Source organism: Sphaerospermopsis reniformis (assembly GCF_005402885.1).
GTDB classification, from domain to species: Bacteria; Cyanobacteriota; Cyanobacteriia; order Cyanobacteriales; family Nostocaceae; genus Sphaerospermopsis; species Sphaerospermopsis kisseleviana.
On the sequence record NZ_BJCE01000005.1, the window covers coordinates 1 to 57671 of the forward strand.

47 protein-coding genes and 3 pseudogenes (1 of these 50 running past the window's edge) are annotated in these 57671 nt (G+C 36.3%); 22 read left to right on the top strand and 28 right to left on the bottom strand.

Annotated elements, in window-relative coordinates; genetic code table 11:
- The first annotated feature begins 341 nt into the window (after window positions 1-341).
- Window positions 342-1121, top strand: a complete 780-nt coding sequence (locus FFR48_RS01435) for a lipase family protein (RefSeq protein ID WP_137666115.1) — start codon at window positions 342-344, stop codon at window positions 1119-1121.
- An 89-nt stretch (window positions 1122-1210) separates the two neighbouring features.
- On the top strand, window positions 1211-2173 hold the full coding sequence (locus FFR48_RS01440; RefSeq protein ID WP_137666116.1) for an acetamidase/formamidase family protein: 963 nt from the start codon (window positions 1211-1213) through the stop codon (window positions 2171-2173).
- 205 nt (window positions 2174-2378) lie between these two features.
- Here FFR48_RS01440 and FFR48_RS01445 read toward each other — a convergent pair whose 3' ends face one another.
- Window positions 2379-2987, bottom strand: a complete 609-nt coding sequence (locus FFR48_RS01445) for a Uma2 family endonuclease (RefSeq protein ID WP_137666117.1) — start codon at window positions 2985-2987, stop codon at window positions 2379-2381.
- Window positions 2988-3014: 27 nt separating this feature from the next.
- On the bottom strand, window positions 3015-4925 hold the full coding sequence (gene dnaG, locus FFR48_RS01450) for a DNA primase (protein WP_137666118.1): 1911 nt from the start codon (window positions 4923-4925) through the stop codon (window positions 3015-3017).
- Between the two features lie 165 nt (window positions 4926-5090).
- Between dnaG and tftA the strand changes: the two genes are divergently transcribed.
- The 3 genes from tftA (at window position 5091) to FFR48_RS01465 (ending at window position 9852) form a co-directional block, all read left to right on the top strand.
- A complete protein-coding gene (gene tftA, locus FFR48_RS01455; RefSeq protein ID WP_137666119.1) occupies window positions 5091-6443 on the top strand; it encodes a hormogonium tapered terminus morphoprotein TftA in 1353 nt (450 codons plus the stop codon).
- A gap of 944 nt (window positions 6444-7387) precedes the next feature.
- Window positions 7388-9049 carry a tyrosinase family protein gene (locus FFR48_RS01460; RefSeq protein ID WP_137666120.1) on the top strand — a complete coding sequence of 554 codons (1662 nt, stop codon included), beginning with the start codon at window positions 7388-7390 and terminating at the stop codon, window positions 9047-9049.
- 56 nt (window positions 9050-9105) lie between these two features.
- A complete protein-coding gene (locus FFR48_RS01465) occupies window positions 9106-9852 on the top strand; it encodes a DUF2182 domain-containing protein (RefSeq protein WP_162501826.1) in 747 nt (248 codons plus the stop codon).
- Between the two features lie 659 nt (window positions 9853-10511).
- Here the strand turns inward: FFR48_RS01465 and minE are convergent.
- The 5 genes and pseudogenes from minE to FFR48_RS01495 form a co-directional block, all read right to left on the bottom strand.
- Window positions 10512-10817 carry a cell division topological specificity factor MinE gene (gene minE, locus FFR48_RS01470; RefSeq protein ID WP_137666121.1) on the bottom strand — a complete coding sequence of 102 codons (306 nt, stop codon included), beginning with the start codon at window positions 10815-10817 and terminating at the stop codon, window positions 10512-10514.
- 35 nt (window positions 10818-10852) lie between these two features.
- Window positions 10853-11659 (bottom strand): septum site-determining protein MinD, encoded by an 807-nt coding sequence (gene minD, locus FFR48_RS01475; RefSeq protein WP_137666122.1) that lies wholly within the window; start codon window positions 11657-11659, stop codon window positions 10853-10855.
- Window positions 11660-11903: 244 nt separating this feature from the next.
- Window positions 11904-13007 (bottom strand): septum site-determining protein MinC, encoded by a 1104-nt coding sequence (gene minC, locus FFR48_RS01480; RefSeq protein ID WP_137666123.1) that lies wholly within the window; start codon window positions 13005-13007, stop codon window positions 11904-11906.
- Between the two features lie 178 nt (window positions 13008-13185).
- Window positions 13186-14508: a four-carbon acid sugar kinase family protein gene (locus FFR48_RS01490; RefSeq protein WP_137666124.1), complete on the bottom strand. Its 1323-nt coding sequence runs from the start codon at window positions 14506-14508 to the stop codon at window positions 13186-13188.
- A gap of 23 nt (window positions 14509-14531) precedes the next feature.
- Window positions 14532-14938 (bottom strand): annotated as a pseudogene (locus tag FFR48_RS01495) (hypothetical protein).
- Window positions 14939-15066: 128 nt separating this feature from the next.
- Here FFR48_RS01495 and FFR48_RS01500 point away from each other — a divergent pair.
- Genes FFR48_RS01500 through FFR48_RS01510 form a run of 3 tightly spaced genes read left to right on the top strand, consistent with a single transcriptional unit; the run spans window position 15067 to window position 16704 of the window.
- Entirely contained in the window at window positions 15067-15729 is a 663-nt protein-coding gene (locus FFR48_RS01500) for an AAA family ATPase (RefSeq protein WP_137666125.1), read from the top strand.
- A 4-nt stretch (window positions 15730-15733) separates the two neighbouring features.
- Window positions 15734-16228 carry a hypothetical protein gene (locus FFR48_RS01505; RefSeq protein WP_137666126.1) on the top strand — a complete coding sequence of 165 codons (495 nt, stop codon included), beginning with the start codon at window positions 15734-15736 and terminating at the stop codon, window positions 16226-16228.
- A 20-nt stretch (window positions 16229-16248) separates the two neighbouring features.
- Entirely contained in the window at window positions 16249-16704 is a 456-nt protein-coding gene (locus FFR48_RS01510) for a restriction endonuclease (RefSeq protein ID WP_137666127.1), read from the top strand.
- Between the two features lie 469 nt (window positions 16705-17173).
- Here FFR48_RS01510 and FFR48_RS01515 read toward each other — a convergent pair whose 3' ends face one another.
- The gene (locus FFR48_RS01515; protein ID WP_137666128.1) at window positions 17174-18463 is read right to left on the bottom strand and encodes a Glu/Leu/Phe/Val family dehydrogenase; all 1290 of its coding nucleotides are present in this window, start codon (window positions 18461-18463) and stop codon (window positions 17174-17176) included.
- A 259-nt stretch (window positions 18464-18722) separates the two neighbouring features.
- Here FFR48_RS01515 and FFR48_RS01520 point away from each other — a divergent pair, with 259 nt between their 5' ends.
- The 3 genes and pseudogenes from FFR48_RS01520 (at window position 18723) to FFR48_RS01530 (ending at window position 21838) form a co-directional block, all read left to right on the top strand.
- A complete protein-coding gene (locus FFR48_RS01520; RefSeq protein WP_137666129.1) occupies window positions 18723-20093 on the top strand; it encodes a cytochrome P450 in 1371 nt (456 codons plus the stop codon).
- A gap of 147 nt (window positions 20094-20240) precedes the next feature.
- Window positions 20241-20399, top strand: a pseudogene (locus tag FFR48_RS29230) (type II toxin-antitoxin system RelE family toxin); the annotation flags it as partial.
- Between the two features lie 74 nt (window positions 20400-20473).
- Window positions 20474-21838 carry a cytochrome P450 gene (locus FFR48_RS01530; RefSeq protein WP_137666130.1) on the top strand — a complete coding sequence of 455 codons (1365 nt, stop codon included), beginning with the start codon at window positions 20474-20476 and terminating at the stop codon, window positions 21836-21838.
- 46 nt (window positions 21839-21884) lie between these two features.
- Here the strand turns inward: FFR48_RS01530 and FFR48_RS01535 are convergent, their stop codons facing one another.
- The 3 genes from FFR48_RS01535 to FFR48_RS01545 form a co-directional block, all read right to left on the bottom strand.
- Window positions 21885-23360, bottom strand: a complete 1476-nt coding sequence (locus FFR48_RS01535) for a carotenoid oxygenase family protein (protein WP_137666131.1) — start codon at window positions 23358-23360, stop codon at window positions 21885-21887.
- Window positions 23361-23467: 107 nt separating this feature from the next.
- A complete protein-coding gene (locus FFR48_RS01540) occupies window positions 23468-24826 on the bottom strand; it encodes a folate/biopterin family MFS transporter (protein WP_137666132.1) in 1359 nt (452 codons plus the stop codon).
- A 190-nt stretch (window positions 24827-25016) separates the two neighbouring features.
- Window positions 25017-25211, bottom strand: coding sequence for a hypothetical protein (locus tag FFR48_RS01545; protein WP_096572371.1), 195 nt, complete (start codon window positions 25209-25211; stop codon window positions 25017-25019).
- A 684-nt stretch (window positions 25212-25895) separates the two neighbouring features.
- Between FFR48_RS01545 and xth the strand changes: the two genes are divergently transcribed.
- The 3 genes from xth to FFR48_RS01560 all read left to right on the top strand — a co-directional run bounded on the left by xth (window position 25896) and on the right by FFR48_RS01560 (window position 27575).
- Window positions 25896-26678 carry an exodeoxyribonuclease III gene (gene xth / locus FFR48_RS01550; protein ID WP_096572370.1) on the top strand — a complete coding sequence of 261 codons (783 nt, stop codon included), beginning with the start codon at window positions 25896-25898 and terminating at the stop codon, window positions 26676-26678.
- Window positions 26679-26814: 136 nt separating this feature from the next.
- Entirely contained in the window at window positions 26815-27177 is a 363-nt protein-coding gene (locus FFR48_RS01555; protein WP_137666133.1) for a hypothetical protein, read from the top strand.
- A complete protein-coding gene (locus FFR48_RS01560) occupies window positions 27174-27575 on the top strand; it encodes an HNH endonuclease (protein ID WP_137666134.1) in 402 nt (133 codons plus the stop codon). Before FFR48_RS01555 ends, FFR48_RS01560 begins: the two co-directional genes overlap by 4 nt.
- Window positions 27576-27630: 55 nt before the next feature.
- Here FFR48_RS01560 and FFR48_RS01565 read toward each other — a convergent pair whose 3' ends face one another.
- Window positions 27631-28125 carry a DUF29 domain-containing protein gene (locus FFR48_RS01565; protein ID WP_137666135.1) on the bottom strand — a complete coding sequence of 165 codons (495 nt, stop codon included), beginning with the start codon at window positions 28123-28125 and terminating at the stop codon, window positions 27631-27633.
- 139 nt (window positions 28126-28264) lie between these two features.
- On the opposite strand from FFR48_RS01565, the pseudogene FFR48_RS01570 reads away from it, so the two are divergent.
- Window positions 28265-29116 (top strand): annotated as a pseudogene (locus FFR48_RS01570) (SDR family oxidoreductase).
- A gap of 169 nt (window positions 29117-29285) precedes the next feature.
- Window positions 29286-30782: a beta-barrel domain-containing protein gene (locus FFR48_RS01575; protein WP_096572894.1), complete on the top strand. Its 1497-nt coding sequence runs from the start codon at window positions 29286-29288 to the stop codon at window positions 30780-30782.
- A 181-nt stretch (window positions 30783-30963) separates the two neighbouring features.
- Here FFR48_RS01575 and FFR48_RS01580 read toward each other — a convergent pair whose 3' ends face one another.
- The 7 genes from FFR48_RS01580 to FFR48_RS01610 form a co-directional block, all read right to left on the bottom strand.
- On the bottom strand, window positions 30964-32028 hold the full coding sequence (locus FFR48_RS01580) for a hypothetical protein (RefSeq protein WP_236103971.1): 1065 nt from the start codon (window positions 32026-32028) through the stop codon (window positions 30964-30966).
- On the bottom strand, window positions 32025-34211 hold the full coding sequence (locus FFR48_RS01585) for a hypothetical protein (protein WP_137666136.1): 2187 nt from the start codon (window positions 34209-34211) through the stop codon (window positions 32025-32027). Before FFR48_RS01585 ends, FFR48_RS01580 begins: the two co-directional genes overlap by 4 nt.
- Before the next feature lie 219 nt (window positions 34212-34430).
- Complete coding sequence (locus FFR48_RS01590) at window positions 34431-35858, bottom strand: DUF1241 domain-containing protein (protein WP_137666137.1); 1428 nt, start codon at window positions 35856-35858, stop codon at window positions 34431-34433.
- 19 nt (window positions 35859-35877) lie between these two features.
- Entirely contained in the window at window positions 35878-36717 is an 840-nt protein-coding gene (locus FFR48_RS01595) for a hypothetical protein (RefSeq protein ID WP_096572365.1), read from the bottom strand.
- A gap of 72 nt (window positions 36718-36789) precedes the next feature.
- Entirely contained in the window at window positions 36790-40062 is a 3273-nt protein-coding gene (locus tag FFR48_RS01600) for a cell division protein FtsA (protein WP_137666138.1), read from the bottom strand.
- Window positions 40063-40125: 63 nt separating this feature from the next.
- Window positions 40126-41628, bottom strand: coding sequence for an FtsZ/tubulin family protein (locus FFR48_RS01605; protein ID WP_096572363.1), 1503 nt, complete (start codon window positions 41626-41628; stop codon window positions 40126-40128).
- A gap of 3 nt (window positions 41629-41631) precedes the next feature.
- Window positions 41632-42102 carry a hypothetical protein gene (locus FFR48_RS01610; protein WP_096572362.1) on the bottom strand — a complete coding sequence of 157 codons (471 nt, stop codon included), beginning with the start codon at window positions 42100-42102 and terminating at the stop codon, window positions 41632-41634.
- A gap of 190 nt (window positions 42103-42292) precedes the next feature.
- Between FFR48_RS01610 and FFR48_RS01615 the strand changes: the two genes are divergently transcribed.
- Window positions 42293-43711: a hypothetical protein gene (locus FFR48_RS01615; RefSeq protein ID WP_137666139.1), complete on the top strand. Its 1419-nt coding sequence runs from the start codon at window positions 42293-42295 to the stop codon at window positions 43709-43711.
- 296 nt (window positions 43712-44007) lie between these two features.
- Here the strand turns inward: FFR48_RS01615 and FFR48_RS01620 are convergent, their stop codons facing one another.
- The 3 genes from FFR48_RS01620 to FFR48_RS01630 all read right to left on the bottom strand — a co-directional run bounded on the left by FFR48_RS01620 (window position 44008) and on the right by FFR48_RS01630 (window position 47992).
- Window positions 44008-45465, bottom strand: a complete 1458-nt coding sequence (locus tag FFR48_RS01620) for a S8 family peptidase (RefSeq protein ID WP_137666140.1) — start codon at window positions 45463-45465, stop codon at window positions 44008-44010.
- A gap of 337 nt (window positions 45466-45802) precedes the next feature.
- The gene (locus FFR48_RS01625) at window positions 45803-47275 is read right to left on the bottom strand and encodes a pentapeptide repeat-containing protein (RefSeq protein WP_137666141.1); all 1473 of its coding nucleotides are present in this window, start codon (window positions 47273-47275) and stop codon (window positions 45803-45805) included.
- A 180-nt stretch (window positions 47276-47455) separates the two neighbouring features.
- Complete coding sequence (locus tag FFR48_RS01630) at window positions 47456-47992, bottom strand: pentapeptide repeat-containing protein (protein WP_187038762.1); 537 nt, start codon at window positions 47990-47992, stop codon at window positions 47456-47458.
- Window positions 47993-48222: 230 nt separating this feature from the next.
- On the opposite strand from FFR48_RS01630, the gene FFR48_RS01635 reads away from it, so the two are divergent.
- Window positions 48223-49392 (top strand): FAD-dependent oxidoreductase, encoded by a 1170-nt coding sequence (locus FFR48_RS01635; protein WP_137666142.1) that lies wholly within the window; start codon window positions 48223-48225, stop codon window positions 49390-49392.
- A 21-nt stretch (window positions 49393-49413) separates the two neighbouring features.
- Here the strand turns inward: FFR48_RS01635 and FFR48_RS01640 are convergent, their stop codons facing one another.
- Complete coding sequence (locus tag FFR48_RS01640) at window positions 49414-49602, bottom strand: hypothetical protein (protein ID WP_162501827.1); 189 nt, start codon at window positions 49600-49602, stop codon at window positions 49414-49416.
- Window positions 49603-49677: 75 nt separating this feature from the next.
- Here FFR48_RS01640 and FFR48_RS01645 point away from each other — a divergent pair, with 75 nt between their 5' ends.
- The 4 genes from FFR48_RS01645 (at window position 49678) to FFR48_RS01660 (ending at window position 53045) form a co-directional block, all read left to right on the top strand.
- Complete coding sequence (locus FFR48_RS01645) at window positions 49678-50055, top strand: ribonuclease T2 family protein (protein ID WP_236103972.1); 378 nt, start codon at window positions 49678-49680, stop codon at window positions 50053-50055.
- 440 nt (window positions 50056-50495) lie between these two features.
- Window positions 50496-51143, top strand: a complete 648-nt coding sequence (locus tag FFR48_RS01650) for a histidine phosphatase family protein (protein ID WP_096572356.1) — start codon at window positions 50496-50498, stop codon at window positions 51141-51143.
- A 203-nt stretch (window positions 51144-51346) separates the two neighbouring features.
- On the top strand, window positions 51347-52387 hold the full coding sequence (locus FFR48_RS01655; RefSeq protein WP_137666143.1) for a glucokinase: 1041 nt from the start codon (window positions 51347-51349) through the stop codon (window positions 52385-52387).
- A gap of 55 nt (window positions 52388-52442) precedes the next feature.
- On the top strand, window positions 52443-53045 hold the full coding sequence (locus tag FFR48_RS01660; protein WP_137666147.1) for a hypothetical protein: 603 nt from the start codon (window positions 52443-52445) through the stop codon (window positions 53043-53045).
- 343 nt (window positions 53046-53388) lie between these two features.
- Here the strand turns inward: FFR48_RS01660 and FFR48_RS01665 are convergent, their stop codons facing one another.
- The 5 genes from FFR48_RS01665 to FFR48_RS01685 all read right to left on the bottom strand — a co-directional run.
- Window positions 53389-54336, bottom strand: coding sequence for a F0F1 ATP synthase subunit gamma (locus FFR48_RS01665; protein WP_137666144.1), 948 nt, complete (start codon window positions 54334-54336; stop codon window positions 53389-53391).
- A 96-nt stretch (window positions 54337-54432) separates the two neighbouring features.
- Window positions 54433-55953: a F0F1 ATP synthase subunit alpha gene (atpA, locus tag FFR48_RS01670; RefSeq protein ID WP_096572353.1), complete on the bottom strand. Its 1521-nt coding sequence runs from the start codon at window positions 55951-55953 to the stop codon at window positions 54433-54435.
- Window positions 55954-56080: 127 nt separating this feature from the next.
- Window positions 56081-56635 (bottom strand): ATP synthase F1 subunit delta, encoded by a 555-nt coding sequence (gene atpH / locus FFR48_RS01675; RefSeq protein ID WP_096572352.1) that lies wholly within the window; start codon window positions 56633-56635, stop codon window positions 56081-56083.
- Window positions 56636-56640: 5 nt separating this feature from the next.
- Window positions 56641-57198, bottom strand: coding sequence for a F0F1 ATP synthase subunit B (locus FFR48_RS01680; protein ID WP_096572351.1), 558 nt, complete (start codon window positions 57196-57198; stop codon window positions 56641-56643).
- Between the two features lie 163 nt (window positions 57199-57361).
- Window positions 57362-57671, bottom strand: partial view of a F0F1 ATP synthase subunit B' gene (locus FFR48_RS01685; RefSeq protein WP_096572350.1) — the 3' portion only. Its footprint extends 182 nt past the window's final position; only the last 310 of its 492 coding nucleotides appear in the window; its start codon lies off the right edge, out of view; its stop codon occupies window positions 57362-57364.

The following is a 57671-nucleotide window of genomic DNA, read 5'->3' on the forward strand; positions in this document are numbered from 1 at the left end:
TCTGAGTATGATAGGTATTTTTGTAATATAAATTTATATTTTTTTATATTTTGCTGCACTCTAGTCGTTTGTAAATAAACAATGCTATGATATCCGTCGAATCACCAATAATACATAGATGTTTCCTAGAACGTCGATTCAGTAATGCTAGGTAATCTGTTTTTACCTTGTAGGGGCGAAGCATTCGGGTGATAACCTATCGCTGAAACCAGTTCATATTCTGTCCGAATGCTATGCCTCCAGCACGCTACGCGAACGCCGTTACGATTAATGAATTGGTGTTCTAGAACATCTGAATATTGGTCAAAATATTACTCAAAATTTTTGATGAGGACTTAGTGATGACAGTGAATTATTCCAAAGCAGTGAAAATGGCAGTGTGCTGTCAAGAAATTTATCAAGACTTCTCTAAAATAGCCTTTAGCGGCTGGACTGAAAAACCAATTCTGATTAGCGACAAAACCACCGATACTCAATTGGCAATTTTAGCAGATTCCTCAGCAGTAACTATAGTTTTTCGTGGTACTGAATCAAGAATGGACTGGCGATATAACTTCGATACTGGCAAGATAGGTATTGATGAAGAAAAGGAAAATAGAGAATTTGATGAGAAAATAATTCAACAAGAAATTGTTGCTAAAACCGAGCAAACTTACCCATATAAAAAAGGTAAGAACTCTGGATCACTCATGCATTCTGGTTTTAGCAATGCTTACCTTTCCGTTAGAGATCAGATTCATCAATATATCAAAGATAATCAGACTGCTAATATCATTGTCACAGGCCATAGTTTAGGAGGAGCATTAGCAACCTTATGTGGTGTAGATATTGAATATAATTTTCACCCTCAATTATCTTCCTTAGAAGTCTATACATTTGGCTCGCCCAAAGTAGGCAATAAGGAATTTTCTCAATCTTATAATCAGAGAGTTCCTAACACTTATCGCTTTATTTATGGCATGGATATAGTACCAGCATTACCCAGGTGGTGGCAAGGAAGATATAGTCATGTAGGTCAACAATTACGACTAGGACCTTGGTTTAGTTTCAACTTCATTTCTGCACGAGTGAAAGATCATGATATCCGCAATTATATTAGGTTGCTGGAAAAAACACTCTGAAAACTCAAAATAACCTGTTATCAATTGACAATTGACAATTGACAATTGACAATTGATAATTGTTTATTCAGCCATCAGCATCTGCAAAAATGACTCACCACATTTTAAAAGCTACGAAAGAAACTGTACATTTAGGTGGCTTTTCTCACCTCTTAAAACCAGCATTATTTGTTGATTCCCATGACACAATAGACATAGAAACATATACAGGTTATTACGTTTACGACAAAGCTCCTTCAGAATTTCTTACACCAGAATTTATTGATATCTGTGAAAATTTACCACCAGAACAAAAAATAGCACCAGGACCCCATTTACTCACCGGACCAATTTACATCAATAATGCACAACCAGGGGATATTTTAGAAGTACAATTAAAGTCAATTTCACCGCGTTTACCTGTTGGTTTTAACGCTATTCGTGCAGGTTGGGGAGTATTACCACAGCAGTTTACAGAAGCTGCATTAAGATTTATTCCCCTCGATTTAAAAAATAATTTTGCCGAATTTCCACCCGGTTCAAATATTAAAATTCCTCTCACACCTTTTTTTGGCATTTTAGGAGTTGCTACCCCAGAAAATAACCGTAATTCTATACCTCCAGGTGCTTATGGAGGAAATATTGATAACCGTCAATTACAAGCAGGTGCAAAATTATTTTTACCTATATATGTTCCTGGTGCATTATTTTCCATTGGTGATGGACATTCTGCACAAGGAGATGGTGAGGTAAATGTAACTGCTATTGAAACATCTATGAATGGCAGAATTAAACTCATATTACGTAAAGATTTACAACTGACAACACCCATAGCAGAAACTCCTACAGATTTCATCACAATGGGTTTTGCAGAAACATTAGATGATGCTTTGGAATTGGCGTTAAAAAATATGATTGATTTTCTAGAACGTTTTGCCAATTTATCACCAGAAGATGCTTATGTTTTATGCAGTTTAGTAGTAAATTTTCATATTACTCAAGTGGTGAATAGTCCACAAAAAGGGGTTCATGGAATGTTATCTAAATCTATTTTACCAAAGCTCAGGTTATAGGTGAATATTCAATAATTGATAATTGACAATGAACAATTGACAATTACCCCTCCATTGAAGGGAGAGGATTGAAAAAGCTTATTTTTTATTTTTCCCGTTGAAAGGAGAGGTTTTAAACCGTATGGCTAACGCCACGCTACGCTATCGGCTGACGCTCACGGCGGAAGCCTTTAATGAAACAATTGTCAATTTTCAATTGAAAATTTTACTCTATTTGTTCCAAAAAGTTAATTTTTTTATACAGTTGTTTTAAAGATAATTGAAGGTTAATTGATGCAAGTTTTAAAATAGCATCTTCTGTTTCATACTCTGTCAAAATCCATTGATTTTCATTATTTTTGACATATTGCATTACATAATGTTTATGTTGATCAATCAAAATATATTCTTTAAATTCGGGAATTGAACGATAATAAAGAAATTTATCACCCCGATCATAGTCTTTTGTAGATTGAGATAGGACTTCGGCAATTAATAAAGGATTGGTAACAATTGTGGTGTTTGTACTATAATAAATAGGTTCACCTTCTATGACCATGACATCAGGATAAGTAAATTCTCGATAACGTTGTATCCACAGTTTTACATCTCCAATATAAATTTCATAGTCTAAATCATTTAATGCTAAATTCAGGCTAGTAGCTAAATTTAATGCTAGTTTATTATGATTTGTTGTTCTGCCTGTCATGGGTATAATTTCTCCATCTCTATATTCATTTTTGTACTCTGATTTTTCTTCCAGTTCTAAATATTCTTCTGGGGTATAGTAGGCTTTAACTGTTTTGATTTCTTGGATAGTTGTTTGTAGTTTCATAGAATTAGTATACTCCCTATTCTTTGATTAAAATAATTCGGCTATGGAAAATTGTCTTTGTTTATCTAATTCTTGTATTCGTCTTTTTTCAGCAATAGCATTATCATAATATGATTTATTTTTTTCTGGTTCTATTTGTGGATCAACTTTTTCCCACAGTTCCATAAAATGACGATAGCGTTTTTCCCTCAAAACTATTTCTATACAAGCTAAGGTTGCTTGTACAACTTGGGGAGTACGCAGTATTTCTTGCTTGTTTTTTTCATTCAAATGAAATACATGAGATACTATTTTTAAATCTTCTTCTAATTCTAAATACCGATTTTGTAAGTTAGAAATTAAGTCTACTTCTTCTAATGGAAATTCTAAACTTTTTTGCCACAAAAACCGATGATGAGAAAGGCTAAATTCTAAATTTCTTTCTTCTAATTCCTCAAATATAATTTGACGTTGTTCAGGACAATGGAGAAAAATTCGTAATAATAACGCCTCTGCTTGTTCTAATAAACTGCGTTCAGTGGTTACTAGAGATAGCTTTGGCGTTTTTGACTCTGGTTTGCGTAAACGCAAAGGTGGAGTTTGTACACTAGCAGGTGCAATTTGAGTTAGTAGGTTCTCAACTCGTAGGGGTATAAGTCTAGCGTCCCCTAAGCTGAGTATTTCTGCACAGTAGGAAATATAGTAATTAAGTGTATCACTATTAACGATTTTCTGCAAGATTTTAACCATTTCTTTTGTAACGATTTGAAAATTGGCGGCTTGTTTTAAATCTCTATCTTTAATAATTTCCTCAATTTGCCAATTTAACCACAGTGGGGCATTTGCTAATAGTTGCTGATATTCTGTTGCTGTATGAGTATGCAAATATTCATCCGCATCTTTACCGTCGGGAATGTTGAGAATTTTTAACTGTACTTCGCCTTTATATGCTAAGGTGGCAATTTCACCAATTGCTCTTTCTGCGGCATTAATTCCAGCGTTATCTGCATCAAAATTAAGTATTAATTGTTTGGAATCTGAGTAACGCAATAATAGCCGCACTTGTTCTATACTTAATGCTGTACCCAGGGATGCAACGACGTTATTAATTCCTGCTGCATGAAGGGCGATCGCATCAAAATATCCCTCTACTACTACCCCTTGATCTGATTTAGAAATACCATCTTTAGCTTGATCTAAAGCAAATAAAGTTTTACCTTTACTAAATAATTCTGTTTCTGGGGAATTTAAATATTTTGGTTGTTCATCTGTTAAAGTTCTGCCACCAAAAGCAATTACTCTTCCTTGAACATCGTGGATAGGAATCATTAATCTATCCCGAAATACATCATAATAACCTCCCCCTTCTTTTCTAGGTTTAATTAAACCAGCTTTTTCTACCAACTGCACAGGATAATTTTTATTTTCCACCAAATAACGATGTAAAGTTTCCCAACCAGGGGGAGCATAACCTAAACCAAATTGTTGAATTGTTTCTATTTTTAATTGCCGATTTTCCTGTAAATATTGCATCGCTTTTTGACCCAAATTTTGTCTTAAAGCGTGTTGATAAAATTGGGCTGTAGATGCTAAAATCTCATATAATTGCTCACGTAAAGATATTTGACGTTGTAATTCTTTTCTTTGTTCAGGTGCTAAGGTTTTGACAGGAACTTGATAACGTTTTGCTAAATCTAGAACTACTTCTGCAAAATGTCGTTTATTCAAATCCATGACAAACTTAATGGCATTACCCGCAGCTTGACAACCAAAACAATAATACATTTGCTTGCTTGGACTCACTGTAAAACTAGGGGTTTTCTCGTCATGGAAAGGACATAACCCGACAAAATCTTTGCCTCGTCTACGTAAAACTACATAATCTGAGACAACATCAACAATATCAGCCCGGTGTTTAACTTCTTCTATTGTATCTGGATGTAAACGGGGGATTTGCATTTTTGGGTGATTGGTGATTGATGATTAGGGAAAAATCAAAACTCCTGACTCCTGACTCCTGACTCCTGACTCCTGACTCCTGCCTTATTATAATTCTTGATCCCAAACCCAAAATAATCGTTAAAATTGCTTCATGCTGGAGCTTAACAATGGGAATCATTAAAGATGGGACGTATTTTTATTTCGGCCGCGCATGGAGGTAGGGAAGCTGGCGGTATTGATCCTGGTGCGATCGCAGGTGGTACAACTGAAGCTAAGGAAATGATTCTGTTACGGGATCTAATTGTAACAGAACTGCGGGCGCGTACTGTGGAAGTTTTAGCTGTGCCTGATGATTTAAGTGCTGCCCAAACTATCACCTGGATTAACTCTCGCGCTCGTTCCACTGATGTGGCTGTAGAAATTCAAGCTGATGCTGCTAGTAGTCCTACTGTTAGGGGTGCTAGTGTTTACCACATTGCCAGCAACAATCAACGCAAGCAAAATGCAGAAACGTTACTCATGGGATTGTTGCGCCGTGTACCTCAATTACCTAATCGCGGAGTCAGACCAGATACAGACAGTGGCTTAGGTAGTTTGCAGTTTTGTCGCCGCACTACTTTACCGGCTTTAGTCATGCAAGTAGGGTTTCTCAGCAGTCCAGACGATCGCAATTTATTACAAACTCGTCGTCGTGATTTTGCATTAGGAATTGTAGATGGATTAACAGCTTGGAGTCGAGGAGTTGATCCAAATCAGGGAACTCCTGTAGAACCAAATTATCCACCAATTAATATTAACATCAATGGGCAAAATTATCCAGAACAAGGAGTATTAATTAATGGTAATTCCTATATTCCCATTGACTTAGTAGATCGGTTGCGAATTGATTTATCAAAATCACCTAATGTTAACCGTGTAACCTATCGCCGTTTAGTTTATATCAAAGCTATCGAACTGCGAGATTTTAATATTTCTATTAGTTGGGATAGTGCAACTAAAACTCTTAAACTCCGTTCCATTTTAACAATTTGTCCGGCACACATTGAGCAAATTATTTCTAATGGAAATACCACAGAAGTACAGCTACAAATATTTTTGCGGAATAACAATGAAAACGCTCTAGTGCAGTTTCCTGACATTCCTAAACTTTATCGAGAAGAAGCGATCATTGAAGGCGTAAATCATGATCTTGCCTTTTGTCAAATGTGTTTAGAAACTGGCTTTTTACGTTTTGGTGGAGATATTAGACCTCAACAAAATAACTTTGCTGGTTTAGGAGCAATAGGTGGTGGTTCAGAAGCAGCATCTTTTCCTAGTGCCAGAATAGGAGTAAGAGCGCATATTCAACATTTAAAAGCCTACGCTAGTTTAGAACCTTTGGTACAACAAGAAGTAGATCCTCGCTTTAGATTTGTGACTAGGGGTGTTGCTCCTTCTGTAGATCAACTATCAGGAAGATGGTCAGCAGATTTAGATTATGGAACTAAGATTAAAGCTTTGTTTAAAAGACTTTATGAATCAGCAGGATTGATTTAATTAGCAGGAGGCAGGAGGCAGGAGGTTTTTCGGTTTCTTTCTACTAATACCCAGATCCCTAGCTTCTTCAAGAAGTTGGGGATCTATCGAAAAAAAGATTTTTATCAATAAAGGGGGGTATATTATCAACATTATTGAGAATGAAGTCAATAATTTAAGGATTTTTGGGGATTTCAGGGATGGGGATAAAAGTAAGTCGGCACGAAAAAACCAAGCAAGTACAAAAATGTAAAATTGCTAAAAACCTCTTCCCTCCTGCCTCCTGTCTTGCCATAACGACAATTTTTAACGCCTACCTATCTAAGTAGCAATATTTACTATTATGATGCTATGGAAATTAAACCAAAGGCAGCCACCAAATGTAAGCATAGCCAGTATAATTTATATCGCAAATATCTAGTTGTTATTTAAGTGATTTTGTCACTGAATATACAATTTAAAATACAATGAGTGAAAAATTAGCTAAAGTTACTAAAATTAACGATATTCAATATTGACATTACGTCAAATGTGCTTATTATTATATTCATGACCTATGCAACTGGCATATTCGTAGGGTGCATCAGATATCAAAAATCTGTTTATTTACATGATTTATGCCGTCTAGCACATCTTGCAAAAGTTTCTATGGTGTAATACTTGCATAAGTCATAATAGATAAAAATAGCGTGCTTGTTACATCGAGCTAAGGTTCTAATAGTACGGGATAACACGGGCTATTTTTAGCTAATTCTTGCGTATTAATGAATGCACGAACTTGTCTTAATATTCACCAATCATTGAATAAGAACAATGATTTTATCGCGTCTGAACTAAGGTGCGAAATTCTACTGAGGGATAGCCGCTCCCATGCTCTCATTTCTCATTGAAGTAGAAACTCAAGTCTAGTTTTGTCTAGGTTTTATACAACGGTTCACCATCCAACAAACACCAAAAGGAATTTTATGGCTTTCACTCGTAGAAATGTATGGGCAAAGAATGGAGATTTCGATGATCCCGTGTTGTACTGGTACGCTAGGGGTGTTAGAGTCCTCAGAGCCAAGCCAATTTCAGATCCCACAAGCTGGGATTTTTTAGCTGCTATTCATGGTTTTGATCCCGTATTATGGCACATTGAAGGCTTCCTGACCTTGGGTGAAAAGTTACCACCTTATTGGGTACAAAGCCTTTACTGGAAACAATGCCAGCACGGAAGCTGGTACTTCTTACCTTGGCATCGTGGCTATTTGCTGTCATTTGAAGCAATAGTGCGTGAAGCTATTAAACAGGAAATGATAGCAGACGAAAAGAAAGGTATCAAAGTTAATTATCATTGGACAGATTGGGCTTTACCTTACTGGAACCCCGCAGATCCAAAAGATGATTATCGTGCAACACAAATACCACCAGCATTTACCAATGAGTATATGCCGGATGAGTCTGAAAATCCTCTATATATCAAACAACGGTACGGACCTCTGGCAACACTGCCACAAAAAATTGCTCAAGGATCACAAGACGCAAAGAACCAGTATGCGTCGACCAAACTATCGCTAAGTCTAAAACAGACATTGACTCAACCCAGTTTTATGGGAACATCTGCATCTTCAACTGGTTTTGGGGGAGTAAAAACCACTTTTAGCCACGAGGCTACAACCTTTGGTCAAGCAGAAAGCAGTCCACATAACAACGTTCATGGTCTTGTTGGTGGGCGGGAAAAAGTTAAAATGGGCAAAGATAACAAACCGCTGAAAGATGAAAATGGGGAAGATATAGTTGAACGACGTGGTGGACTGATGGGTAACCCAGTCACTGCCGGTCTTGACCCTCTATTTTGGTTGCACCATGCCAATATTGACCGCCTGTGGGAAGTTTGGACCAACCGTAATCCGAAGCATAAGAACCCATATTTGCAGGAGCCACTACCAAATACACCAGAAAACGAAGCGGACAACCAAATAATAGAACTTTTCAACAGAACACAAAAAGAGTGGCTCGACGGTCCGAATGAACGTGGCTTTATGGTACCTTTGACATCTGGACAGGTCTGGGAGTTCAGACCAAAGGATGTTGTCAATACCTTGGCACTGAAAATAGATTACCAGTATGATCTCAGTTATCAATATGATGACATTTCAGATCCCCTAAAAGGTATGGCTACTAACCCTGTCGGAAAGCTTCCAGAAAACCTTGGTAGTACTAAGACCGCCACAAGCTTACAAGGAGCAAATAGAACTTCGATAGAGATTCAAATGGATAAACCAGTAAAATACTCCCCAGAGTATAGGTTTTTCCTGTCTCTAAATAATATCACCAGCAACAAGGATGGTAGGATCATTAACGTGTTTGTTAGTCTTCCTAAAGGTGCTCCAGGTTATGATTATCCTGATCTGCATGCGGGTAGTATCGCCTTTTTTGGTGTGAGCCAAGCATCCGCAGGTGGGGGACTAGGAGTTACCGAAGTTTTTGAAATTACCGATATCTTTGCTAAAACTGGATTTGGCGGATGGGATGGAACTAAGAACCTTAAAGTTACTTTCATCCCACTAACTGAGGACTATCCAGCCGATGATATAAGAGTGGAGCAAGTATGTCTGTCTCGTGAGTCGTTTAAACTCGAGCAATGAGAATCACATTAAGTAGATACATATCATTTATTAGTGAGCCTCCTCTACCGACGCTGGTGAAAGTTTCCCTGATTGCTTGGGGGGTGATGTTGCTACCAGGAGAACTTCATCAGGTAATGTCAGGACGGATGATTGCTGTCTCAGTTCATGGGCATGGACAGATGATTCACTCACTAGATGATATGCTCTCTTTCCACTCCCTGGCAGTGATCGTATTGTATTGGTTGGTGATGTTGGTTGCTATGATGTCTCCTGCGTTAGCCCAACCAATCCGTCACCTTTGGTTACGTAGCTTAACCCGACGGCGTTGGATTGCCATTGTTTTGTTTCTTTTTGGCTATATCAGTATCTGGACTCTGGCAGGTCTGATATTAATGCCTGTTGCAGCTTTGCTGAGGTTTTTTGTGGGCGAGGGATGGTTTGGCGCTTCTGGTGTTGCCTTGCTATTAGCCATTTTTTGGCAGTCTAGCCCGTGGAAGCAGTCCTGCTTGAACCACTGCCACTGGACTCCTGGCCTTTCACCTTTTGGACTGGCTGCTAATTTAGATTGTTGGCGCTATGGGATGGTTAACGGCCTTTGGTGTGTAGGAAATTGTTGGGCTTTAATGCTCTTACCTCTAACTGTCCTACAAACACACCTGATTATTATGGCTGTGGTAACTTTAATACTAATGTTTGACCGATACCGTCCCGTTCGTCCTATAAAATGGCGGATTCCCTTTGAGGAAGAAATCCTGTACAAGCTGTCACAACTTATTTGTGACTATCAACTATGGCGTAGAAAGAAATTGACGATTGATTAACTCATTGTGTAGTTAATGCAAAAATGTAGAGATGTTATATAGAACGTCTCTAGAATAGACCACTGGTAACATAAGATGTAGGGACAATTCATGAATTGTCCCTACATCTTTTTCGGAGATGTCTATGAGACATCTCCAGAAATTACATAAGTGGTTTCCAGAATTTATCAAGGTTTTATCTTTATTCAGCAAGCCCTAATTACGAATTATATACTTCTTCCATTTTCTTAGCTGTTCTGTAGTCTGGTATCGGGTGTCCAAGCTTGCATATTGTCAGAATCAGGATATCCAGGATTAAAGGATTTTCAGGATGTGATTGATAAATTGGTAGTGGGGATTTTTTGAATGTGAGTGGAAATAACGATGTTGAATATTTAAAAGTTTACTATATCTGGCTCTACAGATTTCTACTCATAACATAAATGTACAAAAAGTTTTGCGACTTGTCAAGTCTTAAAACTAAAAAAACGAAAAATCCTGATTTTGACAAGAGGTAGCTTACAGTGCAAATTTAATACACTCCTAACCCACCCTCCTCTAAGATACAAGGTTGGGTTGAGGAACGAAACCCAACATTTACAAGGGTTTGTTGGGTTTCACTTCGTTCAACCCAACCTACGTTATTTCGTTGTTTTGGGCTTAACCGAAAAGTATTGAGATCAAACCTCAATAGATGTCTCTGTTTCTTCTGCTTCAGGAGTGTTTTCCTTAACACGACGAATAGGTAAATTTGCGATTAAAGCAGTTGTGCGTTGGTTGCTTTCTAAAGAAAACTCCAAACCATCTGTTTCAATTTCTACATAGCGACAGACAATTGCTAGGATTTCCTGACGCATTTTTTCCAAGGTTTGGGCATCTAAGTCTGCTCGGTCGTGGGCTATAACTACTTGCAGACGACGTTTAACTTCAGTGCGACTGGTGTTTGGTGTGCGAACAAAAAGTTTTTCTAAAAGTTCAAGAATCATTGCTGGCTAGGTTATAAGGCGGTAACTGAAAAAAATTAAACAATCTTTGTCCGTAACAACTTGCGTAACCGGGAAAATAAGTTGTCGTTGGGGGAGTCAAGATCAAGAAATTCGACAGTTTCCCCTTCTAATCTACGAGCAATATTTTCAAAGGCTGAGGCTGCCAAAGAAGGAGCTTCTGATAATACTAAAGGTTCGCCTCGGTTAGTAGAGACTATCACACGCTCGTCATCAGGGACAACCCCGATTAAGGGGATGGCGAGAAGTTCCTGAACATCCTGTACAGACATCATATCATTTGCCCGTACCATTGCAGGTCTAATCCGGTTGATGATTAAATGAATCTTTTTGACACCTTGGGCTTCTAATAATCCTACTACCCGGTCAGCATCGCGGACTGCGGAGATTTCCGGGGTGGTGACAATGAGGGCTTCTTTAGCTGGGGCGATCGCATTTTTAAACCCCATTTCAATGCCTGCGGGACTATCTATGACTACATATTGGTATTTTTGTGCTAGTGCATTTACTAGCAGTCTCATTTGGTCTGGTGTTACCGCGTCTTTGGTGCGATTTTGGGCTGCTGGTAGTAGTACCAGATTCGGTTGTCGTTTATCTTTGACTAAAGCTTGATCTAAACGACACTCTCTAGCTAACACTTCTACCGCTGTGTAGACAATGCGGTTTTCTAGTCCTAGCAACAAATCTAAATTTCTCAGACCAAAATCCGCATCAACTAAGGCCACTTGTCGCCCGATTTTGGCTAAAGCCATACCCAGATTTGCGGAAACCGTGGTTTTACCCACTCCTCCTTTACCGGAGGTAATTACAATAATACGACTCATAACGGCAATGCGCTCGATTAGGGTTGGTGGAAATAATACTAAATATTGAGAGAATATTTAGAACTAGTTATAGCAGTAGACGGGGCGCTGATAACATCAATATATGATGAAACTTCCAGCATTATCAGGTTTTACTCCTGACTCCTGTACGGGCGTTCGCGAAGCGTGCTGGAAGCATCAGCATTCGGGCGATAAATTATCAATTTTTGTCCAAGGTTGTTTTCCGAATGCTTCGCCCCTACGACTACTGACTCCTGCCATAGAGACTCTGATTAATTTTGCTTAACTGACTGCGAGAAAAATCAGTAGCTTTGGCAATACGGATGCCTTCGGGTGTGATATGTGCCACTTCTGGGAAAAAATGTGTTAGTGATTTTTCAGGCGCTCTAGCTACTGCATCGGCGATTCGCAGTTGGGTTGGTTCCATTTGCAAAGCCATAATTAGACAATCACGATTTCCCCCAGCGCCGGCATGAGCTACCCCCCGCAAACGCCCCCAAATGAGAATATCACCATCTGCAACCACAATACCACCAGGGTTGATATCTCCCAAAATAATCACAGTGCCAGGATGGCGAATTTCTCCACCTGATCTTACTGTCATTTCTAGATAGAGCGCATCTGCTAGAGGTTTAGGAGCTAGTTGAGCGTCAGCGGTGAAGGATGGTTGTAGTTGGATTTGTTCGACAGAATAACCTAATGTACAAGCGGCGATCGCGGTTTGTCTGCGACTTGTGGCGACTGATTTTAACTCTAGTTGCAGTTCATTTAAAGTTTGTGCCAGTTCTTGCAGTTGTCTTGAGTCCAATAAGCGGTCTTTCGCTACCAAATGTACTATAGTGTTAGGTATACGTAGGCGATCGCTACCATTTAGTCTCTGTCTCATTTGTTGCCAAATCTCGGAGCAACTGAACTCAGAAGCAGGTACTTGAGATTCTGTTGGCAAAATTAATAATAGTCTTCCCTCCTTGGTTTTTAACTGAACTTGAATATTATTGTTGTTATTTTTTCCTGTTGACACTAACTCATCGCTGTTCAGATCAATCAATTCAAAATTGCTTGTTTCTGTTTTCTTATCTTCAGATTTCTCTTCAGATTTCTCTTCAGAATTAGAATCTATCTTCCTATCTGCATGAGCTTGTAAATAGACAAGAACAGAATTTAGCTCTCCATTGGGAATGATAGAATCACTATCTTTAACATCTACATTAGTATCTCCCTCTTTATGAACAGGGTTGACACTTTTTTCCTCTCTATCATCATTAATAGAGATTGATTCTGCATCGTTAAGTGCAGAATTTGACTCCATTTTCAAATCTTTTGGTGATTTCTTAGAATCAGAATTCATTCTTAATGGGTAATGGGTAATGGGTAATGGGTAATTGGTGATTGGTGATTGGTGATTGGTGATTGGGGAGAAATATTTACCTTCTGCCTCCTGCCTTCTGCCTCTTGCCTCCTGCCTTCTGCCTCCTGACTCCTGACTCCTGACTCCTGACTCCTGCCTCCTGACTCCTGATAAATGTTTACTGATTAGTCAATCTTTGATAAATTGTAGCCAAGGCATCAGCATTACCGACATTACCGGGAAATAAAACCACAGGTAAATTAGAAAACTGAGGATGATCAGATGGTGTAATTACCATTGAACAACCGGCTAAAATTTGACCTAATAACCGAGCAGAAGTTAAATTTAAACCTGTACTCAAGACATCATTAGAAGTTATACCCCCCTTGCTGATTAAAAATCCTATATCAGCTGGTAAACCCTTTACAATATCCATTAGTAAAGCCGAAACTCTTGCCCCAAAGTCTAATCTAGTTTTGACATCTTTAAAAGTCAATTCCTGACGGCTAGTATAAACTACTGGTGTTTTTCCAGCATTATGTACTTCCCGGATTTGTTCTAGAATCTCGGTTAGCAGTTTAGCAGATTCATTGACTCCATCATCAAGTAATCTTCCGACATTAACTTCTATCCCTACCGTTCCCGCAACTGTTAACAGTGATTCTAACTGTTGAGTTGTCTTTTTCACATGAGAACCAACAATAACTGCTCCCGGCTTACCACCACGCACATATTCTGCCATATTTTCCGCAGCTATGGGTTGGGGGGGTAAAGCAGCTAAAGCTGTTAATATACTAGCAGCGGAGCGGAATAAAAAGCGTTTACCTTGACTGGCGGCTGTTAATATGTCTACAGCAAAGGTGTTAAGATCGGCTTGGGTTTCCCCATCAACTACCCCACACTGATTATCATGCAGTTGTAATAATCTTTCTAAGCTACCTTTACGGATATCATCAAGTAAAAATCTGGTGACGGTATCTTCTTTGATGCGTCCTCTGGTTTTTTCTTCTACATACTTGGGTAAGTAGCTGTAATTGTAACTAAATACAGAATCACGAGCAAATTCTGTTTCGTGTACGGGGGTGGGTACACCATCAATAATGAGATAATGGATGCTGTCACAGGTAATTCTCCCACCTTCAAAAAATGCGGGTACGAGAAAATGAGCGTCAAAAGGTCCGAGTTCTTCGGCAATGACATCGGTTTCTATGGGATAATGACCGCGTAAGGTGGAGTCAGAACGACTAACTACGAGAAAATCCTCGATGTTTTCTGCTGCTAGTGCGATTTTGAGGTTATGACAAACTTCTTTGGTGACATTTGCTGCATCTTCTGGGGTGAGTGATCGCGTATTGGTTAAGATAAAGAAAATGGGAGCATCATCTTTTAAACCTAAACGCAAGGTTTCCACATCCCAACGCATCAGGAGTAAACAACTGTGAACAGTTTGAGAACCGGTGGGATCATCATCTAAAACGATAATTTTGGGTTGGTTATTCATCAGATTTTGTGTAGACAACTTAATTAGACTTTTTGTAATTTTCTCAGTTCTGCTTGTACATCTAAAGCAATCTGCAATGATTGATTTAAAAGTTGTGCATATTCCCCAGCTTGATTACTAACTTCTAAGGTTTGCAAATTGGCTAAGTTATTTGCAAGTAACTCTTGGTTATTAGCAAGCAGTTTTTTATTATGGCGCAAAATCCGTTCACTTTTCAAAGCGCGAACTAAATCTTCTCGAATCAGTTACAGTGCAGATATCACTTATGTTCTTGATAAATAAAACTAACAATAACTGGTGTCAGTGCTAAAGCAACCAAAGCTTCGTTAATAAAAAAGCCAATGCGCTTTTGCTTATCCGCCATAATTGAAGGACGAAATACGTCCTCTGTGTCAAACCCTGTTAAGCGTTTTAGTTCACCTTTGCTGATTTCTAAGCCTACTAAATCTGGCTACACTGCTATATACTCCTTAGCGGATTTTCATAAGAAACCGATGTGAGAACGTTTTGATGTTATTTTAGAAAAACTAATAAAATATTAGATGAGTATAGCTTATTATGAAAGTTCTATGTGTTCACCATAAGGGTGGAGTAGGCAAAACAACAACTGCAATTCATATTACTGGAGTTTTCCTGAATATGGGCAATAAGGTACTCTTAATAGATGGTGACTCTCAAGCTCACAGTTTCAAATTCTTTAGCGAAGGATCAGCACCAAAACCAGGTGGTGAAACACTTGTAACCCAAGAAGATAAACTTACAGTCGTCAGTGAAAGTGATAAGAGTAACCCTGACCGGTTAGCTAAAACTTTAGGAAAATTAGCAAAAAATAAAAAATTTACTCATACTGTTATTGATGTTTCACCTGATCTAACATCTATTTCTAAATTCTTGTTTGAGGTTACACCTGATTTGGTATTACTAGGAGTTAAGCAAGATGATATAGGTTCATTTGTAAGTTTAAATGATATGCTAATAGCACTTGAACAAGCACGTCCTATTATTGGTTCTATCCAGGTGAAAATTGTACCAATAGGAGTATCAAAATATGATTTTCAGCAGTTTATTGATAATCGGTTTACTAATTATGAAATTCTTGATCCTGTTGATTGGTTGCCTATGAAAGCTGGTAATGCAGTTTTCATTAATTATGACTATTTATGGAATGAACCAGATTGTGAGCACCTATGGGATTACTACAAAAGAGTAGTTATGGAGTAAAAAAATGGCAGAAGCTAATCATACATCTTCTACTCGTCCACCAAAAAAGCATCGAGATCCTAACTTGATCGCACGTAGTAAAGATGAATTGAAACGTCAACAAGAAGACTATATAAGAGAGACAATGAAAACATCTGCTCTCAAATCTTTGCGTCAAGGTAAAATGCAACCTTCTCCAGTTCGTGTTGGTAAAAAATGTAAAATACAGCTGGATGATCTACAAATGCGGTTGCAAGTAGATGAGAAAACTATTTTAAATATGGCATTTGCTTATGGTTATCATGAGTCAATGCAAAATCAGATCAAAATTCAACATCTGAGAAAAAAAGTTGAAGATATGATCATAGATGAAGAAACTTTGATGTTTGAAGTTAATGAATGCACTCTTGATACCTTATTAAAATCTGGAATTGAGGATGCAATATTTATCTATTTGAATTTGGGAATTATTCTCTTGCATTCCCGATTAATTGAATTAGAAACATCGGCTATTTTTTAATTATTAATTTTAGTATTTACATGGAACAGTACATAGCATATAATCTGGCATTAGGAATAGTGAGAACAAGTTCAAAAAGAAAACAAGAACTTGGTCGTACTTTTGCCAGAATTTTAGGTTTTCATCCTGGACCACTAGGTAAAGATGGTGGAATTGATGGGGTTATCCGCGAAGATGGTAGGTTATTCTATTTTCAAAGTAAGCTTAGTCAATCAGAATTGACGGTAGATCATGCAAAAATTTTATATGCTGATATGATGTATCACCGAGCAGAAATTAGTGTTATGTTATCAGGTGTAGGATATAAGAAAACATTTAAAGATCGTCTATTTGGTCATCCATACCTAAAACCAGAAAGTATTCATTTGTTATCATTAGTTGATATATTGTCTAAAACTGATAGTTATCAACTTGCCATACAATATATTCCTAAACTTAAATTAGTTGAAGAAATAAATTGGAAACAATTTAAATAGTAAAAGCGTGATTATCAAGCAAAAATTTACTATATCACCTGACGGTTGAGAGCGATCGCCTAATTTCAAGTTTCGCCATAACCGAGCCATATCCAAACTAATACCCACATTCCGCAGATAAAATCCAATTCTGAATAATTATCACGAAAGATTCAGGGTTGTACAAACTTTACTCCAAAAATATTCTCAATAAATGAGATAAATTCCTAATAAACATTTTATAGTTCCTTTGAACTAAAATCCTGAAAACCCTTACCAAACAATGTTTTTGGAGATAATTATTTTTTTATTCTCCGCTTATGCGGAATGTGAGCTAATATCTAATATTCGCGCAATTTCGCCGTTATTTTTACCTGATGAGGGAATGAACATCAGAAGACTCTGGCTTCTATGATGATAGAGTCAGAGACTCTGTAATAGCATTCCCAGTCAGAGACTGGGAACGAGTTAACGAGTTACAGCCCTGTAACTAAGGATACAAACCCCTATCAGTCAAAGCTTGCGCCACTCTACCCACACCAAGAGTATAAGCGGCTAACCGTAAATTTACTCTGCGAGTCTGTGCTTGTTGAATTACGTGACGGTAAGCATTTACCATTAAATGTTCCATTTCCCGGTTTACTCTTTCCTCATCCCAGAACAGATAAGAAAGACCTTGCACCCATTCCAAATAACTAACTACTACCCCCCCAGCATTAGCTAAAATATCAGGTAAAACCGTAACTCCACTGGCTTCTAAAACTCGGTTAGCTTCCAAAGTCACAGGTCCATTAGCTGCTTCAGCAATCATTTGCGCTTGAATCTGATGCACATTTTCTTCCGTAATTTGATTTTCCAAAGCAGCAGGAATTAATACATCACAAGGTAAAATGAGTAAATCTGCATTACTAATGGGAATAGCTTGGGGAAAACCCACCACACTGCGACGATTTTGAGCAGCGTAAGCTTTTAAAGCCGGAATATCAAGCCCAGTTTCCGCATATACACCCCCAGCACCACTGGAAACCGCAATAATTTTTGCCCCTGCTTGGTATAACAATTCAGCCGCAGCACCCCCCACATTACCGAAACCTTGAATAGCAATTTTTACATCTGCCAGGGATTTACCTTGATCTGCCAAGGCTTCCCGGACAATAATCATTACACCGCGCCCCGTAGCCATTTCTCGACCCAGAGAACCACCTACAGAAAGGGGTTTACCAGTAACAACACCGGGTACAGCATGACCAACATTCACAGAATAGGTATCCATCATCCAGGCCATTTCCCGCGCAGATGTACCCATGTCTGGGGCTGGTATATCTACTGATGGTCCAATATCTTTAATTAACTCACTGATATAACGGCGACTTATTCTTTCTAATTCTGATACACTGTATTGTTTCGGATCTATGGGAATACCACCTTTAGCACCACCATAGGGAATACCTAACAATGCACATTTCCAAGTCATTAACATAGCTAAAGCGGAAACTTCCCGTAAAGTCACTGCCGGATGGTAACGAATACCACCTTTATATGGTCCTAAAATATCAGAATGTTGTACCCGATGTCCGGCTAAAACTCGCACTTCCCCGTTATCCATTTTTACGGGTATGGAAACGGTGACGACTTTCCGGGGATGACTAAGTATTTCTAATAAACCAGGATCTAATTTTAACTCTTTACCTGCCCATTCTAAATAACTACAAGCTTGGTCAAACGGGCAAATATGGGCTGGAGAATGATTTTCCCACAATGGGCGCGAGGTTGTCACCATAACATTTACTCCTCATCACGGTACTTTGGTGAACCGGATATGTATGGTTAGCTTACCCTGTTTTTTTGAAAAAATAAGAATTTTGTAGTTTTTGTTACATTTGTTTGGTTATATTTATGTGTAGCAACAATTATTTTACTGAAGAACGCAAATATATTACAATTTTTTAAATTTTATACACTTGCCTAAAAATCGCTGTAAATTAATTTTGCTTGGGTACTTAAAACTGAAAAACCTAAACTTTTACTTGATAATCCTTATGAAAATCCCAGAAAACAAATCTAACAACCCAGATATTTCTACTGATAATCAATTACCTTTACCACCTGGAAACTTAGGTTTACCTATCATTGGTGAAACAATTAGTTTTTTAACAGATAAAAACTTTATTAATAAACGACAAGAAAAATACGGTAACGTTTTTAAAACTAATATGTTTGGTATTCCTACAATTGTAATGATAGGAGCAGATGCAAACCGCTTTATATTTAGTGGTGAAAATCGGAATTTCACAGTTAGACAGGATAAGAATACTTCAGACTTGTTGGGTCCTGTATCTTTAGCAATGCAAACAGGAAGCATACATCAAACCCGACGTAAATTATTAGCCCAAGCATTTCAAACGCGAGCTTTAGCGAGTTATACACCTGCAATGGTAGAAATTACTAATAGCTATTTACAGAAATGGAAAGATTTAGGTCAATTAGCTTTGTATCCTCAACTGAGAGAATATGCTTTTGATATAGCTTGTAAATTATTAGTAGGAACAGACATTACTAATGACCATGATTTTCACAAATTATTTGAAGCATGGTGTCAAGGGTTACACGCTATTCCCATTCGCTTACCTTGGACTATGTTTAGTAAAGCTGTGAAAAGCAGAAAACTGTTATTAGCAAAAATTGACAAGATTATTGTAGAACGTCAAAAACAACCAAGTTTGGAAAATTCAGAAAAAGATGCTTTGGATTTATTGTTAAATGCCAAAGATGAAAATGGCAATAGTTTGAGTGTAGATGAAATCAAAGATCAAATTTTAGGATTATTATTTGTTGGACATGAAGCTTTAAGTTCTGTACTCTTTTCTTTCTGTTTGCTGTTAGCAGAAAACCCAGAAATTTTAGTAGCAGCAAGACAAGAACAACAACAAATAAATTGTACAGGTGACCTCACAGCTGAACATCTTAAACAAATGACTTACCTAGACCAAATACTTAAGGAAATTTTACGACTTATTCCCCCCATACTTGGTGGTTTTCGTTCAGTAATCAAAACCTGTGAATTTAATGGTTATTCTATTCCTGAAGGTTGGGTGGTAGTGTATGACATATACAAAACCCATGAAGATGAAAATATTTATCAAAATCCTCAGAGTTTCGATCCAGATAGGTTTAGTGTAGAGAGAAATGAGGACAAATCTAAACCTTTTAGTTACATTCCCTTTGGTGGGGGAATTAAAGAATGTTTAGGTAAAGAATTTGCTAAGTTAGAAATGAAAATATTTACTGCTTTGCTCTTACGTGGTTATGAATGGGAACTTGTACCAGGACAAAATTCAGATTCAAAAATGACACCCATGCCTCAATCGAGTGATGGGTTAAAAGTATTTTTCAAGAAACTAGATCCCTAACTTCTTTTTGAGAATATTAACACACCATAACTGAACGTTAGAAGTCGGGTATCTGAAAACTTCTGAGACACTAGACCCCGACTTCTTTGATGATGATGTTAAAAAACATAATTCAATGTTAGAAGTCAGATATCTGACAAGTTCTGAAAACAACTATCTGGTTATCAGGGTTTTTATCGAGTAGATAGTGGTGAATATCGCATTATTTATAGATACTATCAAGAGCAAGATTTAGTAGAAGTTATTTTAGTTGGTAAACGTAATGATGATGATGTCTACAAAAGATTAAATCGTTTAATAGGATAAACTTCAAAAACTATTAATTAGCAATTACCAATACCAACTGATAACATTAGTATCCCATCAAACTATATACAATTATGAAAATCCAAGAAAACAAATCAAAAAACCAAGATATTTCTACTGATAATCAATTACCTTTACCACCGGGAAACTTTGGTTTACCTATCATTGGTGAAACAATTAGTTTTTTAACAGATAAAAATTTTGCCAGAAAAAGACAACAGAAATACGGCAACATTTTTAAAACTAATATCTTTGGTTCTCCTACAATTATGATGATAGGAGCAGATGCAAACCGCTTTGTATTTAGTGGTGAAAATCAGAATTTTATAATTCAATGGCCTAAGACTGTTTCAGAATTGCTTGGTCCTGCATCTTTAGCAACGCAAACTGGAAGCATTCATCAAACCCGACGTAAATTATTAGCTCAAGCATTTCTACCCAGAGCTTTAGCAAGTTATACACCTACAATGGTGGAAATTACTAATAGCTATTTACAAAAATGGTTAAATTTAGGTCAATTAACCTGGTATCCTGAAATCAGACAATATACTTTTGATGTGGCTTGTAAATTATTAGTAGGAACAGATACTACTAATGATCCTCATTTTGCTGAATTATTTGAAGAATGGTGTCAAGGTTTATTTACTCTTCCCATTCGTTTACCTTGGACTAAATTTGGTAAAGCTCTAAAAAGTCGAGAACTGTTATTAGCGAAAATTGAAAATATAATTTTACAACGTCAAAAGCAGCCAATCTCAGAAAATTCAGAAAAAGATGCTTTGGGTTTGTTGTTAAATGCTAAAGATGAAGATGGTAATAGTTTGAGTGTAAATGAACTCAAAGATCAAATTTTAACATTATTATTTGCTGGACATGAAACCTTAACTTCGGCAATGTCTTCTTTTTGTTTGTTGTTAGCACAAAACCCAGACATTTTAGCAGCAGCAAGAAAAGAACAACAACAAATAAATGTTACAGGTGCGCTCACATCTGAACATTTAAAACAAATGACTTATTTAGACCAAATACTCAAGGAAGTTTTGCGAGTTATTCCCCCTGTTGGTGGTGGTTTTCGTTCTGTAACTAAAACTTGTGAATTTAATGGATATAGTATTCCTCAAAGTTGGAGTGTACTGTATCAAATAGGGAAAACCCACCAAGATGAAACTATTTATAAAAATTCTCAAACTTTCGATCCAGAAAGGTTTAGTGTAGAGAGAAATGAGGACAAATCTAAACCTTTTAGTTATGTTGCCTTTGGTGGTGGGATGAGAGAATGTTTAGGTAAAGAATTTGCTAAGTTGGAAATGAAAATATTTGCTGCTTTGCTGTTGCGTGGTTATGAATGGGAACTTGTACCAGGACAAAATTTAGATTTAAAAATGATACCCACGTCTCAACCCAGTGATGGTTTAAAGGTGTTTTTCCGTTCTATTTAATATGATTTTGTTGTGTTGGGTTTACGCTTAACCCAACCTACATTAATTAAATGAATGTTTCTGGTGTAAAACTCCCATGTAAACCATAAGGAATATGATGTTTAAGGTGTAATTTAGCAATTACACCTTTTGAAAAATCCTGAGCATCTAAAATCACTACATCTGAGCGATGATGTTCTGCATCATAAACCAAAGCTATTACCCAACCTTCATCTTCTTGTTGAGAGTTGGAACGAGGAATAAAAATTGGTTCACCCATAAAACCCCGTGGTGCTGCACTCCAAATTTCTCGTTTTTCTGTTGCTAAGTCTACTTTCATGATTGCTTGTAAGGGTGCATTTCCTATGGGGTTATGAGCCGCAGCAATGTACAAATAACGGTATGGTCTACCTACATTATTCGGATGAATAGTAGGAAATTCACAAGCACGTTTATCTATTAACTGACTTTGTACTTTTTTCTCCGGCAAATTAATATCAAATCGCCAAATTTGTCCTGGTGCATTGGTGTCAAAGTTGGTTTGTAGATAATCAGTATTTGGTTCTACTTCTGGTAATGATTCATAGCAAATTGAATCAATGATAATTTCAGTTTCCACTTCAAAAGCGTTGACATGATGGAAAATAAAACCTGCTTGGGTTTCTAAAGTTCTGACTTCTTCTTTCTCAGCTTTACTATCTTTGCGGGGAATAATAATGATTTTTGTGGGTTGATTTTTTTGGACTTGAATACATTGTCCAGCACTGGCCATTCCTAAAGCGAAAGGTATGGGATTAAAATTAACAGGGTTTTGGAAGAAGATACAGTAATTTTCGGTGATGACAAAATCATGAATAAAGCAAAAACCAGGAACACTATGATTTTGTTTACTGATAATTTCGCCGTTGGTGTTGAGTTCAAAAATTGTAATTGTGGTTGATAGTCCTGGTTTAATGGCAAAGTTAACTAATTTACCATTGGGATCTATGCGGGGATGGGCGCTAAAAGCTTCACCTGGGGATAAAACACCATTAAAATATTCGTTGCCTAATGTTTCTAAGGTGTGGGGATGCAATAAATAAGGTTCTGCTGCTTCCCATAAAGCTAATAGTTTTTTACCCCAATAGATAACATTAGTATTAGCAATATGTTTGATTTTGAAATCAAAGGCATTAGCTAACCAACCTCCTGGTTTTTGTGTACCAAATACGCCACGATAAAGAATTTTACCAGCTTTTTTTTCTGCTAAATAACCTTCTGTTTCTACAAATTTATTACGAAAATGGGCGCGTCCGTTAGTAAATGTAATGCGGCTAATCATTCCATCCCCATCAAAGGGATGATGTAATCTTTGTCCGTTGATATCTAATAAACCGGGTCCATTTCTCAATAGTGTTCCTTGTAGTTCTGCGGGTATTACCCCTTCTATTTCATCAATCCAATAATCGTATTCTTGTTTGAGTGATTCATATCCTTTTTGCCAATCTTCTTGATTGTAAGATTTTGCTAACGTTTGCTGGTTTTGAGGTTCTAAAATCTGCATATTTTGGTATTTTTTATTTTTTCAAGACAAGATGATATTTTTTCAACAGTACATCATGAATGTACTTTTCAAAAAACAAAAATGAAAATTAAATGGTTTTGATTAATTCACTGAATTACTGCATTTTGAGTAGATGTGATAGTTTCTGTTTCTTCACCTGGTAAAAATTTGATAAATAGCAATGGTACAAGGGCAATTACATTGGTGATAATTACTAGTAACCAGAGGGTATCAAAGTTATTTTCGGTAATTCCTAACCAGTGCATGATTAAAGCCCCAAACTCTCTGGAAATAGCTCCTCCTAAATTGAAGATTGACATTAAGAGGGCAAATAATGTGGCTTCTATTCCCAAGGGACATATTCTTGCGGCTAATACCATCACGGGCATGAAGGCAATTTGTCCCATGACTGCGAGTATTAAGCTATCACCTAAACTGAACCATTGATCATCTATTCCTAATGCTCGATTAGTGTGGGTTACTAATATTAACATTGTCATTCTTAATGCAGCAGAAATGACGATGCTCCAGCCACAAATTACTCGAAATGGTACGGATTTTAAGAACCGTTGGAAAATCCAAATTCCAATTAATGAGGCTAAACTGGTAACTAAATGGACTCTGCCTAAAAATTCAGGTTGAAAGTGTAATTCGTTGGTGAAAAAGTAGAAAAAAGCTGCTTCTCCACTGGGGGTAGATTGCCACAGAAAGATAAATGCTGTGGGTATCCAAATTGCTTTTTGTGTAATCGCTTTACCCAGTTGTTTAATTTGATTGGAGGTGGAGAGAAGATTATTTGCTTGAGGTTGTGTAGTGTCTTGATTAATTGGTGTTTCTGCAATTAACCAAGCTACCACGGAAATAATTAGCGGAAAAAATGCCGTGACTAAAAATACTGTGCGTGTGCTGAAATATTCTAGGAGTAAGCCGCTAAAGTAAGCAGTAATTAAGCCTCCAAGAGCAGTAGCACCCCAGCACAAAGATTGCAGAGAACCAGCTTTGGCTTGGGTTTCTACTCTGGCACGTTCGACAACTAGGGAGTCTACAATGACATCACTGAAGGCAACGGAAAGGGAAGATAGGGCGATCGCAATTGTTGCCGCCCAGCTACTATTAACTATTGTTCCCAAACTTACCCAAGCACCAGCCCCCAGTATCCCAGATAACACTAGATAGGGACGGCGACGGTAGCCAAATATGGGCAAACCATCGGAAATAAAGCCAAATAATGGCTTAATCATCCAAGGTAGAGCAACTATTCCCAACAGTGCTGATACCTCAACTGGACTCAGTTGCAATTCATCTTTGAGGAAAAAGCTAACGGCTAGACGCGATAACCCTAATATGCCTTGAACAAAGTAGACTGCTAGAATCGCAATTAGTTCTGGTTTAGGTTCATTACCTAAGAGAATTTTTTTGCCTACTGAGTCTTTGACTTTGGGCAAGTCAGATGAGTGAATCAGCATTTGATGAATATTCTTTAAGTTTTATCTACTTTTATATCATATCGACATTAACTGGAAGTTATCCGCTGTTCTGGCAACAAAGTCAAACCAAAGCGCAAGCGCCATCTCTAGCTTGACGCTTGCTCTCAAGAAATATGGTATTCACTTGTCTATTTCCACTCTGTAGATATTCAGAACCAGCCGCATTAGATTACTCTACTGAGTTAACAGCAGACGGAGTAACTACTCCTGTGTTACGGGTTTCCAAATGATTTGATAAGCGACTGATAGTTAACAGTGGTACTTCTTGTCGGCACGAAAGGCAAAACCAATATAGTTCACCATGACGGACATGACGTAGGATTGATCCACCGCAGCATGGGCAAGTGTTGGCTCTATTACTCATACCAATGTCCTCCTAAAAAAGTTTGTTGTTGTAATCGAGCAAAAAAATTTTGATTACACCTAATTTGATTACACCTAAATGGATGTATCTGTGAAAGTTCCAACCTCTCCGCTTGGTGACAGAATTTGCATATTTTGGGATATTTTCTGGTGAAAATTGAGCTAATATGCTATATCTTGCGATTCTTGGTTTGGTCTACAAAGAGTGTCAACATCATATATATTGATTTATATTGATTTATTGATTTGACATCACCTGCTACCAATCCTGAAATTATTTTATGAGGTAAAAGCATTTATGCTTACTTTTCTTCCATTTAAGTTAACTTTTCTGACTGACTATTAGAAAAGCGTATTCTCGGTTAACTGTATTATCAACTCACTCACAAATGTAATATCACAGTCGTAGCAAGTGCTAACAATTAACGTCTTTATTAGTTTACAAGCAAGTACTTTATATTTTCATCTATCTGGGGGATCATAATCATTTATAATTTTCTGTAGCCTAACTTACAATTTTGCCTATTTTGTATTTGCGAATACGCATTTACAGCAGGGATCAATTACTTATAGCTTATTTTTAAGTGAATGGGAGGTTGAACAAAAAAATTCACAATCAAAAATGATTACAAAAAATTTACATATTCTATATTTCTTTATTTACTATCCTACTGATAAGTAACTCATGAAAATCGCTACTTGGAATGTCAATTCAATTCGGACTCGTTTAGAACAGGTGATCAACTGGTTAAGTGAAAATCCTGTTGATGTTTTGTGTTTGCAGGAAACGAAGGTTGTAGATCAGGATTTTCCCTTAAATTCTTTTGAAAACTTAGGTTATCATCTTTATATTTACGGACAGAAAGCTTATAACGGAGTGGCACTGATTAGCCGTCAACCTTTGGAAGATGTGAGTATGGGTTTCTGTTCAGTGTTAACAGATTTAGATCCAGTTTGGGATGAACAAAAGCGGGTAATTAGTGGTGTAATTGATGGAGTGAGAATTGTCAATCTTTATGTTCCTAATGGTTCATCGGTGGGAAGTGAAAAATATGAATATAAACTGCGTTGGTTAACAGTATTACGGAAATATTTGCAGCAATTACTATTATCAAATCCGGCTATTTCTATGTGTGGTGATTTTAATATTGCCTTGGAAGATATAGATATTAATGACAAAGTAAAAATAGAAAATCACATTATGGCATCTATCCCAGAACGCCAAGCTTTAAAAGATGTACTTGATTTGGGTTTTGCGGATGCTTTGAGAAAGTTTAATCAAGAGGGGGGAAATTATAGTTGGTGGGATTATCGGACGGCGGCTTTTAAAAGAAATTTAGGTTGGAGAATAGACCATCATTATTTAACACCTGTGCTTTATGAACGCGCTCAAAGTTGTATTATTGATATTGCACCCAGGAAGTTAGAAAAACCTAGTGATCATACGCCGGTGGTGGTGGAATTTTAGAGGATAGCAAGTAAAGCGATTGCCTACGGCAGTGCGCTCCGCGCAATCGCACTTTATCAAGCTAAAAAATAGAAAGCGATCGCCTGTTTTCAGTAGAGCTTATAATTAATAAACAACAGATACCCAAATCAGCATTATGACTACAGTTGCTATTTTGCCCATATCAAATGCCAGTGGTGAAGTGTGTTATCGTGCCATCGCTGGTGATAAACAATGTGTTGGCAAAACCGCAGGTCAAGCTTTAGATGCTTTGACTACGCAGTTAGGTAAAGTTGAATTTCGTGCCATATTAGTTATTGATAACTTTCATCCTGACCAATTCTTCACTAGCGAGCAACAACAACGTTTATCAGAGCTAATGAATATGTGGAGAACAGCAAGAGATCAAGGACAGATACTTTCCCCAGAAATACAAATGGAGTTAGATAATCTTGTTAATCTTGAACTCAATGCTGCTACAGCCAGAACAGCATATTTAGCACAACGATCAAGTCAATGAACCCATTTTATAATCTGGTGGCAAATCGCGCCATTCATCGTTGTGAATATTGTCATGCACCCGAATTAGTATTTAATTTTCCCTTTGAGGTTGAACATATAGTTCCTATTTCTCGTGGTGGTGCTAATGTTGAATTTAATCTCGCCCTTGCTTGTCGTTCTTGTAATCTGCGTAAAGGAACACGTACTAGTGAAATAGATCCTGAATCTAATATGGAAGTTCGTCTTTTTAATCCCAGAGAAGACAGATGGGAAGATCATTTTCAAGTTAATTCTCAAACTGGTTTGATTATAGGTATAACGCCTATCGGACGAGCAACTGTAAAAACTTTAGAACTAAATAGTCAATCACAAGTGATAGCAAGGCAATTATGGATTCGGTTAGGCTTATTTCCGTAAAATGAAGACTACACAAAATATCACTAATAAGACTATTAAAAATGTTTAACGATTCTCACTCATTGACTAACTCACTAGCTTCACCAGGATAAAAACCATCATCTAAAATTTCCGTCAAACTATAAGGACAAGTAGCAGAAAAATTGCTACGAGGTAAATCAGTTTCTTTAACAGCTAATTCCACACCTTTCAAATAAGCTTTACCAAGTGCCTCCTCAAGATAGGATTTTAAACTCGGATTTTCCTCAAGTAATTCAATAGTATCTAAGCGTTGAATGCGAAGGGTTGCTAACCAACTACGACTGCGGCGTTGTGGTTGAAACTGCCATTTTAATAAATGTCCTATTAAAATACTTAAACGATTTCGCAGTTCTTGACGTTGCTGTTTCCCCAAGGATTCAACTTCCTCAATTAAATTTTGCCAATCAATTTTATGCCATTGATGGTTGCGGAGTAAATCAGCTTGTTCCTGTGTCCAAGCATAAAAGTCACTAACATAGAGACTGGATACAGGTATTTTCAGCTTTGGGTTTGTTTCTGGTATTTGCATCAGTTTTACTAAATCCCAACTAATCCCAACATTATTATTTTAAACAAAAATTGTAAAATTTCGGATTTTAGGAATTTGCTGATTTGAAAATAGTGATTAAACTTAACTACATAAAGCCCCATACTCAAATCCAAAAGTTATGATTCTAGTAACTGGAGCAACGGGAGATATTGGCCGCCGCATGGTGCGGTTATTACGTCAACAACAGAAGTCGGTAAGGTCTTTTGTTTGTCTTACGTCTCATTAGAGCGAGTTATAACACCGGGTTTCTGATATATTTATTGGTGATTTGCGGAGAGAACAGGATATCAAAAAAGCCTGTCAAGGTGTGAAATATATCTACCCATTCCGGGTAATACTGGTCAAAGTAGCTTGAGGATATTTGTCCATAAAATTACTAACTGTTGAGCATTTTGTCTTGATATCCGTTTTAGGTGCTGAAAGAGGATATGAAGACGCTCCCATTTTCAAAACTAAACGCACAGTAGAAAAATATCTGCAAAGTAGTGGCTTAAATTACACTATTTTACGCCCATCTGGTTTAGCATCAAACCTGCTACCTTTGGCGGAACGGTTTAGAGAAACTGATTTATATTTGCTCATCGGTGATCCCAAAAATCGCACATCTATTATTAGTACCGATGACTTAGCCAAAATAGTCGTAGATTCTTTAACCGTTGCTGAGGCTCGTAATCAAATTTTACTATTAGGAGGACCTAAAATTTTATTGCGTGAGGACATTCCCAAAATTTTTAGTCGCATCTTTAACAAACAACCAATCATCATTAATGTTCCTTTATTTGCGGTTGATGGTTTACGGGGAGTATTAGGTTTATTTGACGCTTCAACACAAACAGGTTTAGGAACTTTTCGCACTTTATTAGCTAATGAATTTTACTGTACATCGGAAGAAATTGCCAATTTAGAAAGGATTTATAACTTGCAATTGGAAACTTTAGAAAACTTTTTGGGGCGTTATTTAGCAATTTAATTTTGGTGATTGGTGACTGGGGAAGAAAATTTTAGATTTTAGATTTTAGATTGGAATTGACAAAAACAATCCAAAATCCAAAATCCAAAATTGTATTACCAATTACCAATTACCAATTACCAATTACCAATTAACCATTACCAATTACCAATTACCAATTACCAAATATATGAAATATTCCCTATCTGCAAATCCTGTTCAAGCACGTCAAACAAAAGAAAATTTTGCTAAACCAGAGGAACAATTATCCTATGAATTGGGTAAAGCTGTACAGGAATTACCACCACTTTATACAAGATTATTAGCGGGAACTATTAGTGTTATTGTCTTTGGTACTATTTCCTGGGCGCATTTTTCAGAAATTGATGAAGTAGCGACAGCACCGGGAGAATTAATTGCTTCTACTCAAGTGAGACCGGTGACATCTTTAGGTAATGGATCTATTGTAGCGGTGAAAGTTAATGAGGGCGATCGCGTAACTAAAGATCAAATATTAATTGAACGTGACCCTAATTTACAACAAACCGATGTTAACAGATTAGCGAAATCAAGTAAATTAATTGAAGAAGATTTACAAAGATTACAAGCTGAAAGAACTGGGGGAAATACTGCGGGAACAAAATTACAAGATGAGTTATTAAATTCCCGGTTATTAGATTATAAAGCTAGACAAGCAGCAGCAGAAGCAGAAGCAGAACGCCAACTTTCAATTATCAAACAAGCGAAAATTAGATTAACTCGGTTAGAAGAAAATTTAGCTAATGCTAAAACCAGTGTGATTAATGCTCAAACTAATTTAGTGAATGCAGAAAATATCCGTGCTAAACTAGAAGAAAGTTTAAAAATTGCCCAACAACGAGAAGAAAATTTGAGAACCTTATTAAATCCTGGTGCTGTTCCCAGAGTTGATTATTTAGAAGCCCAGGAAAGATTAAATCGAGCAAATACTGATATTATTAGAGCCACGAATGAAGTAACTAATGCCAAAAATAGAGTTACAGAAACACAGGATAAAGTAGCATCTTTAGGAAAAGATATTGCTGCTCAAAAACAAGAAATTAACCAAGCTGAACAAGCTTATCAAGCAGCCAAAAATCAAGGTTTAAGATTAGCATCAGAAAGAAAAAGTGAAATTTTAACGCAAATAAATAGACGTAAAGAAGAATTAGCCAATGTTGCAGGACAATTAGAACAAGCGAAACAAGAAAAAGATGGAGAAACAATTAAAGCACCAGTAGCGGGAACAATTTATAAAGTCAAAGCTACCAAAGGACCTGTACAGTCTGGGGAAGAATTGCTGTCAATTTTACCCGAAGGGGAAGAAATGCTGTTAGAGGTAAAAGTTTTAAACCGGGATATTGGTTTTATTCGTCAGGGAATGAAAGCAAAGGTGAAATTAGCCACTTTTCCCTTTCAAGAATTTGGTGTAGTTGATGGGGAAGTTTTACAAATTAGTCCGAATGCGGTGGTTGATGAAAAATTAGGTTTGGTTTTTCCGACGAGAATTAAGTTAAGTAAGCATTCCGTGACTGTGCGGGGTAAAGAGGTGGAATTCACGCCGGGGATGGTGGCAAATGCGGAGATTGTGACGCGGAAGAAGTCGATTTTAACCTTTATTGTTGAGCCAATTACCCGCAGATTTAGTGAGGCTTTTTCTGTGAGGTAATTATTATTAAATATTTGCAAAATCTTGTGGGGTGGGCATACTTCGACATAGTTCGACTCCGCACTTCGACTTACTTCGACTGCGCTCAGTACAGGTCGCTCAGTACAAGCTCACTAACCGCTCAGTACAAGTCTTGCCCGCCCTTTTTATAGTTAATGAATACTCATCAAATTCAACATCCTCAATTATCCTGTTTATTTTCCAAATATTCTAACCGCACCTTAATTAAATCTATTTGTAGATAAACATAATCTCTAAGAACTGCAATTTTTCCTATTTGAGTTTCTAAGTTGTTGCGTTCTTCCTGCATTTTTTCTAACATTGATTTAAAATTATCCAATTGTTCATAAATAGCATCTTTTGATATATTTTGAATTTGTGATTTTGAAATTTTATCAAATTCGCTTTTTAATTCCAATTTCAATTCATTTAATTGTTTATTGATTTTCAGGATTTCTAGGTTAGTATTTGCCTGATTATCTTTAATTTCTGGTATGTTTATTTCTGCGTTTAATTGTGATGGTAAATTTTTATTTACCTCTTGTAACTGCTGCAAGTGTAATTTTAATTCATCTAGTTCATTGTTGATTTTTTCAAGTTCTAAATTATTTTTTTCTAAATTATTTTTAACTTGATTTTGTTGCTCATCTATATCTAAATATGATCTAAATGAAACACCAGAAATATCATTAGTAAATTCTAAAATTCCCTTTTCTAATAACTTCCATTCCTTACCACTAGGTAAACTGGATACTCTAGCAGGTTTAATTAATAGAAAATGAGTATCTACTGTGGGAGTAATACCACGAAAATCAAATAATTTTTCTACAGTTTTTAGTTTATGAATATGCAATTTAATGTTAATGCTAGGTAAGAGAAAGATATTATTTTGATTAGATACTATTATCCAATATTTACCATTTTCATCTTTTTCTAATAAAACAGGTTGATTTTGGTTATCTTCTCGATAACTTTTAGCTGTTAATTCGGCAATAATTGAGTTTTTTAATAAAACTTTGGGAACGTTATTATAAACTTCTATTAATTCTAATTCAGATATATTTAGGGGTGTGATTTTTTCCGTTGTAAAAGCACTTGTGACGATAACTGAACCAGTTTGGACTTTTTCAGTAAGTGTAGATAGGTAATTTTCTATATTAGTGATTCGCGGTGTCAGGTTTTGTTCAATAATTTGCTCTAGTTGTTTAATTCTACGAATTAAATCATCTTGAAAATTGGATGTCATAGATTATCTATCTCCTTATATAATACTCTAACTAATGCTTTTAATTCTACAATAAAATGTGGTTCTGGTTGGATATTTTCAATATCACCTTTTTGAGAATTTAAAAGGTTTCTTAGTTCTCTTTCTGTAGCTCTCCATAATTTTTGATTATATTCATACTCTGGTTTATTAAAGTTATAACCTTCTATTGCTTTAATATCTTCAATTCTTAAATCATCTAAACTATCATGGAAAGTATCAAAAAATAGCTGTAACTGAGTTAAATTAGTAATCTCATATTTATCAATAGTGTTTAAATTTATATCTAATTCTTGTAATTTTTGATCTTGCAAAACTAAACCACAAGCAACTTCATCTTGAGGGTTTTGACTCATGCGTGTAATTTCTTCTGTGTCAGGAAAACCAGAACTTATACTCATCATGCGACTGAGTAAAGAATTAATTTCTGAATTTCTATCAAATTCTCCACCTTCTGACAACCAATTTAAAAGACGTGAACCAATTCCACCAATATAAACAGGAGTAATTTCTTTAAGAGTGTATTTACCCTCGTGGTGTAAAACAGCAAGAATTTGACCAATATAAAAATACAACCCAGATAAACCAATAGACATTAATGTTATCAGTTTTTGAAATTCAGGATGATTTATAAATAACTCTCTTTTTCGTTCTAACCAGTTTGCAGACTCTAATCTTAACCAAATATCTAACTGGTCATAAAAAGCATATTCTGGAAATTTTATCCAGTTGTCAGGTTCAATATTAAATATTTTCAAAATCTGAGGGTTAGTTTTTATTATCTGAGAGAATAAGTCTATTTTACCAAAATTTAGAGAACATTGATAAATAAGTTGATTATCTTGCCAGATAGATATATTAGAATTTACATTACCAATATCAATACAAGTGGTATTTACTAAATCATAATCTTCATATTCAGTAAAATATTGAGCAAATGCTAAACTTTGTGATCGAAAATATTGAATATCATTAATATTGGGGCAAAGATGTTTAACACCTGTTTTAGATTGTAAATTATTGGTTATATCTTGCCACATTTGAGCATATTTATATTTACCTTTACGGGAAAATTGAGGAGGATAGGAAATACACCATTCAATTGTTTTAACTTTGTTGTTAACAGCATTTGCAGTCAGGTGTAATATGAGGTGTTTAAGAAATAACCGAATATATCTAAGATTTTTAGTTGAGCATTGTAAATCTTTTTTAACCCAGCTTTCTTGTTGTGAATATCTATTCCGAACAGGAATATAAACTCTACCATCAAAAATTGGACGTTCTTGATTTATGTCTGCACTTCCCCTAGTAGTTAGTACGGTAGACATGGGAAATGGTTTATCTACTGGAATAAAACTTTCAGGAATGAAGTATTCAAATAAAACTGGAAACCTAGTATCTATAGAAACATCTGTAACTTTATGATGTAGATTATCTGATTTGAAAGATTCAACAATTTTATCATCTTTATTAACATAAACGCTAGTATAATCACTTCTAAAATCTATACCTATTTTCCAGGAATATGCAAGCTCTATTTTCTTTTGTGTTGGTAGTAAAATAATACCAATTGTATGTTCTTGAATATTTTTACATTCAATAAATTTAGGAAATTGAGTACATCTAACTATTTTATAACTACCTCGACCTTCTTGAAATTGCTTAATTTCCTCTACATTAGGAAAACAAACCTGAAAAGTTTCTTCTCCATATTCAGCATCATAACAAAAACCGTAATATTCTTTCCATCCCTCTGCTTGAAAATTAGGCCATACTTCTAAAACTGGAACTTCAGGAATAAGATTTTCTGCTTGAATTGTATAATCTTTAAACAAAGGAGTTTCACTATTTGGTAAATCTAAAATTAGTCTTACCTGTGATAAATCATCTTCATCAATCAATTCAAATTTAAGCTGTTTAGTTAATTCTTCTGGAGTAAAATAATCTAGTAGAATTGGATTAAGCGGTAAAAGAGGAGTAATCTGATGATTTGCAAATACTAAATATTGCGTACCTTGAGGAAGTAAAGCACCTGGTAAAATACTCTCTTGTTCGATAAATACGAGCTTGTTTAAAAATAAATCCTTGGTTGTCAGTTGAAGTTCTTTGAGCTTAGTTAATAAGCTGTCAGTTTTCATTTTTAAATCATGTAAATTATTATTCATATTCATCTACATCTACTCAAATTCAATAATTCCTTTCTCCGTCAATTGCCAGGTTTGTAAATTACCTATCATTACCACTTTAGCAGGTTTGAGTAATTAAAACCTAATTGTAACCTTACTTCCTTTAATTTGAAACAACACTCTAAACATTCCTGTTCTGAAAAATCTACTTTTTCAAGATTATTAGCTGGCATATAATTTAATTGATTCTTTTAGTTATTAAAATTGTAATTTTCCAGGTTCTACTAATTGCCAATGTTGTCCAATAGATGATACTGTTGCTGGTTTTAACAATGTAAAGCTACTGGAAGAACTGGGATGATATCCTATACATTCAAAACAGCTTGATATTGTTTCATAATTATACTCATTAATTTTAATATTGCCTTTGGGTACAAGATATTCATAATTTCCTTCTCGAACTATCCAGTAATTACCTAACTGATTTTTTTCTAGAATAGGTGCAACTTTTTTTCCAATACGACGCTGTTCTACTGTGTGATCACTTTCTGCAACAGTGATTGCATTTGCAGATAAAGAACGAGGTTTACTATTATATACTGTAAGTATTTTGGTTTCGTGATTAGATAGAGATGTCTGAGATTGATAAATATTTTCCGTTTGGGATTTAAGTGGATGTACTACTCTATTAACTGGTGTATTAATTGGTTGATTATTCGTAAATGTGTAATTTGATAAACTGGGACTTTGGGGATTTTGATAACCTCTTTCTATGGTTTTTAACCTTTCATCTAAATTATCAAAATGCCGTTTAATCTGTGTAAATTCTCCTTCAATGTAATTTACAATTCTTTTTGGTTGAGTTATATTATTTGATGAATGATTTTGTTTTGTTTCCAATATGTTCAACTTATAAAATAACCAAGCAATTAATCCCCCAAAGATAATAAAACTCATAATATTTACACTGACAGTCAAATTTAGAAGTTTATAAATCCTGTCAAGTTCAGATTTAGGTATCAGAATTTTATCTTGATTAGCAGGATTGTGATTTTCTGACACGATCTGTTGATAGTTACTTACAATCCCATTATTATCCGATAATTGTTGATTTTTTGTTAGTTGTTTAATTACATCAAATTGTTTGTTTAATATTTCATTTTTTTTATTCAAAAAATTTTGTAACTGTATCTGTGTTTTTTTCCTAAAATTACCATTAGGTGCAATATTTTGAGTTTCTTGGAGTTTAATAATTTGTTGGACTTGAGTAACATCAGCATCACTAAAACCCTTTTCTAATGGTTTGATGGCGTTCTCTATATCACTAATTGTCTTGTTTATATCTGCGAGGTTTTTTATTTTGTCTGGATTATTAATTTTTGTGAGAGCATTTTTCAATTGAACTATTTTTTTATTTGAATCGGTAAAATCTAATTCTTTTCTTTCTAAGTTACCATCTATAACTTTCTGGAGATTAGCATTTAACTGAATTATTGATTTATTTAATTCGGTATGTGCGGATAAAATCGAATTAAAGTCATCCACGTTCTGTAAAATTACAGGAGATGGGTTAGCTTGAACTTTAACATTATTATTTTCTGATTTTAATGGAGGACGTTGACACCCCACCATCAGAGAGATGAGTAAAGAAACTGAGATATATTTGATATGATTTGTTTTTAGCATAATATTCACATATTGTTTATTAAAATTGTAAGATACCTGGGTCAATTAATTGCCATTCATATTGATTTTTAACAGTTACTTTACCTGGTTTTACCAATACAAAATTTTCAGATTTACCTGATTGATAACCGCGACAGTCAAAAGTTGAGAGTAATGTCTCTTGGCTATATTCATTAATCTTAAATTTTCTTTGAGGAACTATATATGAACAATCATCTATATTGATTATCCAATAATTACCTTGACGATTACGTTGAAAAATTGTTGCTTCTTTACTGCCTCCCCAACGCTTAGTTTGACTTTCTTCCGGCTCAGATACTTTAATTATCCATTCCGGGAAATCCTGGAAATCGAAATCCGGATTCTTATAAGAATTTACTAATTGCTGTTCGTGCAATGTCAGAATTGTAGAATAATCTGTATAATTATCTGCGATGCTCTTAGTTTCTTCATCATCAGTTTTTGTTTCATCTAAATTTTCACCATTGTCATGATTAATATATTCCTCTTCTTTATTTATTAAATTCTCTTGATTTTCCATCTGAAATTTATTATTTTGTGCCTGAGAATAATCATTAATTATCTTAATAATGGCTTCAACAACTAAGGGGTGTTGAAAATGATTTAGTAGTTCTTGTATTTTATTATCGGCTAGATTATTATATGTATTTTCTGAAATATTAGTATTTTCATATTTTTCTAATCTTTCTTGTAGAGATTGATTCTCTTTTTTCAGATTTAAATTTTCTTTTTTCAATTCAGAAACTATGAATATAAGGAAATAACTTATAGCTTCTTCTCTATTATGATCACCGTATTCAGTTTTACAAACAGGACATATATTAGAATTAGCTTCCATTTTTCACCTCTGTATACTTGATAATTGAAAGAAAACAATCAGGGCGAAAATATCGCCCATATTTAAACCGCTTTATTTACCAGACCATTCCCTAGCTAAAACTTTCAGTAAAGCCTTTAAGCCCAGGATAAAAGGAGGTTCTTCACCTATACTTTCAACATCACCTTTAATGGAATTTAAAGAATTTCTCAACTCCTTAACTGTAGCTTTCCACAACTTTTGATTGTATTCCGGATCGGGATCATCTGGATATTCTTTTTCAAATTCATAACCTTCTAGTGGTTTAATTCCATCAATTCCTAAATCATCTAGACTAGCATGAAAAGCATCCAGAAACAATCTTAACTGATTTAGTTCAGGAATTTGATATTTAGAAATGGTTTTAGCCTTAAATTCTAAACGATCTTGCCAACTATAGGTTTCATTATCTATTTCACAACCTTCACCAGCAATTACATGATCTTTTTCCTTTTTATTTAAACCTTTGAGCTTTTTATCTTTTAACACTAAACCACAAGCAGCTTCATCTTTGGGGTTTTGACTTAGGCGTGTGGGTTCTTCTGTATCTGTAAAACCAGAAGCTACACTCATCATGCGACTAAGTAAAGCATTTATTTCTGAATTTTTGTCAAATTCTCCACGTTCAGCTAACCAATGTAATAAACGTGAACCATTACCACCAATATAGACTGGAGTGATTTCATCAACAGTGTATTTACCCTCTTGATATAAAACAGATAGAATCTGACCAACATAAAAGTACAAGCCAGATATACCTATTGCCATTAACCGTAATAAACCTTGAAATTCTTTATTTTCTTCCAAAGTATCCCGTTTTTTATCTAACCATTTATCAGCTTCTAGACGCATCCAAACATCCAGTTTGGCATTGAAAGCAACTCCTTTCAATCTCGTCCATTCATCGGGGTTAATATCTAATTTTTTGAGAAAATTAGGATTTATTTCGATGAACTGAGAAAATAAATCACGTCCTGCTAATTCCACAGAACATTGATGAACTAGCTTATCATCTTGCCAAATAGAAATATCTGATGTACCACCACCCATATCAATACAGGTAGAGTTAACTAAATTACAATCTTCATACTCAGCAAAATATTGGGCTACAGCTAAACTTTCAGTACGGAAATAAGTTGCATCATCCTTACCAGGGCTGTTGTGTTTAATACCTGTTTTGGCTTCTATTTCTTTAGTTATTTTCTGCCAGGTTTTGGCATAGTTCTGTTCTTGTTTAGGTGAAAAAGCTGATGGAAAAGATAAAGACCATTGAATTTTTTGTACACCATTTTTAGCGGCTATAGCACTAATATGTAATGCTAAATGTTTAAGGAATAGTTGGTTATTGCCTAAATTCTCAGTTTCCCATTTGAGATTAGTTTTGATCCAGGTTTCTTGGGGTGAAAAGCGATTTCGTGCGGGAATATATAAACGACCATCAAAAATTGGACTTAATTGGTCTGTTTTTGTGTTTCTTTCTCCTTTTGTTGTTAAGACTGTAGACATCGGAAAGGGTTTCTCTACAGGAATAAAACTCTCAGGAATGAAGTATTCAAACAAAACTGGAAATCTGGTTTCTACTAACACATAAGTAATTTTACGATGCAGTATTTCTAAGTTCAATCTTTCTGTTACTTTATCGTTTTTATTAACATAGATGTTAGTAAAGGAAGTACCAAAATCAACACCAACTACCCATTCACCAGTTAGTGGAACTTCTTCTGGACTTGCTAACAGAATTAAACCAATTGTATTGGTATAAATGTCTTTACATTCAATAAAGGATGGAAATTCATCTAATTGTACTGTTTGATAAGATCCTTTACGTTCTTTGAAAGAATGAACTTCTTTCGCACCGGGAAAACTAACCTGAAAAGTCTCCTCCCCATACTCAGCATCATAGTAAAATCCATAATATTCCTGCCAACCCTTAGCCCGAAAATCAGGCCACACCTCTAACACCGGAACTTCATAAATAATATTCTCCTCTAACAAAGGATAGTCCTTAGTTAAAAGAAAAATTTGCTGAACTTTTCCACCTTTCACACCAGAAAGAGGTAACGTTAAACTTACCCGTACTTGTGAACCACCTGCACCATTATTAATCAATTGTAATTTAATTTTCTTAGTTAAATCCTCCGGGGTGAAATAATTTAATAAAATCGGATTCACAGGAATTAAAGGTGTAATATTCCGATTCTTAAAAACTAAAGATTGTGTACCTTCAGGTAGTAAAGCACCTGGTAAAATTCCCTCTTGATCAATAAATTTTAACTCTGGTAAAAATAAATCTTTCGATTCTAAACAAACTACTTTTCTACTTTTATTCCATATTCCAATATCTTCAGGACGAAAAGCAGCTAAGGTTTTACCTTCGTGAATAGATATATTTTGTGGTGGTTCATTCCAAGCAGTAGCAATATCAGGATCAATAATTAACAATTGCGGAACATTCGGTTTCATCAAACTGGGAATCACCCTAACATTAGATTCTTTCACCTCTACCTTAACAGGTAAATTCAGCGCGGTTAACGCCCCTCGGTTAATTTCAACTTCAAAATATGTGGGGTTATTACTAAATTGAAAGTTCGGTGTAGTTGTCACACCCAAACTATTAATAAACCCATTAACTAAACCAAAAATTCTATCAATGGCTTTACTATCACCGTTATATCTTCTGATTTCTTTGCGGAGGTTATCTAACCAAAACGCTAACTGTTCTTTTTCTGTTTGGTTAAGATAATTATGAGGTGATTTTAACTGTAATGTATTTGCATCCCACCAAGGTATACTATCCCATTTTCCCTGTTCTGAAGGTACAACTAAGGTACTAGGTGAAGTCATCCCCACAGGTTGATCATTACAGGTAAAAAGATATAAATCTTCCCAAGGATGTTTGTTATTATTAAATGTATAAAGAGTATTAACAGGATCAGGTAAAAGCTCATATAAAGAACGAGCAAAAACATGATTACTTTTCTTTGTTTCCAGTTCTAAAAGTTGGGATTTAATGGGAAAATTGCGGACTTCTGCTAATGCTAAAACCGCTAACATTCCTTGCCATTGAGTAATCATTTGTTCTCGAATTGGGTAAGCATCATTATGTAATGCCATTTCCATTGATAAAGCTCGCGCCCAAACTGTGGGAACAGAACTCACGCTGGTTACTGCTCCCGGTGCTTTGTAATCTAAACTAGAAGCGACATCATTAAAAGCTTTTGGTGCTTGAGTATCCCAAATTCCAGGATTACCCGATGTGACATCACAATCATTTTTCAGTTTTGGCAACAACAAAGCAGATTGATTATTAGTATATGCACTAGTCATGATCTAATTTTCCTCATCAACAAATTTATTTCTACAAAAAGTTTTTTCTACAGAAATTTCTGCCTACAAACGACAGACAATATATAAAGCCTTAGCCAGTCCAAATATTCCTATTTTGGGTAAGTTGCTTATAGCTTCAGGATTTAATCGTCTTTTCAAGTCTTGTACTGTATCCCTAGATTTTTGGTTTTTATCTCGACTGTCCCCAATGATTAAATCTGATAAATAATCAGGTTTCATGGGACTATTAGCGAAATGTTTGGCATTGAATAATTGAATATTTTCGTCAGCACATTGATGAATTTGTGATAACCAGCGTAAATAATCTTGACACCAAATACTAATTATTTCTAATGCATTTTGTTGTTCAGGATCATTAAAATCAACTGATTTTTGTTGATTATTGCCAAAAACAGCTTTATCTGGAAAGAATCTAGTAAACCAAAATCCTTGAGGACTTTTTTGAAATTGTTTAATTCCAATGCTCTTACATTCTGCTAACAGTGGGGCAATATCAGCTAACCACGCAAAGACAAACCGAGTGGCATTTACTAATTCAGCAGTGACTAATTTTTGTTCAGGAATATCTCGCCAAGTGATATTTTTTAAATTCTCCCGGTTCATTAACACTACACTTTTTTGCTGGGGAGTTGTGTTTAATAAAAATTGTCTGGCGGCTAATGCTGCATACATTTCCAGAAAATGCGGATCATTACGTTGGGTGTTTTTGCCCACACTGAAAACTTTAACTGGAGATAAGTTCTGATTACCCAATAAATAGACAGTATCAAAAGTTTCTTGTGCCTGACCACCATAATAACGCAGGGCGGCTTCTGTATTTAATAAAAACTGATCAGACCGAGCATAAACTGTTTCTGAATTGTCTGCCGAACTCGGATTAAATCCAAAATAAGGTAAAACAAATAAACAACCAATATCTACTTTACTTCTGATTCTCAGGTTTTCTAACTTATTATGAATTAATCGCCCAATTGTCGGCAAGCCTGAAGCACCAGTACCGCCAAAAATTGACCCACATAAAAATACCTTTGGTCGTTTTCCCGCCCCTGTATCTGTTTGCAGTTGGTTCAGGAGTTGACCCCATGAATCATAATCTAAAGCATCAAGTTTGACTTGACTCATTACCGCCGCACCAATGGCAGGACGACCCCGAAAACCGACATCTAAATTAGCTTCTTTTTCTTCCGAAGTATAGAGAACATCAAATAAATTTCCTAATGCTGGTTCATCATCTTTGAGCAGGTTATATTCAAAAAATGAACTCAGATTTTTATTAACGCTGGTATTTGCAAAAGGCGACCATAAACCAAAGTCTCTGATTTCCGTTTTCATCCAAGGAAATTTATCAGCCAAAGTTAATTTATGGCAGTCTTGATAAATTTTCAGACTTTTTCGCGCTCGTTCTAAATTACCGTTATTTTCATCAGCATCAACAAATAATAAATTTAGGGGTTCTTCGTTAAAAAGTCCTATAGATGCTAATTGAATTATTGCTTCAATGCACTTAGCACCAGTTCCACCAATTCCAATTACATAAATTGACATTTGTTAATCTCCCATTAGTTTATGACGGATAAAAAAAGCTCCAGGGGGAATGTATTTGACGGTTTCAGGAGAACTGGTAGCGGTATTTAACCAATACAACCAGATAGCATCAAACAAGAAAAAACACATTAATGAAAATTGCGCTTCATCGCTGCGATTGATGTAAAAGACTGTAAAAGCAATGGTGAGTAAAGGTAGCAGTCCTAACAAAAACCAAATTAACAACCATTTACCCCGGCTACTACCGCCAGACTTACTCATTGCTCCCAACACACACCAAAAAATTGTGGAAAACAGACAAACACCGAACATAATCAGTGCAGCTGTGGTATAGTCAGCAGCAAGCCATGTATCCAAGGGGACTTTTTGAATGGGTATAATTTGATTTTCATATATGAGACGCTGCCCCAAAAACATCAGTACAGCACCGATCACAGTAAATATAATGATTCTGATAATCTCCCACGGATTCATTAGGCCTCCTTATAATTCCTACTGATCTAGAAGTTTGTTTTTTTGTTTAGATTTAACATTAGTAGTATTTGTTATACAATCATATTATTCTGAGAATGTCAACACAAGAAGCCGTAAAATTACTTAATAAGTATTAATTTTTGGCAACAAACCAACAAAATATTGATATTGAATAATGGAGAAAAATGACATGATGCGTATAAAATGGGCTTTTTTAGTATTAATTGCAGTTTTTTTAGTTGCTTGCAACAAAAAAGAAGAGTTAAGATGTGATATTCCCAGTGTTAATTCTGTCAATAATCAAACAGCTAGTAAGTCAGATAATCTGAATGTGGCTATTTATCTAGATGGCAGTGGTTCGATGTTAGGCTATGTCAAAGATGGGGAAACTAACTACACTAAAGCTTTAAAATCTCTCAGAACAGTATTTGAATTAACAGGGAAATTACCAGTTGAATATTATCGTATTGCTAATCCCATGCAGAAGATTACAAGTAGTGAATATTATAGTTTTGGGGCAACTTCTGTTTTTTATGATGGCAGTAACGCTAAATTTAAAGCAGTCTCTAGTCCCATAGATGCTGCTATTATTCCCTCAGTCAAAAACCAGCCAAAAATGACGGTAATAATTACCGATTTAGAACAAAATAGCGGTGATGTAACTAAATTAAATAAAAAAATCCAAGATATTTATTTTAATTCTGATAAAAAAGATTATGCTGTCGGTATTTGGGCTGTTAAAAGTGAATTTAATGGTAAGGTTTATATAGAGAAAAATAATCAACTTCAAACTTTTGATTATAATTCTGGTAAACAACCAGAAAAGCTCAGACCATTTTATGTTTTGTTCATTGGACCCTACCAGGATGTGAAATATTATTTTGGTGAATTACAAAAATATAACTCTAATCAATCATTAGCTAATAGCGATATTAGTAAGTTAATGATTTTCCATCCTGATCATATCATTGAGCAAGTATCTAAATTAGAAACACTACCAACAACACCTAAAGGTATAACAAGAACTCTATCTTTAGTTAAGGATGGAGTTGCAGCTAGTAAAGTTAATCAAGGTAACTATGAACTATTACAAATAGATTCTCGTCAACAAGATAGTTTAACAATTAATTATAGTGTGGACATAGCACCGTCGGAATATAGTTTATTTGTTGATCCTAATTCCTTGAAAGCACAAGTTAAAGCCGAAAAGTTTGATAAGTTCGCTAAAAATTTTACAGCAGTTGATGCTATTTCAGCAGTAAATAGTCCCATTGAATTTAAAGATTGGCAAATTATTCCTCAAGAAAATAAATTAAATTTTACTGCTGTCATCCAACCTCATAAATTCCCTGAACCTGGTATTTATAAACTACAATTTGATATTTTGACGGAAAACCTACAAATTCCTACTTGGTGGAAAGAATGGGATTGGCAAACTAGAAGCAATGAACAAGATGGTTCAAAAACGCATAATTTAGAAGAGTTTTTTATGGCTTTGAAAATTAGAACAGAAACTATGAAAGCTGAAAGAGCAAAAAATACTGACGATAAAAATCAAACTTCACAATGGTTAGTTGGTCGCTTGTGTTATGGAATTCAGAAAAATTAAATGGCAGTAGCGAAAATTGCTCAACCTTCGACAATATCATACTTTAGACATAAATAGATAAACTTAAATTCATGGTTTTAAAAACCATAGATTTGGGTTACATGAGGTACACACTTCTCCCCTTACCAAGGGGAGGGTGTGCGATAGCGCGGGTGGGGTAATTATTAGACATCTCCGAAAATTAAATATGCGTAACCTGAAACCCATTCGTAGGGACAATTCATGAATTGTCCCTACATCTTTTTCGGAGAGGTCTATTAAGGTTTAGACTAATGTGAGAAGTACAATAGGTAAAACTAAATATAGTCTAAACTCCAAATATCCATATTTTCTAGATTCATATCATAGTCCCGTAATTCCCATCTATCTTTGCTCTCACTGTAGTAATTAAGGGTTTCTAAATTGGGAGTTTTGGCATTATAATCACCAAACCGTAACCCTAAATCTTCATTACTAATAGATACAACAACCGACGGTAATTGAGTTGATTCTGATTGAAAAGGTAAGGGAAAACTACCACCAATATTGCCAATATCAGTAGGAAATTGAGAACCAATATCAATCATATCAATAGGAAAAAAAGAATCTAAAGGCGGAAAGAAAGAAGGTAGAGAAGGCGAAGGATTTGAAGGTTGTGGTTGTTGGGGATTTGTACTATTTTCCGCCGTACTGATGATAATTTCCCGCACTTGACTTTCTGTTAAATTCGGGTTAGCACTCAGCATCAAAGCTACTACACCAGCAACGTGGGGAGCGGCCATAGAAGTACCGCTATAACTAGCATATTTATTATCAGGAATTGTAGAATAAACCTCCTTACCTGGAGCAGTCACATATTTAATTTCTTGAGAACCAGAACGATTAGAAAAATCAGTGAGTTGATTATTTTGATCTACCGCCCCCACAGCAATACCTGACTTATCAGCATAACGAGCAGGATAAGATGGTGTAGCATCGCCATTATTACCTGCGGCCATCACCACAATTACACCTTTACTGCTCGCATATTCAATAGCTGATTTGAGAGTATTATTACCAGAATTTCCTCCTAAACTGAGGTTAATAACATTAGCACCATTATCTACAGCGTAACGGATACCATTAGCGATATTTGCATAAGAACCTGAGCCATTTTCATCTAAAACTTTAACTGCCATAATTTGAGAATTATAGGCAATTCCAGTTACACCAATACCGTTATTTTCGGCGGCAATAGTTCCCGAAACATGAGTTCCGTGTCCATTATTATCTAAAACATTATTGTTGTTACTATTAAAATTCCAACCTAAAACATCATCAACATAACCATTACCATCATCGTCTATTCCATTACCAGTAATTTCTTTGGTATTTGTCCAAATATTGTTTTTCAAATCTTCGTGATTATAGTCAATTCCTGTATCTAAAACCGCAACAATGACACCTTTTCCTGTATGTCCATTTTGCCAAGCTGTGGGAGCATTTACCATGTCTGCACCCCAATTATTTCTACCCAATTTTGGAGCATCTGGATAGGGGGTTACACCAACTGCTTTACTCACTGCTTTTCCTGCATTGACTAAACCATAACCATTTTGAGAGTTATAGCTGTTTGCAGTCACATGAGACTGAATATTTGCATCTTTTGGTAAGCTACTACGATTACTCCAACTTAAACTATTGTCAATGGGAGTTGCAAAAGCATCACCTGAGTAAACAGGTGTAATGTTGATTTCCTGACGGGAGGAAAAAGAGTTAGTATTATTCAACGTCATCAGACTTTTATCCTTAAAATAATAATCTTTTTTTCGCAGTCTGAATTTTTCCAACTTTATTTTTCAAACTTTGTCAGATAAAAGTTTGAAACAACGTTAAAACTTACAGTTATTCCCCTTGGTTAAAAAATACTATGAATCCTCTCAGATAAAAAGCTAATTTGATTACGAATTCATGGTTTTAAAATCAAGCTTTGCTCACAAAAAATAAGTCATAATTTAATAACTTAAAACTAGATAAATATGATGAATTAATAACAATAAATATAAAAATCATCAACAGGTAGAATGCACCGAAAGTAGCAAAAAAGACAGTTTTAGATAATTAATTAGAGAATTAAACAGATTCTCGCCAATTAGCTGGCGCTTCGATATAATCAGGAAGGCGAGTAGTGCGATCGCCCACTGCGTTAATGATCTGTTCAGATTTCAGGTTTTTAGCACCATTTAAAATCGCCCCAGTCAGTTTAACATCATCAAGTTGAGCGCCTAATAAATTAGCACCGATGAGATTAGCTTCAGAAAGATTAGCTTCATCAAGTATTGCTTGAGAAAGATTAGCACCCATCAAATTAGCCTGATTTAAATCGGCTTCTGTTAAACTAGCTGCACTAAGGTTAGCAAAATAAATATCTGTTTGCTGTAATTTTGCAGCATTCAAATTTGCACCTTGTAAATTTGCACCATTAAGATTTGCACCATTAAGATTTGCAGCAATTAACCCTGCTAAACGTAAATTAGTTTTCCCTAATTTCGCACCTTGCAAATTAGCTAAAAATAACTTAGCACCTGATAAATTAGCAGCCTTGAGATTAGCTTGTTGCAAATTAGCTTTATACAAGTTGGCAGATTGCAAATTAACTGAACGCAAACTTGCACCAAACAAATTAGCGGAACTCAAGTTGACTCCATATAAATTGGCAAGATTGAGATTAGAACGACTCAAATTAGCTCCCCGCAAACTAGCCTTAAATAAGTTAGCTTGATAAAGAATAGAACCGATGAGTTTAGCACCATCCAAAACCGCCTCACTTAAATCCGCATTTCGCAAATCTGCACCACACACATCAGATCCCCGTAAGTCTACCCCTTGGAGTTTAGCTCCTGCTAAATCAACTCGTCTGATATCGGTATTACGTAAATCTAATTTTTGATTTTCTCGATCATGTTGAAAATTGCGTCTCCCGATCACAGTCAAAGCTGCTTGAATATCAGTACGCAGTTTCCAAGATTCTAATGGTAGAGAATAATTTGCTTGCTGTTGTCGGCGTATCCGATCACGATTGTTTCCGAAATCAATAGTCATGAAATCTTCTGGTTTTTGTACTTTCCTCTCTAGTTGTATGGGTGCATTTTCGCGGACAAACGCAGTGAGAACTTGCATAATTGTCCAATGTTCTTGGGGAAAATCTTGGGCAATTCTTTCTAAAGCATAAATAGCTCCTGTGCGCGTTTCTACCTTGTCATGTCCTAACTGGGAAATACTGCCAATAAAACGTTCTGCAATCAGTCTTTCTTGAAGAAGTTTGGTATTTTCAAGACTAATTGCTAGATTTTTCTCAGATGTAATTGCATTTTTTTCTATTGCTTGAGTTCTTTTGGCTGCATAATAAACATTAACTATGACAGCTACACCCAGAAAAACTATAGCAATAGTAGTTAATGCTTGATTTTTTTGAGATATTTGCTGTTGAAGTGATAACTTGTCAATATTAGTAGATGCGAAGACAATCAGTATCAATGACAGAAGCACAATAACGATGATAGTGATCAACCAATGCAATGTTGCATCTGTCTTTTTAGCAGACATACTAGAAAGATGCTTCACAATAATGAGTTATTACGGAGATGATAGAAGAAAACAGTATAGCATTTAGCCGCAATTTTTAGATATGTAAAATTTTATTTCACACAAAAAAAGGTAAAGATTTTTTCCTTACCCTTTCCTTTTTACCCCTTAAAACAGAAGTTTTCGCGTATATATGGTCTATTAAATAGTAAACTTCGCTTCTCGTAGATTTGCTCCCTCCAGGATAGCATCATCCAAAATTGCATCTTTTAAACTCGCTAAATATAAATTAGCTCGATGTAAGTTAGCATTAGTAAGATTTGCACCAGCTAGATTTGCTGCACTGAGAATAGCACCCTCTAGGTTAGCACCAACCAGATTTGCTTGTGATAAATTAACTTGATAAAGGTTAGTGTGTGCTAAGTTTATACCTTGTAAGTTTAGTCCCCTTAAATCTGTGTAACTTAAATCAATCTGCTCATTTTCTGGGTCTTGTTTTACGTCTCTTTTACCAATTACAATCATAGCTGATTGAATCAGTATCCGTTTGTCTACCAAGGAATCGCTAATTACTTCTTCTGGGGGTAGATTAGCTGTTTTCTCTCTGACAAAATTAGTCAGCATATCCATAATTATCCAGTGAAATTGTGGATTATCTTGCGCCAAACGTTCCAATTCATTAATTGCAGATAAACTGGTTTCTATTGTATTATTCTCCAGTCGTTGTAGAAGTTTCATTAAATAATCTTGATGAGAGTTATCGCTTTGATTATTCTTTACCTCCTTCTGAATTGCCAGCATCCAATGGATGATTTTTCTTACCAAAATACATAAAAATAATCTTGAGTTACTGGGATATTTAAAAAAATTGGCTATGAGTGGATTATTCCTCACCAACCGATGGGAATCATGATTATATTGATATTGAATCCCTGATGAAATTTATTGCAGTTTATTGCAGTTTCCAGATGCAGCAAAATTCTCAACCAAGCCTAAAAAACCTAAAAAACCTAGTTTTGATAGGTGGTGGCCATAGTCATGCCATTGTTTTGAAACTTTTTGGTAATCAACCTGTGGCTGGAGTAAATTTGACTTTAATTACTTCAGATCAATATACACCCTACTCTGGGATGTTACCAGGACATATTGCCGGATTTTACAATTATTCTCACTGTCATATTGACTTGCCAAATTTAAGCAAATTTGCTAATGCTCAGTTATATCTTGATCAAGTAGTTGGTTTGGATTTAGAAAGTAATCAGGTTTTTTGTGCTAACGGAACTGTGGTAAATTTTGATATTCTATCTCTTGATATTGGCAGCACTCCCGCTAAATTGTCTGTATCAGGTGCGGCAGAATATACAATTGCTGCTAAACCAGTTAAACAATTTTTAGAACATTGGTATAAATTACAAAATATGGTTTCTGAAAATCCTCAAAAACAGTTAAGTATTGGTGTGGTTGGTGGTGGTGCTGGAGGTGTAGAATTAGCGTTATCAATGTTGGCAGGTTTACAGAAATTAGGAATAGAAAATTTAACAGTACATTTATTTCAGCGTACTGGGGAATTAATGCCAAATCATCACCCATCTGTACGGGGAATTATGCGGGATGTTGTAATTAATAAAGGTGTAAAATTACATTTAGGTGAAAATGTCTGTGAAGTTGCACCTACAAGAGATAATCAATTAGAAATTACATCGGAATCTGGGTTAAAATTAAAATGTAATCAAGTATTTTGGGTAACACAAGCCTCAGCAGCAAATTGGGTCAAAGATTCAGGAATTGCTACGGATGAAAAAGGGTTTATTTTAGTAAATGATCATTTGCAATCTATTAGTCATCCACAGATTTTTGCAGCAGGTGATATTGCCACAATGATTAATTATCACCTACCAAAAGCAGGTGTATTTGCGGTGCGTCAAGGTAAACCACTGTATGAAAATTTGCGAAGATTGATTTTAAATAAATCGCTAAAACCCTACAAACCACAAAAAGAGTATTTAAGTTTAATTGGTACTGGTGATGGGCGTGCCTTAGCTACAAGAGGAAATTTCACCTTACCACCTCATCACTTATTGTGGCACTGGAAAGACTGTATAGATCGGCGTTTTATGGCACAATTTCGCCATGATTGAAAATTGAAAATAGTGAAAATCTTAGGGAATTTCAAATACAAAAAATATACAAATATTTCTTGTGGTGCGGGCATCTTGCCCGCTAATTATCAAGCTAATTATCAACACTGGGGCGATCGCCACTGCAACAGCCGTACTGACAACAGCCTGTGCTAGAAAAACTACATCCACTGCCACACAAAGTAGTTTACCCACAGTCAGATGGCGCATGGCCACAAGTTGGACAAAAACTTTAGGGACTTATATCGGTGCAGACACCATGGCCAAACGAGTTAAAGAAATGAGTTGGGAACAGGGAAAAAATACGGTTTTGTTTTACATAGACTTTGGCCACAATATCAACAAGGTTATCCTGCTAACTGTTCTACAGAAAAATTACCACCATTAGTTAAGCAAAAGTTTAGAGGTTTATTTCCCAATGATCGACTTTTTGATCATCAATGGCAAAAACATGGAACTTGTACGGGTAAAAAACCTATAGAATATCTGACATTAAGTAGAAATTTAAAATATTCTCTAGTTATTCCTTCAGATTATAAAAGTCCAGAAAAACCTTTTCGCACTACGATTAAAGATTTAAAGTCTACTTTTATTACTGCTAACAAAAAATGGAATGTTAATGGGATAGATCCTGTTTGTTCTGATTATGGTAGATTTTTATAAGAAGTATTTTTTTATTATTCTAAAGATGGTACCCCCGGAATTTGTAGTACAGAGATTTTAAGACGTTTTCAAAAAAGTTGTGGACATGATAATTTTTTAGTGAGAAACGTGAGATAAAATTAAAGAAATGAAATTACCGAAAATCAGGGATGGTTTAAATCATGAACTGGGGAAAATACATTCATTCAGATCCACAAATTTTATCAGGTAAGCCAACTATGAGAAGAGATAAATTAGTGGTTGATATTACAAAAAATCACTTCCTTCTTCACTTCCCTCTTCTCTTCGTGTCCTTCGCGTCTACCCTTCGGGAAATGCTTCGCATAACGTGGTTCATTAAAAAAACAAAATCATCTTCAAGATCACAAAACATAACAATTATGCCCTAATATTTAAAACATACCCAAAATACAAGCATTGATACCTGTAAAATTTGCCCCATGAGTCAAATTATTTGGATCGCCAGACACGCCAACCGCCTTGATTTTGTAAACCCTGACTGGTTTCTCACAGCCGAAAAACGCTATGATCCACCATTATCAGATGATGGCATGATCCAAGCACAACAACTAGCAAAAAGACTCAAAGGCGAAAAAATCAAACATATTTTCGCATCTCCTTTTTTGCGAACAGTGCAAACCGCCAACGCAGTCGCCGAAGCATTAGAATTAGAGATTAGACTAGAAACAGGTTTAAGTGAGTGGTTAAATCCCGCATGGATGACAGAAGAACCAGAAAGACTCTCAACCCCAGAATTAAAAGCATTATTTCCTAGAATAGACACAGGCTACACACCCCAGATAGCAGCAAAATATCCCGAAACCCATGAACAAGTGAGATATCGTTCTGCACAAACCGCTAGATGTTTAGCAGCAGAATTTTGGCCAGATGATATTCTGTTAGTAGCACATGGGGCTTCTGTGTTAGGTGCGGCAATGGGATTTGTGGGGGATATAGCTAAAGCAGAAGTTAAAGCTACATTATGTTCTTTAGTAAAAGTGGTGCGTCAAGAATCACAATGGTTGCTAGAACTAAAAGGAGATACTTCCCATTTAACTACAGTAGAGGAAGTAGTAAGATTTGTATAAGTCAGGAGTCACTGGTTCGACACTTCGAGCGCGCTCAGTGCATCGCTTCGCTCACCAACCGGAGTCAGGAGTCAGAATATTTGATTTCGAGCAATTATTTGGAAGTAAACCTGAAAAATATCAATACTGTTTACTGATAGGTAAATAATTAAAGTACAAGTCACACACAAACCAACAAACTAACAAACTAACTGATAAATTTTATGACATTACTATTAGCGGGAGATATCGGTGGCACGAAAACAATTTTACGCCTGGTAGAGTCTTCAAACTCATTAGGTTTAAAAACCTTGTATGAGGAAAGTTACCGCAGTGGAGATTTTCCTGATTTAGTGCCAATTGTCCAAAAATTTTTAGCCGCAGCGAATCTATCAACAGGCAATACATCTACACCAGAAAAAGCTTGTTTTGCGATCGCCGGACCCGTAGTACAAAACACCGCTAAACTCACTAATTTAGCTTGGTTTTTAGACACGGAAAGATTAGCAAAACAATTAAATATTCCGGCAATTTCCCTAATTAATGACTTTGCAGCCGTCGGTTATGGTATTTTTGGTTTAACCACACAAGATTTAGTCACCTTACAAGTTGGTAAATATCAACCTGATGCACCGATGGCGGTTATTGGTGCAGGAACAGGTTTAGGACAAGGTTTTTTAATCAAACAAGGAAACCAATATCAAGTTTTTCCCTCCGAAGGTGGCCACGCAGATTTTGCCCCCCGCAATGAATTAGAATTTCAACTGTTGAAATATTTATTGTCTAAACATGATATTCAACGTGCATCTGTAGAAAGAGTAGTTTCCGGTTTAGGGATCACTTCCATTTACCAATTTTTAAGAGATAGACAAATAGACACAGAAAACCCAGAAATAGCCCAAATAGTCAGAAGCTGGGAACAAGAAGCCGGAAAAGCAGAAAAAACCGTTGATCCTGGTGCTGCTATTGGTAGTGCAGCTTTAGAAAAACGCGATCGCCTATCAGAACAAACCATACAAATGTTCGTCGAAGCTTACGGTGCAGAAGCCGGCAACTTAGCCTTAAAACTCTTACCCTACGGAGGATTATATATTGCTGGAGGCATTGCCCCGAAAATTCTGCCCTTGATGCAAAATGGGAGTTTTATGTTAAATTTCACCCAAAAAGGCAGAATGCGTTCCCTCCTCGAAGAAATACCGGTGCATATAATCCTTAACCAACAAGTAGGATTAATAGGTGCGGCTTTATCTGCTTTTAGGTTATAAATAGCAGCAACAATAAAAACCGCATCTGCGAGGGCTACAAATTATGAATATGAAATTGAATATTGAATTTTTAATACCTTTCATTACTGCCACTTTTGTTTATAGTGGGTTTATTTCTGCCGAGGTAAGTAAATCCCAACCTATAGCTACTCACAAAAAACCAAATGTTCCCGAAGTAGTGCAGTCACAATGGAAAATATTTACTCCCCCAGATAAGAGTTTTCAAGTTTTAATGCCAGTCAGACCAAACACGAAAACTCAAATTCAAAAAACCTACATGGGAGAAATAAAATTAAACATATTTGTAGCCCAACCACCGGAACAGGAAGTTGCGTATTTAGTCACTTACAATGAATTTCCTTACAGCTATGCTAAGATGACTAGCCCACAACAAATATTGAATCAAGCCAAAGAAAATACTTTAAAAGCAACACAAAGCAATTTAATTAGTGAACGTAATATTCGCAGTTCCAACAGTCATCCAGGTAAAGAAATTCAGTATATAGATTCGGCTGGTAAAGTAACTACAAATAGGATGTATGTTGCTGAAGGAAGATTATATCAAGTCATGGCAATAGTTTCTAGAAAACAGCGTTCCACATTAGAAAAAACTATTACCGGATATTTAAATTCCTTTCAGTTAGTTTTGAGAAGATGATCCGATTTTAGATTTTGGATTTTAGATTTTGGATTATAAAAAATACAAAATTTCCCAATGTCTAAAAATTTCTTGTGGCATCCTGCCCGCTATTCCTTAACGGGTGACAAGGTAGTTAGCGGTTGCTGAATAAAGACAAAAGCTAGATATATTGAAGGTTTGAGGCTAATAAACAAGAAAAAGATGCCAGGATTTTGAAGGGTATACCTGAAAAAGTGTGCATTTTGGGTCTGATAAATCTTCGTGGTTCATTCCTTCTTAAACCTCATCAAGTAATCGGCAATAGGTGATAAATAATAATCTTACCAATTCAATTACCCATCACCCATCACCAACTACCAAATTAACTAAGTGCTTCCGCACCACCCACAACTTCCAGAAGTTCCTGAGTAATAGCAGCTTGACGCGCCTTATTATAAGAAAGAGTCAAAGTGCTAATGAGTTGACCAGCATTATCACTAGCATTACTCATCGCAGTCATCCGTGCAGCAAGTTCACTAGCTGCGGACTCTTGTAAAGCTCTTAATAACTGATTGCTCAGATATAAAGGCAATAAAGAATCTAAAATTTGTACAGGGTCTTGTTCAAAAATCATGTCACGGGGTAAAGCGCGAACTGTACTAGCTACCTTTTCCCGTTCCAATTGGAACTGACCACCACGAGTAGTTAAGCGGAAAACTTCATCATCTGCGGTTTCCAAACCTTGAGTATCCAAAGGTAACAAAGTTTGCACCACAGGACGAGAACTCACCAAAGACACGAAGCGAGTATAAATTAACTCAATTCTGTCTACCTTTTCTGACAAGAACAAAGAAAGCAACTCATCAGCGATATTAGTAGCTTCTGCTGCTGTAGGAATTTGTTCTAAACCAGTGTAGTTAGCATCAATTTTGTAACCACGACGTTGGAAGTATTGAGTAGCTTTGCGACCCACGATCACAAAAGTTACATCTAAACCTTCCGCTTTGAGTTCCTTAGCGCGGTTTTCTGCACGACGGATCACGTTAGCATTGTAACCGCCACACAGACCTCTATCACCTGAAACTACCAACAAACCAACAGATTTAACTTCCCGTTTTTTCAGTAGTGGTAGGTCTACATCTTCAAACTTTAAGCGAGTTTGTAAACCAAATAATACTTGTGCCAAACGGTCAGCAAAGGGACGGGTGGCAATTACCTGCTCTTGAGCGCGACGTACTCTCGCCGCAGCCACTAGCCGCATAGCTTCGGTAATTTTTTTGGTGTTTTTGACCGACTGAATGCGATCGCGTATTGCTTTGAGATTAGGCATAATATTTAGGTCATTGGTAATTGGTAATTGGTAATTGGTAATTGGGTAAAAGTTCTTGCTATTACCTATTACCCATTACCCATTACCCATTAACTGTTACGCTGTAGCTAAAAAGGTCTTCTTGTAATCAGCTAAAGCTTCTTTGAGGGCTGCTTCTTCAGCATCTCCCAATACTTTGCTGCCTTGTACTGCTGAGTAGTAGGAGTTCTTACCAGTCTTCAAGTATTCACGGAAACCTCTAACAAAGCTGGTAACTTGGTTTACAGCAATGTCATCTAAATAACCGTTAATACCAGCGTAGAGAATCGCTACTTGTTCAGCTACAGATAGAGGATCGTTTTGGGGCTGTTTCAACAATTCCCGTAAACGTACACCACGAGCTAACTGATCTTGAGTAGCTTTATCTAAGTCAGAAGCAAATTGCGCGAACGCTTGTAAGTCGTCAAACTGAGCCAATTCCAGTTTAATCTTACCTGCTACCTTCTTCATCGCCTTGGTTTGTGCCGCAGAACCTACACGGGATACGGAGATACCGGGGTTAACCGCAGGACGGATACCAGAGTTGAACAAGTCAGAAGATAAGAAAATCTGACCGTCAGTAATAGAAATTACGTTGGTAGGAATGTAAGCGGATACGTCACCAGCTTGGGTTTCAATGATAGGTAATGCAGTCATACTACCTTTACCTAATTCATCGCTGAGTTTAGCAGCACGTTCCAACAAGCGAGAGTGAATGTAGAATACGTCTCCAGGGTACGCTTCCCGTCCGGGTGGACGACGTAACAACAAGGACATCTGACGATAAGCCTGAGCTTGCTTAGACAAATCATCATAAACAATCAGGGTCGCTTTGCCTTTATACATGAAGTATTCAGCAATAGAAGCGCCTGTGTAGGGAGCTAAGAATTGTAAAGTTGCAGGGTCACTGGCGTTAGCGGCGACAACTACGGTGTAGTCCATCGCGCCTTTTTCTTGTAAAGTTTGCACAACGTTAGCAACGGTGGAAGCTTTTTGACCAACGGCTACGTATACACAAACTACATCTTCACCTTTTTGGTTAATAATGGTGTCAATAGCGATCGCAGTTTTACCGGTTTGGCGGTCTCCGATAATCAACTCACGCTGACCCCGACCTACGGGAATCATCGAGTCAATAGCGGTAATACCAGTTTGCATGGGTTCATGTACAGAACGACGTGCAATAATACCGGGGGCTGGGGATTCAATCAAACGACTTTCGCCAGTTTTGATTTCGCCCTTACCATCAATAGCGCGACCCAAAGCGTCAACAACACGACCGATTAAAGCATCACCTACAGCTACTTGAGCAATTCTACCAGTAGCGGTAACGGTGCTGCCTTCTTGGATATTGCGGCCTTCACCCATCAATACCGCACCAACGTTATCTTCTTCTAAGTTTTGGGCGATACCAACAGTACCATCTTCAAATTCTAGGAGTTCCCCAGCCATAGCTTTTTCTAAGCCATAGATCCGGGCAATACCATCACCAACTTGCAGTACAGTACCAACATTAGCAACTTTGACTTCCTTGTCATATTGCTCGATTTGTTGTTGGATAATGCTGCTGATTTCGTCAGGTCTAATTGAAATGCTCATTATGCCTATTGTTCAGTGTTCTTTCAAGACAAAAGAAGTTTTTGGTAAACGGTGATTGGTGATTGGTGACTGGTGACTGGGAAGAATATGATTCATTACCCATTACCCATTACCCATTACCCATTACCTAACCATTAGTTAAGCGCAAAGAAAGGCGACGTAGTTGACCACGTAAGCTGGCATCAATAACTTGAGAACCGACTTTGATCACCACACCACCAATTAAATCGGTGTCGATTTTGGTTTCAATTTCTACTTCCCGTGCTTTGGTAATAGAAAGAACCTTTTCTTTCACTGTTTGCAGTTGTGCATCTGTCAAAGGAACAGCAGAAGTTACTTCTGCTAAAACCGTTTGATTCAATTCCCGTAACAGGTTTACATACTGCTGTAAAATTGGCTCTAGAAAAGAAATTCGTCTTCTATCAACCAACAGCAAAATGAAATTTCTCAGATAGGGGTTAACACCTTCCCCTAACAATTGTTTGAGGAAATTCTTTTTGTTTTCTGGTTGAATAAAGGGGTTATCCAAAAAGTTTTGCAATTCCCCAGAACCAGAAATCAAACTAACTAGAGTCCGTGCATCTGCACCAAACTCTTCTGTCAAATTATTTGCTTGAGCAACGGATAACAAAGCCTGTGCATAAGGCTGGGCTACTTCTGCTGTAGCTGCATTACTTTTCATGGTTTCTAACCTCCCAATTGAGCGATGCTACGGTCAATAATAGTTTTTTGAGCATCCTCAGCAATGCCAGTCTTGAGTTCAGCTTCCGCCTTTTGCAGTGCTTGAGCTACTACTTTTTGACGCAATTGAGAAATTACGCGCTCTAGTTCTGCATTCAAGTCAGCCGCACCAGCAGCTTGCATTTTCTCAATGTCAGCAGCAGCTTGAACCAAAATAGCCTCACCAGCAGTTTTTGCACTTACTTCTGCATCAGCTTTAATTCTGGTAGCTTCAGCTTGAGCTTGCGTTAGCTTTTGTTGCGCTTCTTGCAATTGCTTTGCAGCTGACGCTGCTCTTTGCTCTGCACTCTTAATTGCTGTTTCAATATTTTCTCGACGAGATTTGAGGGTATTACCCAAAACCTTACGTCCGAAAACAAACAGTACAGTAATAATAATGGCAAGGTTAATTAGGTTGGTCTCTAAAATATTAGTATTTAGACCAAAACCACTATGTTCTGCTCCCTCTGCCAGTTCACCTCCGACGGCGGCTGCTTCCGCCATCAATAGTACAAAAGTCCCCATGATTTTCTATCCACAACTGCGCTGCCAAATTCAAAATCTATTGTCAGTAGTCAGTGGTCAGTGGTCAGTTTTCAGTGATTACTTTCTTCACTGTTCCCTGTTCCCTGCGATGCACTGAGCTTGTCGAAGTGTTCCCTGTTCCCTTCCCCGACAATTCTGCGAGTTAGCGTTGGCCTATTAAGTCAGCACCTAACAGCTTCTCTAGTATTTGGCGACTGAGGGCATCTACCTGAGCTTCTAAGGAAGCTAAAGCTTGTTGTTTTTGCTGCTCAATTTCACCAGCTGCTTTTTCTCTTTGTGCTTGGGCTTCTTGCTGCGCGGCAGCTATTTTCTGGGCTGCTGTTTTTTGCGCTTCTGCTTGAGCTTGGGCAATAATCGCTTGTGCTTGTCTTCTTGCGCCGGCTAGTTCTTGTTCATACTGCTCGGCTAACTTTTCCGCTTTTGACAAGCGTTCTTGGGCATCCAATTGATTG

Bases quoted from the DNA above. Each gene is read 5' to 3' on its own strand.
- FFR48_RS01435 (WP_137666115.1), top strand. From the start codon at position 342: ATGACAGTGAATTATTCCAAAGCAGTGAAAATGGCAGTGTGCTGTCAA.
- FFR48_RS01440 (WP_137666116.1), top strand. From the start codon at position 1,211: ATGACTCACCACATTTTAAAAGCTACGAAAGAAACTGTACATTTAGGT.
- FFR48_RS01445 (WP_137666117.1), bottom strand. From the start codon at position 2,987: ATGAAACTACAAACAACTATCCAAGAAATCAAAACAGTTAAAGCCTAC.
- dnaG (WP_137666118.1), bottom strand. From the start codon at position 4,925: ATGCAAATCCCCCGTTTACATCCAGATACAATAGAAGAAGTTAAACAC.
- tftA (WP_137666119.1), top strand. From the start codon at position 5,091: ATGGGACGTATTTTTATTTCGGCCGCGCATGGAGGTAGGGAAGCTGGC.
- FFR48_RS01460 (WP_137666120.1), top strand. From the start codon at position 7,388: ATGGCTTTCACTCGTAGAAATGTATGGGCAAAGAATGGAGATTTCGAT.
- minE (WP_137666121.1), bottom strand. From the start codon at position 10,817: ATGATTCTTGAACTTTTAGAAAAACTTTTTGTTCGCACACCAAACACC.
- minD (WP_137666122.1), bottom strand. From the start codon at position 11,659: ATGAGTCGTATTATTGTAATTACCTCCGGTAAAGGAGGAGTGGGTAAA.
- minC (WP_137666123.1), bottom strand. From the start codon at position 13,007: ATGAATTCTGATTCTAAGAAATCACCAAAAGATTTGAAAATGGAGTCA.
- FFR48_RS01490 (WP_137666124.1), bottom strand. From the start codon at position 14,508: ATGAATAACCAACCCAAAATTATCGTTTTAGATGATGATCCCACCGGT.
- FFR48_RS01500 (WP_137666125.1), top strand. From the start codon at position 15,067: ATGAAAGTTCTATGTGTTCACCATAAGGGTGGAGTAGGCAAAACAACA.
- FFR48_RS01505 (WP_137666126.1), top strand. From the start codon at position 15,734: ATGGCAGAAGCTAATCATACATCTTCTACTCGTCCACCAAAAAAGCAT.
- FFR48_RS01510 (WP_137666127.1), top strand. From the start codon at position 16,249: ATGGAACAGTACATAGCATATAATCTGGCATTAGGAATAGTGAGAACA.
- FFR48_RS01515 (WP_137666128.1), bottom strand. From the start codon at position 18,463: ATGGTGACAACCTCGCGCCCATTGTGGGAAAATCATTCTCCAGCCCAT.
- FFR48_RS01520 (WP_137666129.1), top strand. From the start codon at position 18,723: ATGAAAATCCCAGAAAACAAATCTAACAACCCAGATATTTCTACTGAT.
- FFR48_RS01530 (WP_137666130.1), top strand. From the start codon at position 20,474: ATGAAAATCCAAGAAAACAAATCAAAAAACCAAGATATTTCTACTGAT.
- FFR48_RS01535 (WP_137666131.1), bottom strand. From the start codon at position 23,360: ATGCAGATTTTAGAACCTCAAAACCAGCAAACGTTAGCAAAATCTTAC.
- FFR48_RS01540 (WP_137666132.1), bottom strand. From the start codon at position 24,826: ATGCTGATTCACTCATCTGACTTGCCCAAAGTCAAAGACTCAGTAGGC.
- FFR48_RS01545 (WP_096572371.1), bottom strand. From the start codon at position 25,211: ATGAGTAATAGAGCCAACACTTGCCCATGCTGCGGTGGATCAATCCTA.
- xth (WP_096572370.1), top strand. From the start codon at position 25,896: ATGAAAATCGCTACTTGGAATGTCAATTCAATTCGGACTCGTTTAGAA.
- FFR48_RS01555 (WP_137666133.1), top strand. From the start codon at position 26,815: ATGACTACAGTTGCTATTTTGCCCATATCAAATGCCAGTGGTGAAGTG.
- FFR48_RS01560 (WP_137666134.1), top strand. From the start codon at position 27,174: ATGAACCCATTTTATAATCTGGTGGCAAATCGCGCCATTCATCGTTGT.
- FFR48_RS01565 (WP_137666135.1), bottom strand. From the start codon at position 28,125: ATGCAAATACCAGAAACAAACCCAAAGCTGAAAATACCTGTATCCAGT.
- FFR48_RS01575 (WP_096572894.1), top strand. From the start codon at position 29,286: ATGAAATATTCCCTATCTGCAAATCCTGTTCAAGCACGTCAAACAAAA.
- FFR48_RS01580 (WP_236103971.1), bottom strand. From the start codon at position 32,028: ATGACATCCAATTTTCAAGATGATTTAATTCGTAGAATTAAACAACTA.
- FFR48_RS01585 (WP_137666136.1), bottom strand. From the start codon at position 34,211: ATGAATAATAATTTACATGATTTAAAAATGAAAACTGACAGCTTATTA.
- FFR48_RS01590 (WP_137666137.1), bottom strand. From the start codon at position 35,858: ATGCTAAAAACAAATCATATCAAATATATCTCAGTTTCTTTACTCATC.
- FFR48_RS01595 (WP_096572365.1), bottom strand. From the start codon at position 36,717: ATGGAAGCTAATTCTAATATATGTCCTGTTTGTAAAACTGAATACGGT.
- FFR48_RS01600 (WP_137666138.1), bottom strand. From the start codon at position 40,062: ATGACTAGTGCATATACTAATAATCAATCTGCTTTGTTGTTGCCAAAA.
- FFR48_RS01605 (WP_096572363.1), bottom strand. From the start codon at position 41,628: ATGTCAATTTATGTAATTGGAATTGGTGGAACTGGTGCTAAGTGCATT.
- FFR48_RS01610 (WP_096572362.1), bottom strand. From the start codon at position 42,102: ATGAATCCGTGGGAGATTATCAGAATCATTATATTTACTGTGATCGGT.
- FFR48_RS01615 (WP_137666139.1), top strand. From the start codon at position 42,293: ATGATGCGTATAAAATGGGCTTTTTTAGTATTAATTGCAGTTTTTTTA.
- FFR48_RS01620 (WP_137666140.1), bottom strand. From the start codon at position 45,465: ATGACGTTGAATAATACTAACTCTTTTTCCTCCCGTCAGGAAATCAAC.
- FFR48_RS01625 (WP_137666141.1), bottom strand. From the start codon at position 47,275: ATGTCTGCTAAAAAGACAGATGCAACATTGCATTGGTTGATCACTATC.
- FFR48_RS01630 (WP_187038762.1), bottom strand. From the start codon at position 47,992: ATGAAACTTCTACAACGACTGGAGAATAATACAATAGAAACCAGTTTA.
- FFR48_RS01635 (WP_137666142.1), top strand. From the start codon at position 48,223: ATGCAGCAAAATTCTCAACCAAGCCTAAAAAACCTAAAAAACCTAGTT.
- FFR48_RS01640 (WP_162501827.1), bottom strand. From the start codon at position 49,602: ATGCGCCATCTGACTGTGGGTAAACTACTTTGTGTGGCAGTGGATGTA.
- FFR48_RS01650 (WP_096572356.1), top strand. From the start codon at position 50,496: ATGAGTCAAATTATTTGGATCGCCAGACACGCCAACCGCCTTGATTTT.
- FFR48_RS01655 (WP_137666143.1), top strand. From the start codon at position 51,347: ATGACATTACTATTAGCGGGAGATATCGGTGGCACGAAAACAATTTTA.
- FFR48_RS01665 (WP_137666144.1), bottom strand. From the start codon at position 54,336: ATGCCTAATCTCAAAGCAATACGCGATCGCATTCAGTCGGTCAAAAAC.
- atpA (WP_096572353.1), bottom strand. From the start codon at position 55,953: ATGAGCATTTCAATTAGACCTGACGAAATCAGCAGCATTATCCAACAA.
- atpH (WP_096572352.1), bottom strand. From the start codon at position 56,635: ATGAAAAGTAATGCAGCTACAGCAGAAGTAGCCCAGCCTTATGCACAG.
- FFR48_RS01680 (WP_096572351.1), bottom strand. From the start codon at position 57,198: ATGGGGACTTTTGTACTATTGATGGCGGAAGCAGCCGCCGTCGGAGGT.